This is a genomic window from Pantoea sp. S62 (genome assembly GCF_016658625.1).
Classification (GTDB): domain Bacteria; phylum Pseudomonadota; class Gammaproteobacteria; order Enterobacterales; family Enterobacteriaceae; genus Pantoea; species Pantoea vagans.
Map to the genome: position 1 here is coordinate 1 of NZ_JACVVI010000011.1, position 57,373 is coordinate 57,373.

A 57,373-nucleotide genomic window follows, 5' to 3' on the forward strand; every position below is an offset into this window, starting at 1 on the left:
CTTGCCAAGGTCGGGGTCGCGAGTTCGAGTCTCGTTTCCCGCTCCAGATTTTACATCACCCCCTGTTTCAGTTCGTTATACGACTGTTTTTGGTCGCGTGATTTTAGTTGTCTCCAGAAGGTTATCCACAGCACCACCTCCCATCTTTCGTGCCTGTCAGGGCGATCTGCAAATGCGTTCTGAACAGAGTTATCCACAGCTTTGTGATTTAACCGCAGCGGTAGTCTCATTATTAAATAAACACAACTTTTTCATAAGTTGTTGATATTTATGTTTATGAAGATATTTCAATTTGTTGTTTCACAGTGAAATCAGCGTTGTTGCAGTTGAATGACAACAGCTTTTTATTTTTATTCACAGCATGTGGAAAAAGATATCCAGCGGCTCGCTGTTCAATCATGCATCACGCGGTAAACCCTTCTCAACTGCACGAACCAGCCGTTTCTGCTGGGCGGGCTGCACTTCAACTACCAGCTGCTCGCGTTTCTGCTGCTGTTGCATCACTGCCCACTGAATATGTTCATCCAGCAGTTCACTCTCACCCAGTCGTTGTTCCAGCACATGAATAATGTGGGGCGACCAGGGTGCATTACCCAGCGCCACGGCAATATTGCGCAGCCAGCGCAAATGGCCAATACGGCGAATCGCTGAGCCTTCCGTGATGCGTAAAAATTTCGCTTCGTCCCACTGAAACAGATCGAGCAGCTCCGGTGCATGTAACGCCGCACGCGGTGAAAAGTCGCTTTCGTCACTGAGTTGTCCATAGCGATTCCACGGACAGATCAGCTGGCAGTCATCGCAGCCATAAATCCGGTTACCCATCAGCGGACGAAACTCTTCCGGGATAGCCCCTTCCAGCTCAATGGTGAGATAGGAGATACAGCGCCGGGCATCGACGACGTAAGGCTCAACGATAGCGCTGGTAGGGCAGATGGTCATGCAGGCAACGCAGCGGCCACACTGCTCCTGCTGCGGGGAGTCGACCGGTAGCGGAATGTCGATCAGCAGCTCGCCGAGGAAAAACCACGAGCCGGCTTCCCGATTCAGTATCAGCGAATGTTTGCCGGTCCAGCCGAGTCCGGCTTTAGCCGCCAGCGGGCGCTCAAGCAGCGGTGCCGAATCCACAAACGGCCGGAAATTCAGCTCGCCACAATGCTGCTGGATCATTTCTCCGAGCTTTTTCAGTCGATTGCGCAATACTTTGTGGTAATCACGGCCGAGTGCATAACGGCTGACATAGCCCAGTCGGGGATTTTTCAGGGTGCTGGCAAAGGCAGCTTTGGCCGGAAGGTAGTTCATACGAACGCTGATGACGCGCAGCGTGCCGGGCAGCAACTCATGAGCACGCACCCGCATCATGCCGTGTCGCGCCATCCATGCCATCTCACCATGATACTGCTTATCCAGCCATTCCTGCAGGCGCGGCTCTTCTGCACTGAGATCGGTATCGGTGATGCCGACCTGCTGAAAGCCGAGATCCAATCCCCACTGTTTAATCTGTTGTGCGAGTTCATGAAGATCGAGAGGGTATGACATGAGTAACCAGGATTCGAAGAAAAACAGCCGCAGTTTACCATATTCTGTCTGGCCTGCGCAGGCTGTGGCGCAGCTTGAGCAAGAGGGAGCCGATGTGCTCGGGATTACTCTGTATGAGCTGATGCAGCGTGCCGGGCAGGCCGCTTACGAGCATCTGACAGCACACTGGCCCGAAGCCAGCCACTGGTTAATCCTGTGCGGTCACGGCAATAACGGCGGTGATGGCTATGTGCTGGCGCGACTGGGCCAGGCGGCGGGGAAAACCATTACGGTGCTGGCGTGCGAAAGTGAAAAAGCGCTGCCGGAAGAGGCGCAGCGCGCGCGGGACGCATGGCTGGACGCGGGCGGTGAAATCCATGCGGCCGATGCGGCCTGGCCAGAGCAGATTGATGTGATTGTCGATGCCCTGCTGGGAACCGGCAGCAATCGCGCGCCCGAAGAGCCCTATGCCACGCTGATCCAGCGGGCAAACGCCCATGCAGCACCGACAGTCGCCATTGATATGCCCTCCGGCTTATCCGCGCGCAACGGCACCGCGCCCGGCGAGGTGATTAATGCCAGTCACACGCTGAGTATGATCGCCCTGAAACCGGGCCAGATCACTGGCAAGGCGCGAGACTACATCGGAAACCTCTGGTATGCCGATCTTGGTCTGGCTGCTTTTCTGGCCGGAGAAGAGGCACCTATCGCCCGTTATGATGCCAGCACATTAACCCGCTGGCTTAAGCCACGCAGACCAACCTCGCACAAGGGCAGTCATGGCCGTCTGCTGGTCGTGGGAGGCGATGCAGGTACCGCTGGCGCAGTACGCATGACGGCAGAAGCCGCGTTACGCAGCGGCAGTGGATTGGTGCGAGTACTTACTCACAAAGATAATATTATTCCGATTCTGACCGCACGGCCTGAAATTATGGTCGATGAACTGACGGATGAACGCCTGACGGAGGCACTGGAGTGGGCTGATGTCATTGCGATTGGACCCGGTCTGGGTCAGCGTGAATGGGGAAAGCAGGCACTGAAGCGGGTAGCAGGCAGTGAAAAGCCGATGCTTTGGGACGCGGATGCACTTAACCTGCTGGCAATCAGTGCTGAGAAACGTCAGAATCGCATTATTACGCCGCATCCTGGCGAAGCGGCGCGTTTGCTGAATATCGAGACCAGTGAAATTGAGAGTGACCGCTTACATGCAGCGCAGACATTGGCGCAACGTTATGGTGGCGTAGTGGTACTGAAAGGTGCCGGCACGCTGATTGCCAGCGAGCAGGGCGAAATGGCGTTTGCGGATGTGGGCAATGCCGGTATGGCTTCCGGCGGTATGGGCGATCTTCTGAGTGGAATTATTGCCTCGCTGGTGGGTCAGAAACTGACGCTGTTCGATGCGGCCTGCGCGGGTTGCGTTGCACATGGTGCAGCGGCCGATGCGGTTGCGGCAGAACGCGGTACTCGCGGTATGCTGGCCACTGATTTACTGGATCTGCTGTGGCAGTTTGTTAATCCTGAGATGAATAAAGAAGCATGAAGACCTGTGTTATCTCTTTGCCCGATGAGGCGGCTACGCTCAGTTTGGGCGCTCAGCTGGCGCGCGCCTGTGGCAGCGCGGCAGTGATTTATCTCTATGGCGATCTGGGGGCGGGTAAAACCACCTTCAGCCGCGGCTTTCTGCAGGCGCTGGGCCATAAGGGCAATGTCAAAAGTCCTACTTACACCCTCGTTGAACCCTACTCGCTGGATGACCGTACGCTCTACCACTTCGACCTCTATCGCCTTGCGGATCCCGAAGAGCTTGAGTTTATGGGCATCCGCGACTACTTCAGCGATGAAGCCATCTGTCTGGTGGAATGGCCGCAGCAGGGTGCCGGTTTTCTGCCGCAGCCCGATCTCACCTTAACGCTGCGTTATGTAGGTGAGGCGCGTGAAGCGGAACTGACGGCACAATCCGCGTCCGGCCAGCAATGGCTTGAACACGTTGGTCAGGGCAGGGATCAGGCATGATGTCACGGATGAAAATAGCACTGGTATCACTGATGCTGCTGGTCTGTACGCCCCTGTTTGCCGCCACGCTGTCTGATATTAAAGTGGCCAATGGCGATAGTCAGGCTACCGTTACGCTGAATTTTGCCGGACAGCCGGTCTATGCCTTCTTCTCTCTGCACAACCCGAATCGTGTGGTGCTGGATGTGCGCCAGAGCGGCGTAGTTCAGGGACTGCCGCTGAATTTCAGTGGCGAAAACATCGTAAAGCGAATCCGTACCAGCACCCCAAAAGACAAACAGAGCGTGCGGCTGGTGTTTGAACTGACGCAGGCGGGTAAAACCCGGGCAGTCACCCAACGCAATGGCAACAGCTACAGCGTGGTCTTCACGATTACCGGCAAGCCGCCCGCTGTCACGCGAAGTCTGCCTGCGCCCGACACAGCACCGACGCGCGTACCTGCGCAGAGTGCCGCAGCGGCTAACCCGTTCAATTCGAATCCGGTGACGTCCGTGACCAGCACCGCGAGTTCCGTACGTCCCGGCACTGCCGTCAGCCAGAATGACACTGTGATTGTGGCAATCGATGCCGGACATGGCGGTCAGGATCCCGGCGCTATCGGGCAGCGCGGACTGAAAGAGAAAAACGTCACTATCGCCATTGCGCGCAAACTGCGGGTGTTGCTCAATAACGATCCGATGTTCAAAGGCGTCCTGACGCGCGATGGTGACTATTTTATCTCGGTCATGGGACGTTCCGACGTGGCGCGTAAAGCTAATGCCAATGTGCTGGTCTCTATTCACGCTGACGCCGCGCCAAGCCATGCGGCGACCGGCGCCTCGGTCTGGGTCCTGTCCAACCGTCGCGCCAACAACGAGATGGCAAACTGGCTGGAGCAGAAAGAGAAACAGTCTGAGCTGCTGGGCGGCGCGGGTGATCTGCTGGCTAACAGTCAGGCCGATCCCTACCTCAGTCAGGCAGTACTGGATTTGCAGTTCGGCCACTCGCAGCGTGTCGGCTATGACATCGCGCAGAAAGTCTTGCAGCAGATGCGCAGCGTCACCTCGCTGCACAAACGTCTGCCTGAGCATGCCAGCCTGGGCGTGCTGCGTTCGCCCGATATTCCTTCTTTGCTGGTGGAAACCGGCTTCATCAGTAATTCCTCGGAGGAGCGACTGCTAGGCAGTAGCGCACACCAGGATAAGATTGCGCAGTCGATCTACAAAGGTCTGCGCACTTATTTCCTGGCGCACCCGCTACAGTCCATCCCAAAGGAGGAAAACCGGCCGCTGGGCTCATCGCCAGCGGTTAGCGTCGCCAGCAACCCGGCGACCGGAGTGACGCAATATACCGGCGCAACGCAGCGCCATACGGTAACGCGCGGTGAGACACTTTCCGGGATTGCCGCGAAGTATGGCGTCAGCATGGACACCCTGCGTGAGATGAATACCCTGAAGCGGGATGTGGTGTGGGTCGGACAGCGGCTGAAAGTGCCGGCCAGTGCAGTCGCCAGTCGCACCGCGCCCGCTACGCCACGCGGCGTTGTGCGCCACAAAGTTGTGGTGGGTGATTCATTAACCGGCATTGCCGCACACTACGGCGTCAGTCCGAAAGCGATAATGCAGACTAATAATCTGAAGTCGACCAACGTCATGTTGGGGCAGAACCTGAAAATTCCTGCATCCTGATTGTTTGCCCGGCCACTGCGCCGGGCTGCCAGCTAAAAGGAAAATCATGCCGATTCAAATTTTACCACCCCAGCTGGCTAACCAGATTGCGGCGGGTGAAGTGGTTGAGCGTCCTGCCTCCGTGGTTAAAGAGCTGGTGGAGAATAGCCTGGATGCCGGCGCGACGCGCATTGACGTTGATATTGAAAAGGGCGGCGCAAAGCTGATTCGCATTCGTGACAACGGCTGCGGCATCGTGAAAAGCGAGCTGTCGATGGCACTTGCCCGACACGCGACCAGTAAAATAGCCTCACTGGATGACCTGGAAGCGATCATGAGCCTGGGTTTTCGCGGTGAAGCGCTGGCCAGTATCAGTTCTGTCTCCCGCCTGACACTCACCTCACGCACCGCCGATCAAACTGAAGCCTGGCAGGCCTATGCAGAAGGGCGTGATATGGCGGTAACGGTTAAACCGGCGGCACATCCCTGCGGTACCACGCTGGAAGTACTGGACCTGTTTTATAACACGCCGGCACGCCGCAAATTTATGCGCACCGAAAAAACGGAGTTCGGTCATATCGACGAGGTCATTCGCCGTATTGCTCTGGCACGTTTCGACGTGGCACTGTCGCTGAGCCACAACGGTAAAATGATGCGTCAGTATCGGGCCGTCAGCGAGGAGAGCCAGCGCGAACGGCGACTGGCTTCTATCTGCGGCACCACGTTTATGCAGCATGCGCTGCGCATCGACTGGCAGCATGACGACCTCTCGCTGCGCGGCTGGGTTGCCGACCCTGCCGGTTCGCGTCAGGTCACCGATCTGCAGTATTGCTATGTGAATGGCCGGATGATGCGCGATAAGCTGATTAACCACGCTATCCGCCAGGCGTTCCAGACCCAGCTTCAGGATGACCAGCAGCCCGCTTATGTGCTCTATCTGGAGATTGACCCGCATCAGGTTGATGTCAACGTCCATCCGGCCAAGCATGAAGTACGGTTTCATCAGTCACGCCTGGTGCATGATTTTATCTATCAGGGCGTGGTCAGCGCATTACAGGCGATGGCGGCACCGACCTTACCTGCGCTTCAGGCAGAAGAGCCCGCACCGCGCTGGCAGCCGGAAAACCGTCAGGCAGCAGGTGGTAATCATTTTGCGCAGCCTGCGGCGTCTGCCAGCGAGAAGAAATCAGCAGCATCCGGGCGTGAAACACAGCCTGCACCGGCCTGGCAGAACAAAGAGAATGTGTATCGTCAGCGTGAAGGGGCGGTTTATCAGCAGTTACTGAAAAACCCTGTCAGCACGTCATCACCGACAAAAGCCCGCGAGCCGATAGCGCGTCAGGCCGAAAGACCTTCGCCACTGGCCGCGCATGCTCAAAGTTTTGGCCGTGTACTGACCGTGTTGCACCATCATTTTGCACTGCTGGAGCAGGATCAGACATTAATGCTGATGGCGTTGCCGGTGGCGGCGCGCTGGCTGAAACAGGCGCAGCTTGAACCAGGCGAAGAGGGACTTAAACCGCAGCCATTGCTGATCCCGGTGCGCCTGAAAATCGCCCAGGAAGAACGACAGGCGGCAAAAGAAAATAGCAGCCTACTCAATCAGATGGGCATTGAACTTCAGCCCGAAGGAGACCACGTGACGTTGCGCGCGGTGCCTTTACCGTTACGAACACAAAATTTACAAATCTTGATTCCTGAGCTGTTAGGCTATCTCGCCCGGCAGCAGGAGAATTCTGCGACGCAACTGGCCCAGTGGCTGGCGCGGCGTCAGGAAACAGAGTCCTCTGACTGGAATCACTCACAGGCGATCAACCTGCTGGCAGAGCTTGAACGGCTTTGCCCTCAGTTGCTGAAATCGCCGCCTTCAGGCTTATTACAGCCCATAGAGATTGAGAGCGCAGTCAACGCGTTGAAGCATGAGTGAACTAAACCAGGCTGGCCGGCCAAAGGCTATTTTTTTGATGGGACCCACGGCGTCTGGCAAAACGGCTTTAGCAATTGAATTGCGTAAGCAGTTACCAGTGGAACTAATCAGCGTAGATTCTGCCTTAATCTATCGTCAGATGGATATTGGCACGGCGAAACCGTCGGCTGAGGAGTTAGCAGTGGCACCCCATCGTCTGCTCGACATCCGCGACCCCGCAGAAGCTTATTCGGCAGCGGAGTTCCGGCGGGATGCTTTAGCAGAAATGGCGGATATCGTTGAAGCCGGACGAATACCGTTGCTTGTTGGTGGAACCATGCTCTACTTCAAGGCGTTACTTGAAGGATTGTCGCCGTTGCCCTCGGCCGATCCCGACGTTCGTCAGCGGATAGAGCAAACGGCGCGTGAAAAAGGCTGGGAAGCTTTACACCGCCAGCTGTGTGAAATCGACCCGGTTGCCGGCAGTCGTATTCATCCGAATGATCCGCAGAGACTTTCGCGAGCACTGGAAGTTTTTTTTATTTCGGGTAAAACTTTAACGGAACTGACAAAAACATCCGGTGAAGCGTTACCCTACGACGTGCAACAGTTTGCCATCGCCCCCGCGAGCCGCGAATTGCTGCACCAGCGCATCGCGTTGCGTTTTGAGCAGATGTTGGCGTCAGGATTTGAAGCGGAGTCTCGGGCCCTGTTTGCACGAGGTGATTTGCATACGGACATGCCTTCCATTCGTTGTGTTGGTTATCGTCAGATGTGGTCTTATTTGTCGGGCGAAATCGATTACAGCGAGATGGTTTATCGGGGAATTTGCGCAACCCGGCAGCTTGCTAAGCGACAGATGACCTGGTTACGCGGTTGGGAAAATGTTCACTGGCTTGACAGTGACGAGCCCCGGCTGGCGCGTGATACAGTGTTACAGGTTCTTAGTGCGAAGCATGGGTGATTGTGTACAATTGATGGGTTATCGTGCGCAAATTTTTACGCAGTTTTTTTCAGAACCATAGGTTCTACTAGCAACAAACAACAAGCATATAAGGAAAAGATAGAATGGCTAAGGGGCAATCATTACAAGACCCGTTTTTGAACGCATTGCGTCGTGAACGTGTTCCGGTTTCGATTTATCTGGTTAACGGTATTAAGCTGCAGGGTCAGATTGAGTCATTTGATCAGTTCGTCATTTTGTTGAAAAACACGGTAAGCCAGATGGTTTATAAGCACGCCATTTCTACCGTTGTTCCTTCGCGCCCGGTTTCTCACCATAGCAATAATACCGGTGGCGGCAGCAACAATTACCATCATGGTGGCAGCAACACATCTGCGCAGCCACAGCCACAACAAGACGGTGATAACGCAGAATAACGCGTCGCCGTACAGCCAGGAACGGAGAACAGCGGTTTTCCGTCCTGGTCTTTTATTTAGCGAGGTTATAGCTTGTTTGACCGTTATGATGCCGGTGAGCAGGCCGTACTGGTACACATCTGGTTCTCCCAAGACAAAGAAGTAGAAGATTTACAGGAGTTTGAAACCCTGGTCTCTTCTGCTGGCGTTGAGGCGCTGCAAGTGGTTACTGGCAGCCGTAAAGCGCCACACCCCAAGTATTTTGTCGGTGAAGGAAAAGCCGTTGAAATTGCCGATGCGGTAAAAACAACTGGAGCATCGGTCGTATTATTCGATCATGCCCTTACGCCCGCTCAGGAAAGAAACCTTGAGCGCCTGTGCGAATGCCGTGTCATTGATCGCACTGGTCTTATTCTGGATATTTTTGCCCAACGCGCGCGTACCCACGAAGGTAAATTGCAGGTTGAGCTGGCGCAGCTACGTCACCTTGCGACACGTCTGGTACGTGGCTGGACGCACCTTGAACGTCAGAAAGGCGGGATCGGCTTGCGTGGCCCGGGTGAAACACAGTTAGAAACCGACCGCCGTCTTCTGCGCGGACGTATCAGTCAGATCCTGTCTCGTCTTGAGCGGGTTGAAAAACAGCGTGAGCAGGGACGACAGTCTCGTGCTAAAGCGGATGTGCCAACTGTTTCGCTGGTGGGTTACACCAACGCCGGCAAGTCGACCCTCTTTAACGCTATGACCTCTGCCAACGTCTTTGCCGCAGATCAGCTGTTTGCGACACTTGACCCCACACTGCGTCGTCTGAATGTTGCCGATGTCGGAGACGTGGTTCTGGCGGACACGGTCGGCTTTATTCGCCATCTTCCTCACGATCTGGTTGCCGCATTTAAAGCCACGCTGCAGGAGACACGTCAGGCGACGCTGTTACTGCACGTGATTGATGGTGCCGATCTTCGCGTTACGGAAAATATCGCCGCCGTTGATGCCGTACTGGAAGAGATTGAAGCGGACGAAATTCCGACCTTACTGGTCATGAATAAAATCGATATGCTCGACGGATTCGAACCGCGTATCGATCGCAACGAAGAGAACCTGCCCATCCGCGTCTGGCTTTCCGCCCAGACCGGTGCAGGCATTCCGTTGCTGTGGCAGGCTTTGTCCGAGCGCCTGTCAGGGGAAATTGCCCAGCACGCGTTACGTCTGCCACCGGAGGCGGGGCGGCTTCGCAGCCGTTTCTATCAGTTGCAGGCGATTGAGAAAGAGTGGAATGAAGAGGACGGCAGTGTAGGATTGCAGATACGTATGCCCATCATTGAGTGGATGCGTTTATGTAAACAGGAACCGTCGCTGACCAGTTACATTGTTTGATATTGCCCAAACGCATTTACCTTAAAAATTGAAGATTGTCGCACTTTCGTTGCAGGCCTGAATACGCAGGATTTACCCGGGTATTTCGGATTTCAGTAAGGCGGCAACTGAGTGAATCCCCGGGCGCTTACGCAGGTAAGTGAATGGGGTGAGCGAAGGCAGCCAGTACCGCTGCAATCCGAAAGATGAAGGGTAAAAACCGTAATTACAATAAATGGAGTAGAGACATGGCGTGGAATCAGCCCGGAAATAACGGACAGGACCGCGACCCGTGGGGAAGCAGCAATAATCAAGGCGGCAACTCTGGGGGAAATAAGGGAGGACGGGAATCCGGGCCTCCTGATCTGGATGATATCTTCCGTAAGCTGAGCAAGAAGCTTGGTGGACTGGGCGGTGGCAAACAGAGCGACAACGGTCAGCGCGGCTCCGGCAGCGGTGGCAAAATCGTTGGCATCGTGGCTGTTGCTGCTGTAGTCATCTGGGCTGCAAGCGGTTTCTACACCATCAAAGAAGCGGAACGTGGCGTGGTAACGCGCTTCGGTAAGTTCAGTCACCTGGTTGAGCCCGGTCTGAACTGGAAACCGACATTTGTTGATCAGGTACGCGCGGTTAACGTTGAATCGGTGCGTGAACTGGCGGCTTCTGGCGTGATGCTGACCTCAGATGAAAACGTCGTGCGCGTGGAAATGAACGTGCAGTATCGCGTGACCGATCCGGAACGTTATCTTTATGCCGTGACCAGCGCGGATGACAGCCTGCGTCAGGCGACTGACAGTGCGCTGCGCGGCGTGATTGGTCGTTCTACCATGGACCGCATTCTGACCGAAGGCCGTACCGTGGTGCGTAGCGACACCCAGCGTGAAATCGATGAAACAATTCGCCCTTACAACATGGGGATCGCGGTGCTGGACGTCAACTTCCAGGCTGCCCGCCCGCCGGAAGAGGTGAAGTCTGCGTTTGATGATGCGATTGCCGCACGTGAAAACCGCGAACAGTATGTTCGTGAAGCAGAAGCTTACGCCAACGAAGTTCAGCCTCGTGCTAATGGCCAGGCGCAACGTATTCTGGAAGAAGCGCGCGCTTACAAAGAGCGTACCGTTCTGGAAGCGCAGGGTGAAGTGGCGCGTTTCGCCAAGATTCTGCCGGAGTATAAAGCCGCGCCTGAAATCACCAAAGAGCGTCTCTATATCGAGACCATGGAACGCGTGCTGAGCCATACCCGCAAAGTACTGGTTAACGATCGGGGTAACAACCTGATGATGCTGCCGCTGGATCAGCTGATGCGTGGCGGTCAGGCGACATCGGGTCAGAATGGTCAGAAAGGCGGTAACAGTTCTTCGCTGCCAGCCACCTCCGATCGCAACGCCAGCCGCAATGACACGTCGTCATACAGTCCGGACAATATTATGGATCAGCGTCGGGCGAATGCTCAGCGCAGCGACAGCCAGCGCGAAGGGAGAGAGTAATCGATGCGTAAGCCAATAGTATTTTTAATCATTGTCGTGCTGGTGGCGCTCTATGCGTCGCTGTTTGTGGTGCAGGAAGGGCAGCGGGGCATTGTTCTGCGCTTCGGTAAAGTCCTGCGCGACGGCGAAAACAAACCCCAGGTGTTTGAGCCGGGTCTGCATTTTAAGATCCCTTTCCTGGAAACGGTTAAAACGCTGGATGCACGCATTCAGACTATGGATAACCAGGCCGATCGCTTCGTCACCAAAGAGAAGAAAGATCTGATCGTGGACTCCTACATCAAATGGCGTATCAGCGATTTCAGTCGCTACTACCTGGCTACCGGTGGCGGTGATGTTTCTCAGGCGGAAGTGCTGCTGAAACGTAAGTTCAGTGACCGTTTGCGTTCTGAAATGGGTCGTCTGGATGTGAAGGATATCGTCACAGATTCCCGTGGTCGCCTGACCACCGATGTGCGTGACGCGCTGAATACCGGTTCTGCGGGCAGCGATGATGAAATCGCCACGCCTGCGGCTGATGATGCGATTGCCAGCGCAGCAGCCCGTGTAGAGCGTGAAACCAACAGCAGCGAGCCAGCGCCGAATCCGAACAGCATGGCAGCACTGGGTATTCAGGTTGTGGATGTGCGCATCAAGCAGATCAACCTGCCGACCGAAGTGTCCGATGCAATCTTCAACCGTATGCGTGCTGAGCGTGAAGCCGTAGCGCGTAGTCAGCGTTCACAGGGTCAGGAAGAGGCAGAAAAACTGCGTGCTCAGGCCGATTATCAGGTGACGCGTACGCTGGCTGAAGCCCAGCGTGAAGCCCTGATCACTCGCGGTGACGGTGATGCAGAAACGGCGCGGTTGTTTGCGGATTCGTTCAGCAAAGATCCTGACTTCTACGCCTTTATTCGTAGCCTGCGTGCCTATGAAAACAGCTTTAATGAAAATCAGGATGTGATGGTGTTAAGCCCGGATAGCGACTTCTTCCGATATATGAAGGCGCCCTCTAACGCGACACGTTAAGAACTGATATAACCTGTGGGCCGACAATGTTGTCGGCCTTTTTTTTGGGTAGCAAGATGAAAACAAGCATCTGGATGGCACTGGCGCTGGTATTAGTGCTGGAAGGGTTGGGACCGATGTTTATGCCACGCGCCTGGCGACGCATGATCCTGACGATGACCCGCTTACCCGACCGTCTGCTGCATCGCTTTGGCGGCGGACTGGTGGTCGCGGGCATGGTGATTTACTGCATGCTCAGCCTGCATGGCAACCTCTGATACCAGGGTTAAGACCGGCTAAATTGTGCCTCTTCGCGCCATTATCCCCAACATGTTGTAGTGATCAAAACTCAGGCAAAAAAGCGCGCAATCGTGTGCTAAAAGTGCTGAAAACCATGGGATCAGATGGTAGAATCCTTTTTTAAGCAATCGGTGATTTTGAGAAATGGGTAAGAACGTCGTCGTACTGGGCACCCAATGGGGTGACGAAGGTAAAGGTAAGATTGTAGACCTTCTGACTGAGCGCGCGAATTACGTTGTGCGTTATCAAGGCGGCCACAATGCGGGCCACACGCTTGTCATCAACGGTGAAAAAACCGTCCTCCACCTGATCCCCTCTGGCATTCTGCGCGATAACGTCACCAGCATTATCGGTAACGGCGTAGTGCTTTCTCCTGAAGCCTTAATGAAAGAGATGAAAGGCCTGGAAGCGCGCGGGATCCCGGTACGTGAACGTCTGCTGATTTCTGAAGCCTGTCCGCTGATTCTGCAATATCACGTTGCGATGGATATGGCGCGTGAACGTGCCCGTGGTGCCAAAGCGATTGGTACTACCGGTCGTGGCATCGGTCCTGCTTATGAAGACAAAGTCGCCCGTCGTGCACTGCGCGTCAGCGACCTGTTCAACAAAGAAACCTTTGCTGCCAAGCTGAAAGAAGTGGTCGATTTCTACAACTTCCAGCTGGTTGAGTACTACAAAGAGCCGGCAGTGGACTTCGACAAAGTGCTGAGCGATGTGATGGAAGTCGCTGACATCCTCACTGGCATGGTGGTTGACGTTTCAGAACTGCTGGACAGCGCGCGTAAGCGTGGCGATCTGATTATGTTTGAAGGCGCGCAGGGTACGCTGCTGGATATCGATCACGGAACTTATCCGTACGTGACGTCGTCCAATACGACCGCAGGTGGCGTGGCAACCGGCTCAGGCATTGGTCCGCGCTATGTCGACTACGTGCTGGGTATTGTGAAAGCGTACTCAACCCGCGTGGGCGCAGGTCCATTCCCGACTGAGCTGTTCGATGAAACCGGCGAATTCCTCTGTGCGCAGGGCAATGAGTTTGGTGCGACCACCGGACGTCGTCGTCGTACCGGCTGGCTGGATGCGGTCGCGGTTCGCCGCGCGGTTCAGATCAACTCCCTGTCAGGTTTCTGCATGACCAAACTGGACGTGCTGGATGGCCTGAAAGAGGTGAAAATCTGTGTTGCTTACCGTATGCCTGATGGCCGTGAAGTGACTACTACGCCACTGGCGGCAGAGAACTGGGAAGGCATTGAGCCGATCTACGAAACCCTGCCAGGCTGGAGCGAGACTACATTTGGCGTGAAGACGCTGGAAGGTTTGCCTCAGGCTGCACGCGACTACATTAAGCGTGTAGAAGAGGTAACGGGTGTGCCGATTGATATTATCTCAACCGGTCCAGACCGCAGTGAAACGATGATTCTGCGCGATCCATTCGACGCATAATCATTCAGGCCGGACGCTGTCCGGCCCTTGTTTTTCCACTCTTTGATGCCACTTTACCTCCCTTCGCTTGTCAAACCTTGTGCTGGCTTAAAAAAACGCACGGCAAATCAGACTCTGGTTTATCATCGTAGCTAATCGAATGACGATCCGATTTAATTCTGACATCAATCACAGGGCGAATAATGCAATGCCACGCCTGAAGGTTCACTGAGGTTACTGTGCAGCTCACGAGTTTTACTGATTATGGCTTACGGGCGCTGATTTATCTGGCAGCGTTGCCTGAAGGTCAGCAGACCAATATTACGGAAGTGACAAATACCTATGGTTTGTCCCGTAATCATATGGTCAAAATCATCAATCAGCTGAGCCGTGCGGGCTACGTTGCCGCAACACGTGGAAAAAATGGGGGCATTCGCCTGGGTATGCCGCCTCGTCAGATTGTTATTGGCGACGTGGTACGTAAGATGGAACCGCTACAATTAGTGGATTGCGCCTCCTGTTCCATCACACCAGCCTGCCGTTTGAAGCAGGCACTGCACGATGCAGTGCAGCGCTTTTTGCAGGAGCTGGATAGCTATACGCTGGCAGATTTGGTCGAAGGAAATACACCACTTTATGAAATCATCCTTTCCAAATCGCCGGCGGAAATAAATATTAAATGACATCGGAGGAACCGCTATGTCAAAAGATCCTTTTCAGGATAGAGAAGCTGAAAAATACGAAAACCCTATTCCAAGCCGTGAATTTATTCTGGCGCTGTTAGAAAAACGTGAAAAACCAGCCAGCCGTGAAGAGCTGGCTGAAGAGATGAACCTGCACGAAGAAGAGCACCTTGAGGCGCTGCGTCGCCGCCTTCGCGCCATGGAGCGTGATGGTCAGCTGGTGTTCACCCGCCGTCAATGCTATGCGCTGCCAGAACGTCTTGATCTCCTGCGCGGTAAAGTCATTGGCCACCGTGATGGCTACGGCTTCCTGCGGGCAGAAGGTCAGAAAGATGACCTTTACCTCTCCGCAGAGCAGATGAAATTCTGTATGCATGGTGACGTAATCCTGGCGCAGCCGCTGGGTGCCGATCGCAAAGGCCGCCGCGAAGCGCGCGTGGTCCGCGTGCAGGAACCGCGTAACAATCAGATCGTTGGCCGCTACTTTACCGATGCCGGTGCCGGCTTCGTGGTACCGGACGACAGTCGCCTGAGTTTTGATATCCTCATCCCGCCTGAAGAGACGATGAATGCCCGCATGGGTTCCGTGGTGGTGGTTGAGCTGGTCCAGCGTCCGAACCGCCGCACCAAAGCGATCGGTAAAGTGGCTGAGATTCTGGGTGATGATATGGGCACCAGCCTGGCCGTTGATATGGCGCTGCGTACCCATGAAATTCCGCACACCTGGCCGCCAGAAGTGGAAGCTCAGGTCAGCAAGCTGAAAGAAGAAGTTCCGGAAGAGGCCAAAAAAGGCCGCGTCGATCTGCGCAAACTGCCGCTGGTCACCATTGATGGTGAAGATGCCCGTGACTTTGATGATGCGGTCTACTGCGAGAAAAAACGCGGTGGCGGATGGCGTCTGTGGGTCGCTATCGCCGATGTGAGCTATTACGTCCGTCCGGGCACGCCACTGGATGACGAAGCGCATCAGCGCGGCACCTCAGTCTACTTCCCGTCGCAGGTTGTGCCGATGCTGCCGGAAGTGCTGTCGAATGGCTTATGCTCGCTTAACCCGCAGGTCGATCGACTCTGTATGGTGTGCGAGATGACCATTTCGACCAAAGGTAAGCTCACCGGCTTTAAGCATTACGAAGCGGTGATGAACTCCCATGCGCGTCTGACCTACAACAAAGTCTGGAACATCCTGCAGGGCGACAAAGAGCTGCGTCAGCAGTATGCACCGCTGGTCAAAGATCTTGAAGAGCTGCACAACCTCTACCAGGTACTGGACGCTGCACGTGAAGAGCGCGGCGGTATCTCGTTTGAAACGGAAGAGGCGAAGTTCATCTTCAATGCCGAGCGCCGTATTGAACGGGTTGAGCGCGCGTCACGTAATGACGCCCACAAGCTGATCGAAGAGTGCATGATCCTGGCGAACATCGCCTCAGCACGCTTCGTTGAGAAAAATCAGGAACCGGCACTGTTCCGCGATCACGATCGTCCGACCGATGAGAGCATCAAGAGCTTCCGTACCGTGCTCAACGAGCTGGGACTGACTCTGCCAGGCGGCAACAAACCGCAGCCTGTGGATTATGCGGCGCTGCTGAAGCAGGTTGCCGATCGTCCTGATGCAGAGATGCTGCAAACCATGCTGCTGCGTTCGATGAAGCAGGCGGTTTACGATCCGGAAAACCGCGGTCACTTTGGTCTGGCACTCTCATCGTATGCGCACTTTACTTCGCCAATTCGCCGCTACCCGGATCTGACGCTGCACCGCGCCATTAAATATCTGCTGGCAAAAGAGCAGGATGAAGGTAAAGGCCTGGTACAACGCGCCATCAAATACCTGATGCCGAAGGAGCGCAATGTCGCCAAAGATATGACGACAGCAACCGGCGGCTATCACTACGAGATGCCGGAGATGCTGCAGCTGGGTCTGCACTGTTCCCTGACCGAACGTCGCGCCGATGAAGCAACCCGCGACGTCGCGGACTGGCTCAAGTGCGACTTCATGCAGGATCAGGTCGGCAACGTCTTCAACGGCGTCATCTCCAGCGTGACCGGATTTGGCTTCTTTGTCCGCCTGAGCGATCTGTTCATCGATGGTCTGGTGCACGTTTCAACCCTCGACAACGATTACTACCGTTTTGACCCGGTAGGTCAGCGTCTGATCGGTGAATCGGGCGGCCGCACCTATCGTCTGGGTGACACCGTTGAAGTGCGTGTCGAGGCGGTCCATATGGACGAGCGTAAAATCGACTTTGCTCTTATCTCCAGCCAGCGTCAGGTGCGTGGTGAAGGTAAAACTGCGCGTGATCGGGCGAAGCGTGAAGACAACGCGCCAGCTAAGCGTCGTCGTAACGTGAACAAAAAGTCCAACTTCGAGCCGGATGCTGCATTCCGGGGTGACAAGGGCAAACCTGCCGCCGCCAATACCGAGAAAAAAAGTAAAAACGTCTCGGAAAAAACCCGTAAAATCGCCGCCGCCACCCGGGCGAAGCGCGCCAGAAAAAAAGCTGAGCCTGAAGGCTGAGCGTAACAGGATGCGCGTACCCGCCCTTTCTCTCCGCAGAAAGGGCGGTCATTTATTCATTTCCAACCACTGAGCAGATCGATGAGCGAAATTATTTTTGGTATCCATGCCGTGCAGGCGCTGCTGGAACGTGATCCACAACGTTTCCAGGAAGTCTTTATCCTCAAAGGCCGCGACGATCGTCGCCTGCAACCCGTGGTCGCCGCGCTGGAAGCTCAGGGGATCGTGATTCAGCTGGCCGAGCGTAAGTGGCTCGACAGCCAGGTTGAAGGCGGTGTGCATCAGGGCATCGTGGCGCGGGTAAAACCGGGTCGTCAGTATCAGGAAGGCGACCTGCCGGATCTGCTGCAGAGCCTGGAGAAGCCTTTCCTGCTGGTGCTGGATGGGGTTACCGATCCGCACAACCTGGGTGCCTGCCTGCGCAGCGCCGATGCGGCGGGTGTTCATGCGATTATTGTGCCGAAAGATCGCTCTGCTCCCCTGAATGCCACGGCCAAAAAAGTGGCCAGCGGTGCGGCAGAGAATGTGCCGCTGATTCGCGTTACTAACCTTGCGCGTACACTGCGCCTGCTGCAGGAGTACAACATCTGGGTGGTCGGCACCGCAGGGGAAGCGGATCATACCGTCTTCCAGAGCAAAATGACCGGTCCGATGGCACTGGTGATGGGTGCGGAAGGCGAAGGCATGCGTCGTCTGACCCGCGAGCATTGTGATGAGCTGATCAGCATTCCGATGGCGGGCAGTGTTTCTTCACTCAACGTCTCGGTCGCAACCGGTGTCTGCCTGTTTGAAGCGGTGCGTCAGCGTAACGCCTGATCCCCGATGTGATCCTCGCCACAAATTAGTTTCTGTACCAGGCATAACTGCGCGTCATTCGTATATACCCAAAGGATTTCGGGTTGCATTGAGGCGGCAAGAGAACGAATCCCGATGAGCTTACATGGGTAAGTGATTCGGGTGAGTGAACGCAGCCAACAAAAATGCAGCTTGAAAGACGACGGGTATACTTAGTGAGTGACATCCGCGAGGAGTGGTTATGACCTGGACAACACACACCGTTTTTAATCAGCCCCATCCTCTGAGCAATAGTAACCTGTTCCTGTCCGACACGCCGCTTGGCGAGGCACTGTCACGCGAAGGCGCCGGATGGGATGGGGAATGGCTGGCGTCAGTCGGCCGCCAGCTGGGCAGCGCCGAGTCGCTGGAGCTGGGGCGGCTCGCCAACGCTGAACCGCCTGAACTGCTGCGCTACGATGCCCGTGGCGTGCGCCTGGATGAGGTTCGCTTTCATCCTGCCTGGCACCTGCTGATGCAGGGCGTCTGCGCCAGTCGTCTGCACAATCTCAGCTGGCAACCGACGGTGCGTGAACAGGCCAGTGTAGCGCGCGCTGCACGCTTTATTCTGCACGCACAGGTAGATGCGGGTACGCTCTGCCCGGTGACCATGACGCACGCCGCCATTCCGCTGCTGCAGGCTTATCTGCCCGCCGCGTTTGAAAGCTGGCTCGATCCGCTGCTCAGCGATCGCTACGACACGCACGCACAACCCGGCGACCAGAAACGCGGATTGCTGATCGGGATGGGCATGACAGAAAAGCAGGGCGGCAGCGATCTGCTTACCAGCACCACCCGTGCCGAGCCGCTGGGCGCACGAGGCCCGGGTGAAGCCTGGCGGCTGACCGGCCACAAGTGGTTTTTCTCAGCGCCGCAGAGTGATGCGCATCTGGTCCTGGCCCAGACGCCCGAGGGACTAAGCTGCTTTTTCCTGCCGCGCCTGTTGCCCGACGGGTCACGTAACGCCATCCAGCTTGAGCAGCTCAAAGATAAGCTGGGCAATCGCTCAAATGCCAGTTGCGAAGTGGAGTTTCGCGACGCGACCGGCTGGCTGCTGGGGGAGGAGGGCGAAGGCGTACGGCTGATCCTGAAAATGGCCGGTATGACGCGCTTTGACTGCGCGCTCGGCAGTCATGGTCAGATGCGGCGCGCCTTCTCGGTGGCGCTCTGGCATGCTCATCAGCGTCAGGTCATGGGGAAAAATCTGGTGGATCAGCCGCTAATGCGGCAGGTTCTGGCACAGCAGGCGCTGCAGCTTGAGGGGCAAACTGCCCTGCTGATGCGTCTGGCTCGTGCCTGGTCACAACCGGCCAAACCGCATGAGGTCGCCTTTGCCCGCTTATTCACGCCAGCGGCAAAATATGTGATTTGCAAAGCGGGTGCGCCGTTTGTGTCGGAATCGATGGAAGTGCTGGGGGGCATCGGCTACTGCGAAGCGAGTGAGCTGCCGCGCCTCTATCGTGACATGCCGGTCAACAGCATCTGGGAAGGATCGGGCAATGTAATGTGTCTTGACGTGCTGCGCGTACTCAGCCGCCATGCAGAGGTGACCGAGATGCTGAGTCAGGAGTTTGAGGCGGTAAAAGGGAGTAATCGGCATTTCGATACGCGCTGGCGTCAGCTGCGACTGAGGCTCAAGAACGTTCCCGAAGAGCAGGCGCGCGACGTCACCCACACGCTGCTGCAGCTGGCGACAGGCGCTCAGCTACTGAAATACAGTGAGCCACCCCTGGCTGATGCGTGGTGCCAGCAGTGGCTCGACCAGCGCGGTTCGCACCCGTCTGAGGCTGCAGTGACTGACCGGTTACTGGCCCGTGCCTGTGGCCGGTGAGGCACCGTACAGAATCGCGCTGGCGTACCATAAACCGGGCATCACCGTTTCGCTCAGCATCACAATTTGATAGTAAGCCGCGCCAGCCTGATTAGCCTGAGCGGCGATGGCCCGCTGGGCATCATCCGGTGAGCCATGCACGTTAACGGTAATGTTACCCAGCTTCGGCAAACCGCCACTCTGTGCCCGTGAAATCTCCTGCGCCTGTTGGGTTGGCGCAGGCGGGGCTTTGGGCGTGGTTTCAAGCGCAGAACAGCCTGCCAGCAACAGACTTATTATCAGTAAGTAAGCGGAACGCATAGCAAAACCCCTGTTCAGGACGAAACAGTAAGTGTATGTCATCGTCCTGAATGACGTCAGGATTTAAGGCTGAAAACGCTGACCAGTTGGGTCAGGTGATGCCCTTTATCACTCAGGTTCTGTGCGCTGTTTTCTGCCTGTGCCACCAGTTCGCTGTTCTGATGGGTCGCCTGGCTGATCTGGTTCATCGCCAGATTCACCTGGCCGATACCCGCCGCCTGCTCCTGTGCTGCCACGTTGATCTCGCCCATCAGCGCCTGCACCTGTTCGATGTGGGTCACAATGTCGGTCATCGCATCGCGCGTCTGCTCAGAGAGCTGGTGGCCCTCCGCCACATTGGTGATGGAGGTGGCAATCAGTCCATCTATCTCCTTGGCGGCCTGCGCGGAACGCTGTGCCAGCGCACGCACTTCTGCGGCCACCACGGCAAAGCCACGGCCCTGTTCACCGGCTCGGGCCGCTTCAACGGCCGCATTCAGTGCCAGAATATTGGTCTGGAAGGCGATCGACTCAATCACATGGGTGATATCCGCAATGCTTTGCGATGACACCTTAATGGCTGACATGGTGTTGACCGAGCGCACCACCGTCTGGCTGCCATGACTGACGATATCGCTGGCTTCGGCCACCAGTGACATCGCCTGACGCAGGCTGTCAGCAGTGTGTTCGACCGTGGCACCAAACTGCTCCATGCTGGCTGAGGTCTGCTCCACGCTGCTGGCCTGACGCCCGATCTGCTCGCTGATGTTATGGCTGCTGGCCGCGATGGTGTCCGTGCCGTCGCTGATCTCCTGCGCTGCGCCACGCACCTGGCCGACGATTTTTTCCAGCCCATCGCCAATGCCGTTAATCGCAATAATCAACTGACCGACTTCATCACGACGGCGGGTATCCATATGGACCTGCAGATTTCCGGCGGCATACTGCTCCGCCAGATGGATCACCTGCTGCAGCGGACGGGTAATCGCCCGACGGCTGTACCAGACAAAGCCCAGCGCGAAGATCACCACCAGAATCAGTCCGGTAATCAGGAACAGGTTACGGCTGTGGGTAATCGGGGCGAGCAGGCTGGCACGGTTAACTTCACCGGTAATCACCCAGTTCCAGCCCGGCAACTGCTGCCATGCCAGCATCTGCTGCTCACCGTTGATCTCCACCTGCTGCATGCCCTGCGGCTGCGTCAGCAGCGGCTGCAGTGTCGCATCATCCCAGTCTGGCCGTTTCCCTTCGTTGTGCTGATCGAACAGATACTCGCCCTGATTCTTGCCGGGCGTGCCGTTGAGCACATAGAAATGGCCGCTGTCGCCCAGCCGGCGTGCCAGAATCTTCTCGCGCATCAGGGCATACTGCTTATCAATGCCTACGCCGACAAACAGGATGGCGACGACCTTGCCACTCTCATCTTTTACTGGCTGATACTGGGTGATGTAGCGGTGGCCGAACAGCGTGGCCAGCCCCTGATACACCTCGCCCTGATGAACGCTTTTCCAGGCGGCACCTGTGCGGTCAAGCTGCGTACCAATCGCGCGGCTGCCATCCTGCTTTTTCAGGGAGGTGGAAATACGGATAAAATCGTCGCCGTCGCGCACAAAAATGGTCGCCACGGCGGCGGTGCGGTCGGTGAAATCGTCAACCGCGGTCTGATCGAGGTTCAGCGTTTTTAACCCGGCGCGCAGCACGGGCGTTGAAAAGGCACCGACCTGCACCCGCGAGCTTTCATCCAGGCTAAAGCGCTTAGGCAGAAAGCTGGTAAAGAGGCTGGTGTAATGAGACACCTCTTCGGTGAGGGTGGCATTGAACATCGTGGTCATTTCACTGATGCCCTGCACCTGATTGTGCATGTCATCAATGGCGAGATTTTCCAGCTGGCGCGAGGCGTTGTGGCTTTGAGTCAGTGTCAGTACCAGCAACAGCAGCGTTACGCTGAGAGACGTCAGTACAGACAGCTTAACTCCGAGACTCAGTCCGCTGAGAGATAGACGCTTCATAAATTACCTTTGATCAAGTTAGGGGAATACACGATCAACGGCACGCTGCGGAAAAAGTTTAGCGTGGAAAAGCATAACTAAGCGCAGCGGGGAATTTCGCAAATTAACCCGCAGTACGTACACTTGAACGGCACGCCTTACCCCTGCTCAGGAGAGACCATGATTGAACTCACCACAGAAACGCTGGCCGGTATCGAATGCCTGCACGCTACGCCTGCCGGACAGCGGCATCAGCCACTGCCGACCGTACTGTTTTATCACGGCTTCACCTCATCAAAAGAGGTCTACGCCTACTTCGCCGTTGCGCTGGCGCAGGCGGGATTTCGGGCAGTTATGCCGGATGCCGAACTGCACGGCGCGCGTTATCACGGTGACGCCGAAGCACGGCTGGGCCGCTTCTGGGAGATTCTGAAACAGAACATTGATGAACTGCCGCTGCTGGAGACTGCGCTGCGTAATAAGAATCTGATCGCTGACGGGCATTTCGCTGTGGCAGGCGCGTCGATGGGCGGGATGACGGCGCTGGGTGCGATGGCGCGTTATCCGCAGATTCAGAGCGTCGCCTGCATGATGGGATCGGGCTATTTTATGCAGCTCAGCGAGTCGCTGTTTCCGCCGCTGGTGGCTGACACGCCGGAGCAGAAGGCGCAGTTTGCGGCCCGCATGGCCCCGCTGGCGGACTATGATCCCTGCAACCATCTGGAGGCACTGGCAAACCGTCCGCTGCTGTTGTGGCATGGCGAGGCGGATGAGGTGGTGCCCTGGGCGGAGAGCGTACGACTGGAGCGCGCACTGCGTGAAAACGGGCTGGCCCAGCATCTGACCTCACTGTCAGAAAAGCAGATTGGTCACAAGATCACCCCATCCGCCTTAACGGCGCTGGTCAGCTTTTTTAAAAATCAGCTTTAAACGATGAACGGGCGGAGAAGGACTCTGCCGCCCGAAAACTTACCGGCCCTTACCAGTGTGCAGACGATTTTTCTGCTGTTCTGGCAGGTGCATTAACCGGGTTTCTTTCCGGCGTATCCAGCCGGTTAACGTAGACATAACCCGATGCCGCTTCGCTGCTGTGACTTCTCATCTGCTGCGCACAGTCAGCATAGCTGGCAAGAGCGGGTGGAGACAGGAAGAGACCCAGTAAAGTGGCGATGACGAACGTTTTCATGCCCGACTCCTCACTTCAGGGAACACACTCTGAATGACGCCACTAAGCGAACCGTCGCGTCTTTATTCAGTTTAGCGACTGAGCATATTATCGCCAGATCCTTCCTCTGAACCTCTCTGTCAGCGTTTTTGAACAAAGCGGTATTAACCCGCTGTATTCACATCATTAGCACAAAAAGCTACGGTATCTGGCACGCTGTCGGCAATTTGTTTAAATGTGCGCTTGAGTTCAGGGGCCGTCGCCAGTATGATTACGCGTCAATTTTTCAGCCGCATTCTCAGGCTGTGTCCCACAAGCGCTCGCTACAGCGAACCTTTGTGGGACACAGCCTATAACGTTCCTTGCTTCCATGGGCCGCGGTTGACCCCGACAGGAGGCTGAATAATCCGTAAGGAGCAATTTCGATGCGTCATTACGAAATCGTATTTATGGTTCATCCTGACCAGAGCGAACAGGTTCCTGGCATGATCGAGCGTTACACTGGTGCTATCACTGGTGCAGAAGGCACGATTCACCGTCTGGAAGACTGGGGCCGCCGTCAGCTGGCTTACCCGATCAACAAACTGCACAAAGCGCATTACGTTCTGATGAACGTTGAAGCGCCGCAGGAAGCGATCGATGAGCTGGAAACGAACTTCCGCTTCAACGACGCCGTTATCCGTAGCATGGTTATGCGCGTTAAAAACGCGGTAACTGAAGCATCGCCGATGGTTAAAGCGAAAGATGAGCGTCGTGATCGTCGCGAAGATTTTGCTAACGAATCCGCTGATGAGTCAGATGCTGGGGATTCTGAAGAGTAATCCATCGTGACGGTCAATCGGCTTCGCCTGTCTGGCACTGTGTGCAGGACACCGGTTCGAAGGGTTAGCCCGTCAGGAATTCCTCACTGTCAGTTCGTGCTTGAGCACCGCTCAGTGCAGGAGGAGGCCGGGTTTCACCGGCAAGCCTGGTGTCGTATGCCTGTTATTATTAGCGGCAGCGCCCATCAGGTGATTACTCAACATATAACGGTCGGCACGCAACTCACACTCGACGGTTTCATTAGTTGCCATCAGGCACGAAATGGCCAGAGCAAAGTGGTGTTCCATGCCGAGCAGATTGAATTGATAGATTCTGGAGACTAGCCTAATGGCACGTTATTTCCGTCGTCGCAAGTTCTGCCGTTTCACCGCGGAAGGCGTTGTTGAGATCGATTACAAAGACATCGCAACGTTGAAAAACTACATTACCGAAAGCGGTAAAATTGTCCCGAGCCGTATCACCGGTACTCGTGCAAAATACCAGCGTCAGTTGGCTCGCTGCATCAAGCGCGCGCGTTACCTGTCTCTGCTGCCGTACACTGATCGTCATCAGTAATCGGCAACTGTCCATTAACGACTTTAAGAGGATAAGGTAATGCAAGTTATTCTGCTTGATAAAGTAGCAAACCTTGGCACCCTGGGTGATCAGGTTAACGTTAAAGCGGGCTACGCTCGTAACTTCTTAGTACCACAGGGCAAAGCTGTTCCTGCTACTAAGAAAAACGTAGAGTTCTTCGAAGCACGCCGTGCTGAACTGGAAGCCAAACTGGCTGATGTTCAGTCTGCAGCAACTGCTCGCGCTGAGAAAATCAATGCACTGGGCACGGTAACCATCACGTCTAAAGCAGGCGATGAAGGTAAACTGTTCGGTTCAATCGGTACCCGCGACATCGCTGATGCAGTGACTGCAGCAGGGGTTGAAGTGGCTAAGAGCGAAGTTCGTCTGCCAAACGGCGTTCTGCGCACTACCGGTGAGCATGAAGTAAGCTTCCAGGTTCACAGCGAAGTCTTCGCTAAACTGAACGTGAAAGTTGTTGCTGGTTAATCCTGATTAACTGAGCACGACATTAACGCCGGCCCTGTGCCGGCGTTTTTGTTTTTATGCCTTTCTCCAGGCACTGTTCGCGTTACTGCGCGCGAATAAAGCTGCCATCGGGCTGACGGGTAAACAGCACCGGGCCGTTAGCGCCATCCACGGTCAGTCCTGTTACCACGCCCTGCGCATCCTGACGGATTTTAACCTGCTGGCCACTTTTCAGTGTGCTGAGCGGCTGATCGCTGCCTTCCACCCGCGCCATCGCAAACACATCATTGACCGGCAGACTATTGTCACGAAACAGCTGCGCCAGCGTCTGACCGGATGCAATGGTCAGGTTACGCCATTCCCCCTGAGAATCGGCTTTTGGCGTCTGCTGAGATTGCGAGGATGAAGGCTGACGGGTACCGTTGTTTTCATAAATATCCGCCTGCATCGGCACCTCTTTCTCAGCCTGCGGTGCGACAGGCTGCTCAACCGGATAGCGCAATGTACTGGCGGGCCAGAGAAACGCCACCAGCATCACCAGCAGAGCGGCAACGATGCCCCGACGGTGCGGCGCAGGCAGCGGGTCCATCCAGCGAATGTGGTCGGTAAAATGCCAGATACGCTGAAGCCATGTCGGCAGGCGGGATGACGCGTCTGAAGCCATTCGGGGTTTCTCCTCTCCGGCAGGCTGCTGTGGCCTGCGTGCGGCCAGCCAGCTCTGCAGCCGGGATACAATATGTTGTGCACGCATCCTGCGGCGTCGTGGGGCAATCTGGCCCATGTTTGCTCTCTTATTCAGGTGCTACAGACGGGATGATCCCCATCGATAGTTATAGTATGGGCAATACCGGCGCGAAGTGCCTGCCAGCATTGATAAATTTGACGGCTCTATTGTTTCTCTTTCCCCCGCAAAAGTCATCTGCGACGCAGGGCATTTTACGCCAGCGGCCTGCGCTGCTATGCTGCCGGTTCGAATTTATCCGAGAGTGAAAGGAACGAAGATGACTACCCCTTCTTTCGACAGCGTCGAAGCACAAGCAAGTTACGGTATTGGTTTACAGGTTGGCCAGCAGTTGCTGGAATCTGGTCTGCAGGGTCTGCAACCAGAAGCACTGCTCGCGGGTCTGCGCGACGCGCTGGAAGGGAACTCACCGGCCGTACCGGTTGACGTGGTTCATCGCGCACTGCGTGAAGTACACGAACGTGCGGAAGGCGTACGTCGTGAGCGTACCGAAGCCATGGCAGCAGAAGGTCAGGCGTTCCTGCAGGAACATGCGCAGCGTGAAGGCGTGAGCAGCACCGAATCAGGCCTGCAGTTCAGCGTGATTACTCAGGGCGAAGGTCCAATCCCATCACGTCAGGACCGCGTACGCGTTCACTACACCGGCAAACTGATAGACGGCAGCGTATTCGACAGCTCGGTTGCCCGTGGCGAACCGGCAGAATTCCCGGTCAGCGGTGTTATCCCTGGCTGGATCGAAGCACTGACCCTGATGCCGGTTGGCTCAAAATGGGAACTGGTGATCCCACAGAACCTCGCGTATGGCGAGCGCGGTGCGGGTGCCTCTATCCCGCCATTCAGCACCCTGATCTTCGAAGTTGAGCTGCTGGAAATTCTGTAATACCCGGACGCTGCAACCAACCCGGTTGCAGCGTCTTCTCCCGCCTTATTTCTGCTGTAAATTCACCTGCCACAGCGCAAAGCCAATCGCATCTGTCCCTTTGGGCTGAAGCGGATATTGTGCATGCTGCTGAATAAAGCCGGTCGCCTTATCACCCGGTGCCGTTTCAAACTGAATATCGAGTGGGGTGGATGAGGTAATCGGTGCCAGACGCCAGTTATTGTCCGCCTTCGGCTGCACTTCACCGTGTGCTTTGGTTTCCGCGCTGATATAAGCCGCAACCACTGCCCGGTTCTCGTCCGGCGAAGCAAAGGCAATGTATTTATCCCCGGTGCCGGCAAACTTGCCGCCGTAAGCGCGATAGTTATTGGTCGCGACCAGGAAAGTGGCCTGCGGATCGACGGGCTTACCCTGCCAGGTGAGCTGACGGATACGTGAAGCATCCGGGTGGATCAGTTTACACTCCGCGTCGTAGCGCGCGGGCTGTGTCACATCGATCTGGTAATTCACCCCGTCAATCACATCGAAGTTATAGGTGCGGAAATCCCAGTTGATCAGCGACTGCGTTTTGCTACTGTGTGGATCGATCTGGTTAAACTGGCCCGTAGAACACTCCAGCCACTCTTTGACCTGTGCGCCCGTGACTTTCATCACTACCAGCGTATTGGGATAAAGATAAAGGTCGGCGGCGTTACGGAAGGTCAGCGCGCCTTTCTCCACTTCGGTGTAGCTCGATGGGTCGTTTTTACGTCCGCCCGCTTTAAACGGCGCAGCAGCAGAGAGCACCGGCAGTCGGCCCAGATCCGGATCGCCCTGAATAAAGTGTTCTACGTAGGCGCGCTGCGCATTATTGACGATCTGCACTGTCGGGTCGTCCTGCACCAGCGACAGATAGCTGTACATCACATCGGCGGATTTGCCGATAGGCTTCGCCACAAACTCCCGCGTCGCGCGGTGATCGTCAGCGAGCACTTTCACCAGCGCCGGATCTTCAGCCGCCAGCGATTTCTTCGCGGCGATATCATAAATCGGCCGCGCCTGCGCTTTGCCGCTGCTTACCTGCCAGTGTCCATCTTGATTGCTCAGCACCAGATCGACCACGCCCAGGTGATCGCCCCACATGCCTGGCATCACCGCCGGAATGCCGTTCAGCGTGCCGTTAGCAATGTCTGCACCCTTAATGGCTGCGAACTCCTCACTGGGGAAGACCGCATGTGCATGACCAAACAGGATGGCGTTGATGCCTTCCACCTGGCTGAGATAGTAAACCGAGTTCTCCGCCATCGTGTGATACGGCTCGCTGCTCAGGCCGGAGTGGGGGATAGCGATAATCAGATCGGCACCCTGTGCGCGCATCTCAGGCACATAACGGCGTGCCGTTTCGGTGATGTCGTCGACCCGCACCTTGCCCTGCAGGTTGGCTTTGTCCCACACCATAATCTGCGGCGGCACAAAGCCGATATAGCCAATCTTCAGGGTCTGTGTTTTGCCGTCGCGATCAACCACCGTGGTGGATTTGATGATGTATGGGGTAAACAGCGGTTTGCCGCTCTTCACGTCAATCACGTTGGCATTTACATAAGGAAAGCGGGCGCCTGCCAGTGCTTTTTTCAGGTAGGGCAGGCCATAATTGAATTCATGATTACCGAGGTTGCCGACGCTGTAATCCAGCGTATTGAGCGCCTTATAGACCGGATGGATCTCGCCCTCACGTAATCCTTTGGCCGCCATATAGTCACCCAGCGGGCTGCCCTGGATGATGTCACCGTTATCGACCAGCAGACTGTTCTTCACCTCCTGGCGCGCGGCGTGAATCAGCGTGGCGGTTCGCACCAGGCCAAACTTCGCGGTTGGGGTGTCTTTGTAATAGTCGAAATCCATCATATTGCTATGCAGATCGGTGGTTTCCAGTATCCGCAAATCTACCGTTGCGGCCTGGGTTGCGACGGAAACGCTCAGGGCCAGTAACATCATTCCGGGCTTAAACATGCTTGCTCCTGCTGCAAATTAAATTAAGGCTCTCAAAATAATGTAAAAGCATGACAGATAGTCATTTTAAATCGTGATGGATATAACGTTTTGACGCATCAGCCAGCGGCGGATTCTTATACGACGAAGGCGCAGCAGCGCAGGCGTGGCGATTGTCGGATAACTATGATATTGATATATCTATGAATTGATGGGTCAGCCTGCCTGCACATGAGCACTGCAGGCTGAACTGCTAAAATGTCACTAGCTGGGGTGAACCTATCCCGCAGCAGACAGACACAACGAGGTGAAAAATGTTAGAGCAAATCTGCCAACTGGCACGCGAAGCGGGCGACGCGATTATGCAGGTCTATAACGGTGCCGCGCCGCTTGACGTTTCTCACAAATCGGACGATTCACCGGTGACCGCTGCGGATATTGCGGCGCACAACGTTATCATGAAGGGCCTGAAGCAGTTATCGCCAGAGATCCCGGTGCTGTCAGAAGAAGATCCCCCAGCCTGGGAGGTGCGTCAGCACTGGAAGCGTTACTGGCTGGTCGATCCGCTGGATGGCACCAAAGAGTTCATCAAACGCAACGGCGAATTTACCGTCAATATTGCGCTAATCGAAGCGGGCAAGCCGGTTATGGGCGTGGTTTATGCACCGGTGCTGGGCGTCATGTACGCCGCTGCAGACGGTAAAGCGTGGAAAGAAGAGGGCGGTCAGCGTGAACAGATTCATGCCCGTGACGCGCGTCCTCCGCTGGTCGTGGTGAGCCGCTCACATGGCGATGACGCCGAGATGAAAGAGTACCTGAAACAGCTGGGTGAACATCAGACCGTCGCCACCGGCTCTTCTCTGAAATTCTGCCTGGTGGCGGAAGGGAAAGCTCAGCTCTATCCCCGTTTCGGGCCCACCAACATCTGGGATACCGGCGCGGGTCATGCCGTGGCGATGGCCGCTGGCGCCCATGTGCATGACTGGCAGGGTAAAACCCTGGACTACGCGCCACGCGAATCCTTCCTTAATCCTGGCTTCCGCGTCTCCCTGTTTTAATGCTGTCTGAATTTGCAGGCTGATGAAATCCCGGCGGTTGCGCTGTGACCGCCGGGATTTCAGCGATTACTCTTTCAGCAGTGAGGCCAGCAGCGCCATCACGTTTGTCACTTCATCCTGCGTCAGCGATCCATCCTTCACAAATCTCACCTTGCCCTGTTTATCCAGTACCACAATGGCGGAACCGCCCGACTGTAACTGCCAGGCATGCTGCACATTGCCCTTGCTGTCGATGACAAACTGCGACCACGGATATTGCTGCTTGTTGGTCTCGACGCTACTGCGAACAAACATGCCGGTGCCAGGAATGGCGTCATCGGTATTCACGATAGTGGTGGTCTGATAGCGATCGTGTGGCAGCTTCGCCGCTTTGATCGCCTCTATCAGTGCCGCATTCATCTCTTTAGCGGAGGAGCGACCAGCAATATGCTGGACCACACGAACTTTTCCACTGAGTTGCGCGCTATTCCAGTTTTTGTAGCTAAACTTCTCCTGCTGTAATAACAATTCGCCCTTATCGTTGACGCCAGTGGCGGGGACTCGTGATCCCAGCCTGAGGTCATGGGCCATCACGCTTGCTGGTATCAGCAAAGACAACGCCACAGCGGTCAGAATGTTTCGCATTGCTATTTCCTTAAGTGATCGGACCAGTCAGTCATTTTACTGCAATAGTAAGCAGGGATGATGCGCCTGTCATGGAAAGGTGTCAGGTTTGTTATGGACACCACAATTCCTTAACCAATGAAGGTTTATACTGTCTTGTATGACCCTGATAACAGAGTGTTCTGTAATGATGTGTCAATTCAGTAAAAAAATTCACTTTTCGGAACACCAGACGATTTTAGTGTTCTATAGTTATCGCGAATTCGCGCTTCATGGGCTGGAACCAAATTTGGAAACGGCGAAGCGTGCTTTAAAAATGTACAGGAGTTAGTCAGTATGAAGATCTTCCAGCGCTATAATCCGCTACAAATAGCGAAATATGTAAAAACGCTGTTCAAAGGAAGGTTGTATATCAAGGACGTTGGCGCGTTCGAGTTCGATAAAGGGAAAGTCTTAATCCCGCGCGTCAAAGACAAACAGCATCTGAGCGTGATGTCAGAAATTAACCGCCAGGTCGTTCGTCTCAAGCTTGAGTTCAACTAATATCAAGGGCGCCGATGGCGCCCTTAGTGTCTGGCACGTCAGACTATTTATTTCACAGTCTGAACCTGGCCCTCGGTCATTCTACTCTTCTTCGCTTTTCGTCATGCTCAGCACCGGCGGTCGTTCGTCAATGCGGGTAACCAGCAGCTGGTCGATGCGATAGCTATCAATATCCACCACCTCGAACTTGTAGCCAGCAAACTTCACAAAATCAGTACGCTTCGGAATCTTACGTAGCATATACATCATAAAGCCGCCGATGGTTTCGTAGTTGCCTGACTGCGGGAAATCATCAATGTCCAGCACGCGCATCACGTCATCAATCGGCGTACCGCCCTCAACCAGCCATGAGTTTTCATCGCGCGCCACAATCTGCTCTTCCATGCCCTGGCCCACCAGGTCACCCATCAGCGTGGTCATCACGTCATTCAGAGTAATGATGCCCACGACCAGCGCATACTCGTTCATGATCACTGCGAAATCTTCACCAGCGGTTTTAAAACTTTCCAGCGCTTCGGAGAGGGTCAGCGTGTCCGGCACAATCAGCGCAGAGCGAATCTGCAGGCCACTGTTCAGCGCCATACTTTGATTGCCCAGCACACGCAGCAGCAGTTCTTTAGAGTCGACATAACCAACGATATGATCGATATCACCGCTGCAGACCAGAAACTTAGAATGCGGATGCTCAGCGATTTTGGTCTTGAGGCTGGTCTCATCTTCATGCAGATCAAACCAGACGATATTCTCACGTGAGGTCATTGAAGAGGGAACGGTACGCGATTCCAGCTCAAACACGTTTTCAATCAGCTCATGCTCCTGCTTACGCAGCACGCCCGCCAGCGCACCCGCTTCAACGACGGCATAGATGTCGTCAGAGGTGATGTCATCTTTACGCACCATCGGCAGTTTGAAAATACGGAAGAAGACGTTAGCCAGGCCGTTAAACAGGAACACCAACGGACGCATCACCAGCAGGCAAAAACGCATTGGGTTGATGATGCGCAGCGCGATGGTTTCCGGTGCGACCATGCCAACCCGCTTCGGCGTTAAGTCAGCGAACAGGATAAAGAGGCTGGTGACGATGGTGAAGGAGCAGATAAAGCTGAGCTGTTCTGCCAGTTCCGGCGAAACAAAGCGGTTAAAGAGGCCGCTGAAAACCGGTGAAAAAGCAGCGTCGCCGACAATACCGCCCAGGATGGCGACGGCGTTAAGGCCAATCTGCACCACGGTGAAGAACATGCCCGGCGTTTCCTGCATTTTAAGGACACGCTGCGCATTAACATTGCCTTCATCGGCGAGCAGTTTCAGTTTGATCTTACGGGCGGCCGCCAGCGATATCTCTGACAGAGAAAAAAAGGCACTGATTACGATCAGCAACAGAATGACAAGCAAGCTATCTAACATATGAGATCCAAAGGGTTATCCACTTGTCATTTTTGGCCTGGGCAGCGTGGGTAAGCGCAAACAGAGTTGGTTTATCCGTGAATCACAGCTATCCGTGCCAAAAATGTCTGCGCCTGTTCGACAGGAAAAAGATGTCGGGGCAGAAATGAAAACAGGCGGAATGCCTGTGGTGGCAGATTATAGCAGGAGCGCTCATTGTGCCGCCAGAGGGCAAACCGTCGCATCACACCGCATCTGCGTCCAGAGCGGCCGGTTATTGACTCGGATTTATCTGAGTGAGTCATCCGGGTTTGATCATTCCACCCCTCAGGAGTTGTATCGCGATCCCCATTTACCGACAATACCCTGTTATTTGACTTAGATGTCAGCGTTGCGTCGCCGTTTACCATAAAGTGCGGCTATGATGAGGGTGTTGCCGTTGCGGTAGTGCGGGCAAAGATGATTAATAAGTGCCCCGCGGAAAAGGGGCCGGCATGATTAACAGGAGTACAGGTGCCACGATTTTATGTTTATTGCATGGCTGGCCTGCTGCTTGCCGCGCCCGCCCTTGAGGCGGCGACAGTGCGATTACAGGTAGACGGCTTAACCGGGGATCTTCAAAGAAATGTCAGGGCGCGCCTGTCGACCATCGGCAGCGATGAGGTCTCTAACGATGGTCGTTTTCGCGCGCGTGTTTCTGTTGCGATAAAAGAGGGGCTGCGCGCACTCGGTTATTATGAACCCACCATTGATTTTGAATCCCGCCCCGCGCCAGCGCAGGGCGGACGCCCGGTATTAGTGGCCCATGTCACCCCCGGCGAACCGGTAAAAATTGGCGGCAGCACCATCGTGGTCGAAGGCGATGCGCGCAATGACGCAGATTATAAAGCCTGGGTGAAGCAGGGACGGCCCAAAGTGGGTACGCAGCTTAACCACGGGCAATATGACAAATTCAAAAGCGGCTTCTCAAATCTTGCGCTGCGTAACGGCTATTTCGACGGCACCTTTAAAAAAAGCCAGCTCGGCGTCTCGGTAGAGCGGCGGGAAGCCTTCTGGGATATTGATTACGACAGCGGCGAGCGCTATCGCTTTGGCGACGTCACGTTCCAGGGTTCGCAGATTCGCGAAGAGTACCTGCAGAACCTGGTGCCGTTCAAAGAGGGGGATTACTACAGCTCCCGTGATTTAGCCGAACTGAATCGGCGTCTCTCCGCCACCGGCTGGTTTAATTCGGTGGTGGTCGCGCCCGAATTCAGCAAGGGACGCCAGACCAAAGTCCTGCCGCTGAATGCCGTGATGTCGCCCCGCACCGAAAACACCATTGAAACCGGTGTCGGCTACTCCACAGATGTCGGTCCGCGCCTGAAAGGCACCTGGAAAAAACCGTGGATCAACGATAGCGGCCACAGCCTGGCGGCCAGCGCCTACGTTTCTGCGCCGGAACAGCAGGTCGATCTCAGCTACAAAGTGCCGCTGCTGAAAAGCCCGCTGGAGCAGTACTACACCTTCTCTGGCGGCCTGAAGCGCACCGACCTCAACGACACTAAAGCCGACACCACGACGCTGGCGATGTCGCGCAACTGGGACAGCAGTAGCGGCTGGCAGAAGGCAGTTAACCTGCGCTGGAGCCTGGATCACTTTACGCAGGGCAGCGTGACCAACACCACGATGCTGCTCTATCCCGGCGTCAGCGTAAACCGTACCCGTTCGCGTGGCGGTCTGATGCCGACGTGGGGCGATTCACAGCGCTACTCGGTGGACGTCTCTGATACGACCTGGGGTTCGGACGTTGACTTCCTGATCCTGCAGGCGCAGAACGTCTGGATCCGCACGTTGGGCGACAGCCATCGCTTTGTGGCGCGCGGCAATCTTGGCTGGATCGAAACCAACGACTTTGACAAAGTGCCGCCGGATCTGCGCTTCTTTGCCGGGGGCGACCGCAGTATTCGCGGCTACAAATACAAAAACATTTCACCGCGTGACGACGACGGCAAACTCACTGGTGCATCCAAACTCGCCACCGGATCGCTGGAATATCAGTACAACGTCACCGGGAAATGGTGGGGCGCGGTGTTCGTTGACTCGGGTGAAGCCGTTAACGACATCAAACAGAGCAATATCAAAACCGGTGCGGGCGTCGGCGTGCGCTGGTCTTCGCCGGTTGGCCCCATCAAATTTGATATCGCCAGACCCATCGGGGATGACGAGGCACATGGATTACAATTTTACGTAGGGCTGGGGCCAGAACTATGAAGCTGTGGAAAAAGGTCCTGATCGGTATTCTGATCTTTCTGGTACTGCTGTTGGGCGGCGTGGCATTTTTAATCGGTACCACGCCGGGGCTGCATTTAGTGCTGAAGGGGGCATCGCGCTGGGTGCCCGGCCTGTCCATCAGACAGGTCGATGGCGGCTGGCGTAACCTGACGCTCAACGGTCTGCGTTTTGAGATGCCAGGCGTCAGCCTCGATGCCGGGCAAATCCATCTGGCGGTGGATCTCAACTGCCTGCTGCACTCCTCCGTATGCGTTAACGATGTCTCCCTGCGTGATATCAGCGTGGTCGTCGACAGCAAGAAGATGACACCTGCTGCGCCAGCGCCGGAAGAGGAAAGTGGCAACACCAACCTCAGTACGCCGTACCCGATTACGCTGCGTCACCTTGGCCTGCACAACATCAATGTCAAAGTGGATGACACGGCGATCTCGCTGCTCGACTTCACTACTGGCCTGCAATGGCAGGATCGCGCGCTGACGCTGAATCCGACCCATATTCAAAGCCTGCTGATTGCGCTGCCGAAAGCGGCGAAAGTCGTGAATGACGAGGTGGTGGAGCCGAAGGTTCAGCAGCCTCACCCTGCGGAGAAACCGCTGGGTGAAACGCTGCAGGCGATGTTTGCCAAACCGCTGCTGCCTGCGCTGCCCGATTTCCGTCTGCCGCTGGATATCGAGGTGCAGCAGATTCTGGGTGAACAGCTGCGCATTACCGGCGACACCGATATCTCCGTCAGCCGGTTACTGCTGAAAGCTAAAACCGCCGATCGTCATATGCAACTGACGACGCTGGAAGTGGACTCGAATCTTGGCAACCTCAACGGCAGCGGACAGGCGACGCTGGCGGATAACTGGCCGGTCGATTTCACCCTGAACGGCACGGTTAACACCGACCCGATCAAAGGCGAAAAGCTGGCGCTGAAACTGAATGGTGCAATGCGCGACGAGCTGAAGCTGGGACTGAATCTTTCCGGTCCGGTGAAGGCACAACTGGACGCCACGACGCAGCTGGCGGTAGCAGGACTGCCGCTGTCACTGCAGTTAACCAGCCCGCAGCTACGCTGGCCATTAACCGGCCCGGTTCAGTATCAGGCGGATGACCTGAACTATCAGTTTAAAGGCAAAGCCACCGACTATGTGATGTCACTGCAGACCGCCGTGAAGGGCGAGTCGGTACCACCAGCCAATATCTCGCTGACGGGTAAAGGCAATGTTGAGCAGTTCAGCCTGGATCGCCTGCGCGTGGCTGCATTGCAGGGCAATATTGACCTCACCGCGCTGGTGGACTGGAGCAAGGCGATCAGCTGGCGCAGTGAGCTGACGCTGGCCGGGATCAACACCGCAAAACAGTATCCTGACTGGCCAGCGCGGCTGGATGGAAAAATCACCACCCGCGGCAGTCTCTATGGCGGCAGCTGGCAGCTGAGTGTGCCGCAGCTTCAGCTGAAAGGAAACGTGAAGCAGAACGCCGTCACCGCTGACGGTTCACTGACCGGTAACAGCTACAACCAGTGGACGGTGCCGGGCATTAAGCTGGCGCTGGGACGCAACCATCTGGATGTCAAAGGGGGGCTGGGCGATAGTCTGGATCTTGATGCCAGCATCGACGCGCCACAGCTCGACAATGCGCTGCCAGGTCTGGGCGGTGTCGTCAACGGCACTATCAAAGCGCGTGGCACCCTGAAAGCCCCACAGCTGCTGGCCGATCTCAATGCCCGTGGTCTGCGCTGGCAGCAGATGCAGATCAATCGCGTTACGCTGAATGGTGACGTGCGCTCCGGCGAACAGGTGGCGGGTAAACTGCAACTGCGCGTCGAGCAACTGAAGCAGGATGCGCTGAACATCAGCCTGCTGACGCTGAATGCGGACGGCAACGAGCATCAGCATCAGCTGAAGCTGAATGTGCAGGGCAAACCGGTCTCTGGCCAGCTAGCGCTGAACGGCAGCTTCGATCGCCAGACCGAACGCTGGAGAGGCACGCTGAATGATACCCATTTTGATACGCCTGTCGGCGAGTGGCGTCTGACCCGCGCGATGGCCATCGACTATCTCAACAGCCGCCAGACGGCGACCATCGGGCCGCACTGCTGGCAGAACCCGAATGCACAGATTTGTGTACCAGAACCGGTAGAAGCCGGGCCGGCAGGCAAGGCGCATGTCGTGCTGAATCGCTTTGACCTGGCGATGGTGAAGCCGTTTATGCCGGATGCGACCCAGCTCAGCGGCCTGTTCAGCGGCGATGTGCGCGTCAACTGGACGGCCGACGGCGCGCTGCCGACCGGCACCGTGGCGCTGAAAGGCAACGGCGTGAAAGTGGTGCAGGATGTGCAGGGCAATAACCTGCCGATCGCCTTCGACACGCTGAACCTCAATGCCGCGTTGCAAAACGGACGTGCTAAGCTCGACTGGCTGATCCGCATCGCCAATAACGGGCAGCTGGATGGCAACGTGCAGATCGACGATCCGCAAAACCGCCGTACGCTGGGCGGCAACGTTAATATCCGCAATATCTCGCTGGCGATGATCAATCCGGCGCTGATGCAGGGTGAGAAGATCAAAGGCAGCCTGAACAGCAGCCTGCGTCTGGGTGGCAGCATCCAGCAGCCGCAGGTATTTGGTCAGCTTGGTCTGACGGGTGTCGATGTGGATGGCAACTTTATGCCGGTCGATCTCACAGCCGCTAACCTGAATCTGGTGTTCAACGGGATGAGCTCGACCCTGAACGGGCTGGTGCAGACCGCGCAGGGCAACATTAACCTCAGCGGTAACGCGGACTGGAGTCAGCTTGATAACTGGCGTGCGCGCATTGCGGCGCAGGGCAGCCGGGTTCGCGTGACCGTGCCGCCAATGGTGCGTATGGATGTCTCGCCGGATCTGGTGTTTGAAGCGACGCCAGCCGCCTTTAACCTTGATGGCCGGGTCGACATTCCGTGGGCGCGCATCACGGTGCAGGAAGTGCCGGAAAGCGCCACTGGCGTCTCGTCGGATGAGGTGATGCTGGATGAACAGCTGAAGCCAATTGCACCGCAAACCGCCGCGATCCCGATTAACAGTAATCTGGTGATCCACGTCGGTAACGATGTGCGGCTCTCGGCATTTGGCCTGAAAGCGAAACTGAATGGCGATCTTAAACTGGTACAGGATAGGACAGGGCTTGGTCTGAATGGCCAGATCAACATTCCGTCCGGTCGCTTCCACGCCTACGGTCAGGATCTGATCGTCCGTAAAGGCGAGCTGCAGTTTGCCGGTCCGCCTGATCAGCCTTACGTCAATCTGGAAGCTATCCGTAACCCGGATGCGACTGAAGATGGCGTCACCGCCGGTCTGCGCGTCACTGGCCTTGCTGATGAGCCGAAAGCAGAAGTCTTCTCCGATCCGGCAATGTCGCAGCAGGAAGCGCTTTCCTACCTGCTGCGCGGTCAGGGACTGGGCAGTGACGGCGACAGTAACGCCCTTACTTCGGCCCTTGTTGGCTTAGGGGTTGCACAAAGTGGGCAGGTTGTGGGTAAAATCGGGGAGACATTCGGTGTCAGTAATCTGGCCGTTGATACTGCGGGTGTTGGCGACAGCCAGCAGGTGCAGGTCAGTGGCTATGTACTACCGGGTCTGCAGGTAAAATACGGTGTTGGCATATTTGATTCACTGGCGACGTTAACCTTGCGTTACCGCCTGATGCCTAAGCTCTATCTGGAAGCCGTATCCGGTGTGGATCAGGCTCTCGATTTGCTCTATCAGTTTGAGTTTTAGCAATGCGAATAATTGTCTACGGCAGTTTACGGCGCAAACAGGGAAACAGTCACTGGATGACGAATGCGCAGTGGCTGGGTGATCACCAGATTGAAGGCTTTGAGCTTTACAGTCTGGGGCATTATCCCGGCGTCATAGAGGGCAATGGAGCGGTACAGTGTGAAGTGTACCGCATTGATGCCTCAACCCTTGCGGAGCTGGATGCGCTTCGCACCAAAGGGGGAGAGTACAAACGTTATCTGACTCAGACGCCGTTTGGCAGTGCATGGCTTTATGTCTATCAACGCTCAGTGGCAGGACGCCAGCGCATTATGAGTGGTGACTGGCTGAAGCGCGATGAGGAGCCAGAGGCCTGAACAAAAACACCGTCCAGTTGGACGGTGTTTTTTTTCGACTCACAAACCGGCAGCAGAATTACTTCTTCTGTGCACGCTCGTAAGAGGAGATGATTTCGGCTTTAGCGGCTTCGGCGTTATCCCAGCCATCCACTTTCACCCATTTGCCTTTTTCCAGATCTTTGTAGTGCTCAAAGAAGTGGGTGATCTGTGCACGCAGCAGTTCTGGCAGGTCGTTCACATCTTTGATGTGATCGTACTCTTTAGACAGTTTGGTGTGCGGAACGGCAACCAGTTTGGCATCTTCGCCAGACTCGTCGGTCATTTTCAGCACGCCAACCGGACGGCAGCGGATCACTGAGCCCGGGACCAGTGGATACGGGGTCGGAACCAGTACGTCAACCGGATCACCATCCAGAGAAAGGGTGTGGTTGATGTAGCCGTAGTTGCACGGATAGAACATGGCGGTAGACATGAAACGGTCTACAAACAGGGCACCAGACTCTTTATCAACTTCATATTTGATCGGATCAGCATTCGCTGGGATCTCAATGACAACGTAGATATCTTCTGGCAGGTCTTTACCTGCTGGCACCTGGTTCAAACTCATCTGGCATTCCTTCAGTAGTCGTATGTTGAGTGTCGGCTATTATAGCCAACTGACTCTGAAAGTATGCCCTCTTTTTGGCGTTTCGGAATGCGCCCTAACGCTACTTAGCCGCCACAAACAGCGAAACAATGCCTGCGGCAATCAGTGGTCCTACCGGCACGCCGCGGAAGAACGCTACGCCAATCACCGTACCAATCAGCAGCCCCCCGATAACCGACGGCTGCACGCTCATAAAGTTCACGCCACGACCGCCCAGCCAGGCGACAAAAATCCCCACCACAATCGCCACAATCGACTTCCAGTTGGCAAAGGATTTAAGCAGCGCAGAGGCGGGCAGTGAGCCGCTGGCCAGCGGCGCCATTACCGCCACGGTAAGAATAATGATGCCCAAGGTAATGCCCTGTTTTTCCACGTAGGGAAAGAACTGCGCCAGCGGGGTAATTTTAATCGCCAGCAGCACCAGGATAGAAATGGTGACTGCGTTGTTGTGAACAAAATAGCTCAGTACGGCAAGGGCAATCAGAATCAATGTCGAGGCGTAAGCAGCCATGGTTTCTCCCTGAAGGTTAACAGCGCACTGACGTCAGCCAGCGCAAAAGCGGGTTATGGGTCAGCAGTCATCGGGGTTGGCACAACTGCCTTTACCGAGGGACTGCAACATCAATGCCTGATTGCGTACCAGGCTCAGGCCCTGGGCACTCAGCGCTACGCTGCCCAGCGTTCCCTGCGTCGCCAGCTGGCTGTGGCTCGCTGCAAGCCAGCTATCGCGGTAGCTCAGCCACGCGCGCTGCGCAGCACGCAATTTATTTTTAGGTTCGCCGGAGAGGGTTTTCATCAGTGTGTTGTACTGCTGATTCATCTCCTGATCCCAGGCCTGATTGGCTGCCGCATAGCATTGGTTCATCGCAAGCGTTGTCGGGGCGTCATTCAGGCAGCGCTTGAGCGAGGCATCTGACGGCAGATCCTCTGCCATTGCCGTCGTGTTGAGGAGCAGCAGCATCAGAAGCAACCCTGGTTTCATTATTTTCTCCGGATAACGGATAAGCGGCGATCAGCTTGATGGATGTTTCTGTGATGATCAAGTTGTTAACACTAATCAGAGTTAAAGTTTCGCCCCGTTACTGCCGATAATTTCTCCGCTTTAGGGCCGCTTCAAAATTCGCCTTTTCACATACACGGAAACTATCAGGATGAAACAGTTATCACTTCGCACGGGGTTGCTGGCATTGCTGGCATTTATGACACTGCTGCTGTTGGCGGTGAGTTTTATGGGTATCGTGGCAATTAATAAAGGCAATCGCTCGCTGGATGTAATCAATCGCATTCAGGGGATCGAGCTGAACAGTCTGTATAAGAGCAATTCCGATCTGATGCGGGCCCGCGCAAACGCGGCGCTGGCGGTACGTAAAATTGAAATTGGAATGCTGGAAGAGGGCGCGGCAGTGACAAAACTGTCGCAGGCGGATGTGGTGTCATCGCAGAAACACCTGAAGCGTTTTGTTGATGCCGGAACAGTGACGGCGCACGGCAAAATGCTGGCGGATGCGGTTTCAGCCAGTTACAAAGCCTATCTCGATCAGGGCATCAAACCGATGATGGATGCGCTGGATAAGCAATATACCGACGAATATTACCAGCTGCTGGAAGGCAATCTGGCGACGCTGGCGGCCAGTTACGACAAGGCGGTCAATGACTTCAGCCAGCTAGCCGATCAGATCACTCAGGCCCAGCTTGAACAGGCGGCCTACAACGAAACCAAAATGAAAATCCTGATCGCCGTAGCGGTGGTATTAACCCTGCTGCTGCTGGTGCTCGCCTGGCAACTGCTGCGCCGGATGCTGCTGCAGCCGCTGAACCAGGCAATTGTCCATCTTGAGCAGATCGCGTTGGGCGACCTGTCACAGGCGTTGCCACCGTCAAGTAACAACGAGCTGGGACGACTTAACCACGCGCTGAGCGGGATGCAGCAGTCACTGCGCACCTCGGTGAGTCAGGTGCGTGAAGCGAGTATGCAGATCGACATCGGCAGCCGTGAACTGGCCGCGGGTAACGTCAATCTGTCGCAGCGCACCGAAGAGTCTGCCGCTTCGCTGGAGCAGACGGCGGCCAGCATGGAGCAGCTCACGGCAACCGTGCGCCTTAACGCCACGAATGCTCAGCAGGCGAATCAGCTGGCTAGCGCGGTCTCCGAGACTGCCGATCGCGGCGCTGAGGTGGTCAGCTACGTGATGGAAAAAATGCATGAGATCACCGACAGCGCCAATCGCATCGGCGACATTCTCAGCGTGATTGACGGTATCGCCTTCCAGACCAACATTCTGGCGCTCAACGCTGCCGTAGAAGCGGCGCGTGCAGGCGAGCAGGGCCGTGGCTTTGCGGTTGTCGCAAATGAAGTGCGCACGCTGGCACAGCGCAGTGCTAATGCGGCTAAAGAGATCCGTACGCTGATTAGTGATTCACAGTCGCGGGTCAAAGAGGGCAGCGAGATGGCGACGCGCGCCGGGGAAACCATGGATGAGATTTCTGGCGAAGTGATGCGCGTCACGGCATTGATGAAGGAGATCTCAATGGCTTCCGACGAACAGAGCCGTGGCATTGAGCAGGTCAATCTGGCGGTCACGCAGATGGATGCGGCGGCGCAGCAGAACGCGGCGCTGGTGGAACAGGCCACCGCCGCGACCCAGTCGCTGGAAGCGCAGTCCGATCAGCTTCAGGCAACCATGGCGCAGTTCAGATTACAGACGGCGTAAAAGCAAAAAGGGCGCGATATCGCGCCCTTTTTATATCTCTTTTTATACTACGACCAGATTAACCCTGACGGCAATCCGGGAACTCCGCCAGGAAACGCTCAACGTCGTTTACCATTGCCTCATTACCGCAGTAGAACGGGCAGCGCTGATGCAGCGTGACCGGTGGAATATCCAGAATACGCTTCTGACCGTCGCTGGCTTTACCGCCCGCCTGCTCGGCCAGGAAGGCCATCGGATTGCACTCATACAGCAGACGCAGCTTGCCCTGAGGATGGCTGGCGGTGCTTGGGTAGAGGTAGATCCCGCCTTTGAGCAGATTACGATGGAAATCCGCGACCAGCGATCCGATGTAACGTGAGGTATAAGGACGGTGCGTTGGCAGATCCTCTTCCTGACAGAACTTCAGATATTTCTTCACACCCTGCGGGAAACGAATGTAGTTACCTTCGTTAATCGAGTAGGTGTAACCGGTTGGTGGATAGGTCATACGTTCGTGGCTGAGGCAGAACACACCCAGTGACGGATCGTAAGTAAACGCATGCACGCCTGCACCGGTGGTGTAAACCATCATGGTGGATGAGCCGTAGACCACGTAACCGGCAGCAACCTGCTTGTTGCCTGGCTGCATGAAGTCCGCTTCAACCACTGGCGTACCCGGCTCGCTGACGCGATGATAAATAGAGAAAATGGTACCGACGGAAACGTTAACGTCGATGTTAGAAGAACCATCCAGTGGATCCATTAACACCACGTACTTACCGTTTTCCTCACCTTCAAAGATAACGAACTCGTCTTCTTCCTCAGAAGCGATACCGGCGACGATGCCACGTGCTTTCAGTGCTGCCTTCAGTTTTTCGTTAGCGAACAGATCCAGTTTCATCTGCTGTTCACCCTGAACATTTTCCACACCACTGGCACCGAGAATATCCACTAAACCGGCTTTATTGATGTCGCGGTGGATAATTTTGGCACCCAGCTTGATAGCTGAAATCAGCGCCGTCAGTTCACCTGTGGCGTGCGGAAAGTCGTGCTGCTTCTCGACGATAAATTCGCCCAACGTTTTCATAACACATTCCCTGAATCTTCGATGGAGTGGCAGCACGCGTAACAGTCTGCCAACGGATGCGTACGCAGTTTAGCCGATTGAACTTCAAAAACCATAGTCCTAATCCGTTTCTTCCGTCTGCGAGCGGCGTTACACTGTGCGCCGAACTTTTGAGTAATGGATCATGTTATGCGCATTCACATCCTCGGGATTTGTGGCACTTTTATGGGTGGTCTGGCGGTGCTGGCTCGTTCACTGGGTCATCAGGTGACCGGTTCAGACGCCAACGTTTACCCGCCAATGAGTACACTGCTCGAACAGCAAGGCATTGAATTAACGGAAGGTTATGACGCCAGTCAGCTTGATCCGGTGCCTGACTTAGTCATTATCGGCAATGCGATGACGCGAGGTAATCCTTGTGTGGAAGCGGTGCTGGAACGCAACATTCCCTACCTCTCTGGCCCGCAATGGCTGCACGATTTCGTGCTGCGCGATCGCTGGGTGCTGGCCGTGGCCGGAACCCACGGTAAAACCACCACAGCCGGTATGGCAGCGTGGATTCTCGAGGCCTGCGGCCTTGAACCCGGCTTCATTATTGGTGGTGTGCCTGGAAACTTCGATGTCTCGGCAAAATTAGGAAAAAGTCCATTCTTCGTGATTGAAGCGGATGAGTACGACTGCGCGTTTTTTGATAAGCGTTCCAAATTTGTCCATTACTCTCCACGGACCCTGATCCTCAACAACCTTGAGTTTGATCACGCCGATATCTTTGACGATCTGCGGGCGATCCAGAAACAGTTCCACCATCTGGTGCGGATCGTGCCGGGCCAGGGCAAGATCCTGCTGCCGGAACATGATCCTAACCTCAAACAGGTGATGGCGATGGGTTGCTGGAGCGAGCAGGAGAGCGTTGGCGAGCACGGGCGCTGGCAGGCGAAGAAGCTGACCAACGATGCGTCTCACTGGGAAATCTGGCTCGACGGTGAGAAAGTCGGGGAAGTGAACTGGGCGCTGGTGGGCGAACACAACATGCACAACGGCCTGATGGCAATTGCTGCCGCGCGGCATGTAGGTGTGAAGCCGGAAGATGCCGGCCAGGCGCTGAACACCTTTATCAATGCACGTCGCAGGCTGGAGCTGCGTGGCGAAGTGAATAACATCAAAGTCTATGATGACTTCGCTCACCATCCGACGGCCATTCTGGCGACACTGGCTGCCCTGCGCAGTAAAGTGGGTGGCAGAGCACGCATCCTGGCCGTGCTGGAGCCTCGCTCCAATACGATGAAGATGGGCGTCAGCAAAAACGACCTGGCGCCGTCGCTGGCGCGTGCTGATGAGGTCTTCCTGTTCCAGCCGCACCATATTCCGTGGCAGGTTTCAGATGTAGCAGAAGCGTGCATTCCGCCTGCGCACTGGAGCGCGGATATCGATACCCTGGTGGAAATGGTGGCTAAAGCCGCTCAGCCTGGCGACACGATTCTGGTGATGAGCAACGGCGGGTTTGGTGGCATTCATCAGAAGCTGCTGGACAGGCTGGCCTGAAAATCAGGCGCCCGTTTCGGGCGCTTTTTTTTAAAGCGTTATTGCCGTTAATATTATTTCCTGAATAAATCCCGCATAGTTTGAATCTGATCTGCTCACTCTTCCTTCAGTTGCCATATTTTCTTTATTAGTGTCTGAAACAGAAAGGCCACACCTGCCGGTTATTTTTAGCATCGTCTCTGTTGCAGCTGAGAAATAAATAATAATCAGAAGGGTTCAGATTAAAGAAACAATTAACAGGTTTTCTTTATGTGGCATCTTATATTAATACAGGGTTTAAATATAAGTTAAATTTGGGTTAAATGAATTCGGATAATTCATTGCCCTTATTACTGAGAATAAGGACATTTTTATGGGAAAAAGTACAACACGATCATTAGCTCTGGGCGTCACGCTGTTATGCACTTCGGCGGCAGCGCTGGCAACGGCTACGGTGGATTACCGGCACGAGTACCGTCTTCGCGACCGCACGCACTATGACAAGCTGGGGCTGAGTACCACACTGCCGGATAATATGTTTCTTGGCGTCGAAACCAAATTTAAAACCGGTGGCGCAGATCCAAAAGATAAATATTATAACGACACCGTGTTAAATGTGGTGGAAGTCACCTTTCTGAAGTCCTGGTACTGGGGGAACTGGACGCTATCGCCTTTTATTCAGCCGGAATTTAACTCCTCGCGCACCGAATGGAAGTTTGGTGTGGCACCCTGGTATAAAATTAATGACCGCTGGTCTGTTGGCGGATTATATCGCCTTGAACTGACCGATTATGCCCATGACGATCACTGCCGCACCGGGGGTATTGATTATTGCGATACTGACCGGCATCGCACGGCTAACCGTTTTGATCTCTATCTGCGGAATAAAACCGATCGCCTCACCACCACCTATAAGCTGGTGTATAAGCACGCGGATGCGAAACTGTTTGCTAATAAGCATGATGACTATGAACAGGAGTTACAGTTCGATTATGCGCTTGGCAACGATCGCGTCTGGGTGCCTTACGTCACCTTTGGCGATATCGGACGTTCTGCTACATCGAGCGAACGCCAGTTGCGGCTGCGCACCGGTATTCTCTATATCTATCGGTAAGTGCTGCCGGGAGGCGGGCGAGACTGCCCGCCATGACATTACTGCGCTTCGGCCAGCTCGCGCAGATACTGGAAAATCTGACGGGCAGACTTCGGCGGCTTGTTGCCCGCTTTCTCTTTCTGCGCGTTACGAATCATGCTGCGTAACTGCTGACGATCGGCATCGGGATAAAGCGCAATCACGTCGCTCATCGCCTCATCACCTTGCTCAATCAGACGATCGCGCAGCATTTCCAGTTTATGGAACAGCGCAACCTGCTGGTTGTGACGATTCTTGAGCTTATCCAGCGCAATGCGGATAGGCTCCACATCAATGCTGCGCAGCAGTTTACCGATCAGCTGCAGCTGACGGCGGCGACCCTCTTTCTTGATGCGCTGTGCCAGTTCGATCTCGGTGCGCAGGCGCTCATCCAGTGGGATTTTATCCAGCGAGTTTTTACCCAGATCAACCAGTTCGGCTCCCAGGCGCTTTAACTCTTCTGCATCGCGTTTAATTTCACTCTTACTGACCCAGATAATCTCTTCATCTTCTTCTTCGTCATTATCTGGCACATCGTCGAGCCACTCATCGGGCTGTCTGGTCATTTCCGGGCTCCCAAAAAAAAAGAGGCTAATCCTACCAGTTTATCGGGTGACTGCGAAATTGTTCTCTGACTCTGATAGACTCAAATCATTCACACATAAGATTAGACGGCAGGTCGATGAACGTATCTACTCAGGTTGCAGAACAGCGAAAAGTACTGGAGCAGGCCATTGCGCAGGCACTTGAACTGGCTAAAGCAAGCACTGACAGCGCGGAAGTGGCTGTCAGTAAGACCACCGGCATCGGGGTCAGCACCCGTTATGGCGAAGTGGAAAACGTTGAATTTAACAGCGACGGTGCGCTGGGCATCACCGTTTATCATCAGAATCGTAAAGGCAGTGCCTCATCGACCGACCTCAGCCCGGATGCGATCAAACGTACCGTGCAGGCGGCGATTGATATTGCCCGCTACACCTCGCCCGATCCGTTTGCCGGTCTGGCCGACGCAGAGCTGCTGGCCTATGATGCGCCGGATCTGGATCTTTACCATCCGTGGGAAATTGACGCTGACCGCGCCATTGAACTGGCCGCGCAGGCGGAGCAGGCGTCACTGCGTGCCGACAAGCGAATTACCAACACCGAAGGCGGCAGTTTCAACAGCCACGTCGGCATTAAAGTCTTTGGCAACAGCCACGGAATGTTGCAGAGCTACTGCTCAAGCCGCCATTCGCTCTCCAGCTGCGTCATCGCTGAGCAGGATGGCAACATGGAGCGCGACTACGCCTATACCATTGGCCGTGCATTTGAAGATTTGAAAAGCCCGGAGTGGGTAGGAGCCGAGTGCGCGCGCCGTACGCTATCCCGTCTGGCCCCGCGTAAACTGCCGACCATGAAAGCCCCGGTAATTTTTGCCGCTGAAGTGGCGACCGGCTTGTTTGGTCATCTGGTTGGTGCGATCAGCGGCAGCAGCGTTTACCGTAAATCGACTTTCCTGCTGGATTCAATGGGTCAGCAGATTCTGCCGGAGTGGCTCACCATCAGTGAACAGCCACACCTGCTGAAAGGGCTCGCCTCTACGCCGTTCGACAGCGAAGGGGTGCGGACTCAGGCGCGCGACATCATCAAAGATGGCGTATTGCAGACCTGGCTGCTGACCAGCTATTCCGCCCGTAAACTGGGTCTGACCAGCACCGGTCATGCTGGTGGTATTCATAACTGGCGCATTGCGGGTCAGGGCCACAGCTTTGACGACCTGCTGAAGCAGATGGGAACCGGATTAGTGGTGACCGAGCTGATGGGCCAGGGCGTCAGCGCCATTACCGGTGACTACTCACGCGGTGCAGCCGGTTTCTGGGTTGAGAATGGCGTCATTCAGTACCCGGTCAGCGAAGTCACCATTGCCGGCAATCTTAAAGAGATGTGGCACAACATGGTGACCATCGGTGACGATATTGAAACCCGCAGTAATATCCAGTGCGGTTCCGTGTTACTGCCTGAGATGAAGATAGCGGGACAATAAAGATGAATTCCTGAAGCAGCCGGTTGGCTGCTTTTTTTTCATCACAATAAAAAGGAAGTAATGATGCGTAAGCATGTGATTGCAATGTTGTCGGCTTCTCTGTTGTTCTCCAGCGTCAGCCTCTATGCGGCAGATCTGGAGCAGGATATGGACACGCTCAATGCGAATCTGAAAATCGTTAAGAAAACGGACAGTGCGCAGGAGATGCAGCAGGCGTTAACCAAAATGCGAACCGCGGCGCAGGATGCCAAAAAGTCGACGCCCGATAAGCTGGAAGGTCAGCCTGCTGACAGTGCGCAGATCAAAGACTACCACGCGGGCCTCGACTCACTTATCGCACAGATTGACGTGGTCAGCGCGCTGGCGAAAGCCAACAACGTGGACGGCGCAAAGCGCGAAGCCGCTAAATTTGATGACATCCGTAATACCAACCATAAGAAATTCCGCTAATCCGACCGCCGGTCAGCCTGACCGGCGGTTTTTACCATCACTTCTGCTTATCACCGCACCGTAAACCACCGCCCGGCAGTCTGGTCGCCGCACAACATCACCGCCTTGCGAAGCTAACGCCATCATTTGGTGCATTTTGCGACGCATATCGCACTAAGCGTGCAGCCTGCGATCTGACGCACAACCTTCACTTCAATTTCCACTTACTGCTGGAAATGTTGCCTCTCCACAGCCGGGGTGATGACCGCTAATTTATTTCTAACGCGAATTATCTGGTTTAACAGGAGTAGCAAGGTGAGCAATAACGGCGTCCCGGTGTATGAAGCGCCACCGGAGAAAGTGCAACAGCTGGCTGACAGCGTGATGACGCAGATTGCGGCGATCTATCAGCAGCATGGCATTCAGCCCAACGCGGTCCAGCAGCAGATGCTGCAATCGCATGTCGGGGCCATGGCGTCACGTTCGCTGAGCGGGGAGCCGCTGCCGGAAGTGGAAGCGGAGCTGTTTGAGGATATTCCGCCTGAAACGGTCGCGCTGGCGCAGCAGGTCGTCGACCTGTTCGGCAATCTCCCCCGCGAAGAGGCCTGGCTGCTGTCAGTGCATATTGAAGTTGCGCGATCAAACAATTAGAGAGGAACACACCATGGTAACAGTAGTGATTGGCGATCGTTTAGGTAAGGGCCAGAAAGTGGCGGCGGGCATCGAGAAAGCGGGTGGTCGTGCTGTCGTGGTGCCAGGCGTGGCCGCTGACATGAAGCTGGGTGACGTGATGAAGGCAGAAAACGCCGATTTCGGCATCTCGTTCTGCGGCAGCGGCGGCGCAGGTGCTATCACCGCGCAGAACAAATATGGCTACAAAGCCAAACACGGCATGCGTTCTGTTGACGAAGGCGTCACCGCCATCAATGAAGGCGCCACGGTGCTGGGCTTCGGCTTTATGGATAAAGAAGAGTTAGGCGAGCGGCTGGTGCAGGCCTGGAACAAGAAGCACGGCAGCTGATTATGAAAGAACACTACGTTACCCAGGTGACGGTTGAGGGCAAAGGCGACACCAAAGCGAAAGCCTTTGCCGATGCCCTGAGTCGTGTGCAGAACCAGGTTCTGCGCGCGACGCAAAAAATTCTGCTGCGCATCGAACCTCAGGATGTCCGGGTGCTGCGTGCGCAGGAGAGCGTCAGAACCGAGAAGTTTCTCTTTTTCTTTCTGGCGCGCCAACGGCGGAGCTTCAGCGTAACGCTGGAGATCACCGTCAGCGTCACCGTTTTCGACACCGAGCAGGTGACGTTCACGGCGGCATCATAAAACAGAACCTGTTTACATCAGCCCGCCGTTTGCCCATTCCACTGCTGTAGCGATAGCGCGGCGGTCAGGCCGGGGCGATGCGGCGGCGCGGATAGGGCGGGTAAAAACGACAACAAGGTACAGCAACATGTTTTTAGTCATTTTGTTTAAGTCGTTGATCATTGGGGGCCTGGTAGGCGTCGGCGTTGGCGCGGGGGCTGCACGTATGTTCCACGCGCCCACCACCCAAGGCATGGGGGCGTTTCGTACGCTGGGTGAGCTGAACTCGTGTGAAGGCGATCCGGCCTCCCACTTCTCCTTTGGTCTTGGCTTCTTTTTCAATGCCTGGGCATCGTCTGTCGCAGCCGGTTCATTCACGCAGGATGTGGACCATCGCATCATTCCAAACTGGGGTGCGGCTGCCCTGATGGTGAAGAATCGTAATGTGGCGGAGACGCTGCACGATCCGAAAAAAATGGCCATCGCCTGCGGCATCATCGGGATGATCGTGGTCGCCTTCCTTAACTCTACCGCCTCTGCGGTGCCGGCTGCGCTGCAGGTGACGGCGGTCAAAGTGCTGGTGCCCGCCGCTAACCTGCTGGTGAATACCGTCATGCCGGTCATCTTCTGGCTGGCGGCGATCGATGCAGGCAAAAAATCAGGCTTCTGGGCCACCATTTTTGGCGGTCTGGCGCAACTGATCATGGGCAACGCCGTACCAGGTCTGGTGCTGGGGATCCTGATCGGTAAAGGCGTGGAAGAGAGCGGCTGGAACCGGGTCACCAAAGTAATGATGACCGCCATTGTGCTGCTGTTTGTGCTGAGCGGCTTCTTCCGCGGTTTCGACATGAAGCTGCTGCAGTCCTTCCAGCTCGGCATTCCAGGCTGGCTCGACATGATCCACAACTCAGTCAGCGGCAAATAAGAGGCAATGTGATGAACGAAAATAAAGGCTTCTGGTACGCCGACTGGTCTTTCCCGATCTTTGTTGGCCTGCTCTCCTCGGGCGTCTTTGCCGGGACCCACATGTATTACCTCTATGGTATTGGCGCGTTTAACGAAGTGGCGTTTGTCTCGATGCTGCGCGCAGGGATGGAAACCGGCGTCTACGGTGCGGTCGCCGCCTTCGGTGCCAGCTTCCTGTTTGCCCGCATTATCGAAGGCTCGCTGGTGGGTATTCTGGATATCGGCGGCGCGATCCAGACTGGGGTCGGGCTGGGTGTGCCGGCACTGCTGCTGGGGGCGGGCATCATCTTCCCCGTGGCGAACTTCGCAGCTTCGCTGGCGACGGGCCTGGTGATTGGCGTGGCGATTGGCTACCTGATCATTCTGGCGCGTAAATTCACCATCAATCAGAGCGACTCCACCTACGGCGCAGACGTGATGATGGGTGCAGGTAATGCTTCAGGCCGCTTTCTGGGGCCGCTGATCATCCTGTCCGCCATGGCGGCCTCCATTCCGATTGGTCTGGGCTCGCTGCTGGGTGCGCTGCTGTTCTATCTCTGGAACAAGCCGATTACCGGCGGTGCCATCCTCGGCGCGATGATCCTGGGTGCGCTGTTCCCGATTGCTCTCTGATCTCACCGGCAGCCCGGCAGCGGGCTGCCGTTAAGGAGAAACCATGTACGACTTGATTATCCGCAATGCGCGCCTCAGCGATGAGCAGGTGGTCGATATTGCGTTGCAGGATGGCCGCATTGCTGCCATCGGCAAGGTGCAGGGCAGCGCACCGCGTGAGCGCGATCTGGCGGGCCGCTACTACCTCAGCGCGGGCTGGATCGACTCCCACGTTCACTGCTATCCCAAATCACCGATTTACCATGATGAAGCGGACGCGATTGGCGTGGCGCATGGCGTCACCACGGTGGTCGATGCGGGCAGCACCGGCGCAGAACACATCGATGACTTCTACCAGCTGACGCGCGCGGCGCAGACCCAGGTCTATGCGCTGATCAATATCGCCCGCACCGGCATCGTCACTCAGAATGAGCTGGCCGATATGACGCAGATCGATGGCGAGGCGGTGCAGCAGGCCGTGGCTCGACTGCCCGATTTTATTGTCGGCCTCAAGGCGCGCATCAGCAGCAGCGTGGTCGGTCAGAACGGCGTCCAGCCGCTGATCAAAGCCAAAGCGATCCAGCAGGAGAGCGGCGGTCTGCCGCTGATGGTTCACATTGGCAATAATCCACCCAATCTCGACCAGATTGCGGATCTGCTGACCACGGGCGACATCATCACGCACTGCTTTAATGGCAAACCCAACCGCATTCTGACGCCGCAGGGTGAACTCAAAGCGGCGGTAAAACATGCCATCGCACGTGGCGTAAAACTCGATGTTGGCCACGGCAGCGCCAGCTTCAGCTTCGAGGTCGCCCGCGTGGCGATTGCGCAGGGCATTCTGCCCGACACCATCAGCTCTGACATCTACTGCCGTAATCGCCTGACCGGGCCGGTTCACAGCCTGGCGCATGTGATGTCGAAATTCTTCAGCGTCGGTATGACGCTGCCGCAGGTGATCGACTGCGTGACGGTCAATGCGGCTGCAGGACTGCGCCTGCAGCGCAAGGGCCAGCTGAAAGTGGGTTACGACGCCGACCTGACTGTTTTTAGCGTCAAAGAGGAAACCCGGCCCTTTATCGATTCAGAAGGTGAACAGGTAACCGGTGAGAAGCATCTGGTTCCGCTGGCGGCTGTGGTCGCTGGCACGTGGATCGCGACAGAAGAAGGAATAGCGCATGACCTCGGTATATGAAAAGTATGGCCTGAAGCCGGTAATTAACGCCTCTGGCCGTATGACGATCCTCGGCGTCTCTACGCCGTCGAGTGACGTGATCGATACGGTGAAATACGGCCTCGACCACTACTTCGAAATGAAAGATCTGGTGGATAAGACCGGTGCTTATATCGCCGGTCTGCTGAAGGTGGAGAACGCGCTGGTGGTTTCCTGCGCCTCCGCAGGCATCGCCCAGTGCGTGGCGGCGGTGATTGTGAAAGACAATGACTGGCTGGTGGATAACCTGCACGCCGCACCGCTGACCATCCCGCACCAGATTGTAGTGCCGAAAGGCCACAACGTGAACTATGGCGCCCCGGTCGGCAGCATGGTGGCGCTGGGTGGCGGGCAACTGGTGGAAGCGGGTTACAGCAACGAGTGCTCACCTGCCCAGCTGGCTGCGGCGATCACGCCGCAGACCGCAGCAATCCTCTATGTGAAATCGCATCACTGCGTGCAGAAGAGCCATCTCGATGTGGCGCAGGCCGCGGCGGTTGCGCGTGAGCATGGTGTACCGCTGATCGTCGATGCAGCCGCGGAAGAGGATCTGCAGTGCTACTACCAGGCGGGTGCCGATCTGGTGATCTACAGCGGCGCAAAAGCGATTGAAGGGCCGACCAGCGGGCTGGTTATTGGCAGGCATCAATACGTTGAGTGGGTCAAACGCCAGACCAACGGCATTGGCCGCGCAATGAAAGTGGGCAAAGAGGGGATTCTGGGGCTGACTCAGGCGATTGAAAACTATCTGACGCAGCCAAAAATCAGCGGCGCGCAGATGGTGGAAAAAATGACGCCGTTTATTGAGCAGCTCAATGGCCTGAATGGCGTGACGGCCCGCATCGTGTGGGATGGTGCCGGACGCGATATTGCCCGCGCTGAGATCGCCTTTGACGAAACCGCGATCCAGCAGCGCACCGGCGATCTGGTGCAGGCGCTGAAAAAGGGCGACGTCGCGATCTACTTCCGTGGCTACAAAGCCAACGAGGGGATCATTGAAGCAGACGTGCGCAGCGTCAGCGCTGATCAACTGAACACTATTTTCACCCGCATTCAGGCACTGTTAAACGGAGAGAAACACGCATGACGCTGACCCCCAACTTTTATCAGGATCGCATCTGCCTTAACGTCCTGGCGGGATCAAAAGAGAACGCCCGCGCCATCTGGCAGGCAGCAGAAGGGCACGTGTTGGTCGGCGTGCTGTCAAAAAACTACGCCAGCAATGACGCCGCTATCGCTGATATGCGCGAGTATGCTGCGCTGATTGATAATGCGCTGTCGGTGGGGCTGGGTGCGGGTGATCCTGAACAGTCACAGATGGTGAGTGAGATCTCCGCGGTGCTGCAACCGCAGCATGTGAACCAGGTCTTTACCGGCGTCGCCACCAGTCGTGCGCTGCTGGGCCAGTCACAGACCATCGTGAACGGTCTGATCTCGCCCACCGGCACGCCGGGTCAGGTGAAAATCTCTACCGGACCGCGCAGCGCAAAACAGCAGGACGGGATCGTGCCTATCGAAACGGCGATTGCGATGCTGCAGGATATGGGCGGCAGCTCGGTGAAATATTTCCCGATGGGCGGTCTGCAGGCGGTGGATGAGTATCGCGCCGTGGCGGAAGCCTGTGCAAAACTCGATTTCTGGCTGGAGCCCACCGGCGGTATCGATCTGGAGAATTTCGGCGAGATCGTGCGCATTGCGCTGGAGTCCGGCGTCAGCAAAGTGATCCCGCACGTCTACAGTTCGATCATCGACAAAGCCAGCGGAGAAACCCGCATCGAAGATGTGCAGCAGCTACTGGCTATCTGTAAAACGCTACTGGCGTAGAGATCGACACGATCAGCCTGCAGCAGGCCGATCGCGCAACATGGACGTTGTGTGACGATCGCCGTAGGCTGATGTTCCCACTTTCTGTCTGCAAACAGGTAACGCTTGTGAGATTTCCCAATCAGCGCCTCGCGCAACTGTTCGATGCCCTGCAAAACGAAACGCTGCCTCAGGATGAGCTGGCGCGGCGTTTTGCCGTCTCGACCCGCACCGTGCGCACCGATATCACGGCGCTGAATGCGCTGCTGGCAGAGCATGGCGCGCAGTTTATCCTGAGCCGTGGCGCGGGCTATCAGCTGAAGATTGAGGATGCTCAGCGCTTTCAGCATCTGCAGCAGCACACCGCGTCGCCGCTGCGGGTGCCACGCACCTCGCCAGACCGGGTTCGCTACCTGCTGACCCGTTTTCTCACTGCGGCCTATTCGCTGAAACTTGAAGAGCTGGCCGAAGAGTGGTTTGTCAGCCGCGCTACCCTGCAGAATGATATGGCAGAAGTCCGCGAATGGCTGGGGCGCTATCATCTTACTATTGAGAGCAAGCCACACTACGGCATGAAGCTGTTCGGCAGCGAAGTGGCGATTCGGACCTGCCTGACCGATCTGTTATGGCAAATCGATCAGGCGCAGCCGGAGAGTCCGCTGCTGACGATTGAAGCGCTTAACAGCGGCATGCTGGATACGCTGCGCCCGCTGCTGCAAAACTGCTTTGCCCAGCACAATATTCGCCTCAGCGATGAGGGCGAGCGCTATCTGCGGCTTTACTGCGCCGTGGCGGTGCGTCGCATCAGTGAAGGCTATCCGTTAAACGATCCGGGAGCCGAGGAGATTGGTGATGAGGTGCGTGAAGCGGCACATCAGCTGATTAATCTGATGCGCCCGCTGGTCAGCAAACCGATTTCACCAGCGGAAGAGAACTGGCTGCGGGTCAATATTGCGGCGCGGCGCATTCAGGCGATCGCCCCCAGCGCTATTAATGCCGATGACGCCGACGCTTTAGTGGATTACCTGCTCAGCTTTATTAACACCCACTACAACTTCAATCTGCAAAACGATCAGCAGCTGCGTGCCGATCTGCTCACCCACATCAAAACCATGATTACCCGGGTGCGCTATCAGATCCACATTCCCAACCCCTTGCTCAGCAACATCAAGCAGCACTATCCGATGGCCTACGATGTCACCTTAGCGGCGGTAACCAGCTGGGGGAAATATACCCCGTATGTTATCTCCGAAAATGAGATCGGCTTTCTGGTGCTGCATATTGGCGTCGGGCTGGAGCGCCACTATGACGTCGGCTATCAGCGCCATCCGCAGGTGCTGCTGGTGTGCGACAGCGGTAACTCTACGCTGCGCATGATTGAGGCAATGCTGCTGCGTAAATACCCGCAGTTACAGGTCACGGCGCGCCTGTCACAGCGCGAATATGAGGCGCGCAGCCGTATCGACGAAGATTTTGTTATCTCGACCATCCGGCTCAGTGAAAAAGAGAAACCGGTGGTGGTGATGTCACCGTTTCCCACCGGTTTTCAGCTGGAGCAGATTGGCAAGCTGGTGCTGGTCGACCGGACGCGGCCCTACATGTTGGCGAAATTTTTTGATGCCCAGCATTTTCATATTGTTGACAGGCCGATGACCCAGTCTGAACTGTTTCGTCAGCTGTGCGATCAGCTGCAGGAGGAGGGCTTTGTGGATGCGGCGTTCTATCCGTCGGTTGAAGAGCGTGAAGCGATTGTCAGCACCATGCTGGGCGAAGGAATCGCACTGCCGCACTCGCTGGGACTGCTGGCAAAGAAAACCGTGGTCTATACCGTGCTGGCACCGCACGGCATCGCGTGGGGCGACGATACCGCCTATGTCATCTTCCTGCTGGCCATCAGCAAAAGTGAGTATGAAGAGGCAATGGCGATATACGATCTGTTTGTGACCTTCCTGCGTGAACGGGCGATGACCCGCCTGCGGGACAGCAGCGATTTCAACAGCTTCAGGGCGGTGGCGATGGATTGCCTGAGCCGGTCTTAGCTTCGCCCTGAAACCATGATACTTAGTTTTTCTTCGCCAGCAGGCGCGGGATCTCGCGCAGACACCAGGATTTGGCTTCGCCCATGCTGTCACGTCGCCACGCCATAATAATATCGACCTCGCGGGTATACTCCGGACTCACCACCCGCAGGCGGCCTTCGGCAATATCCTGCTCGACTAATGAATAGGGCATGGTTGCCACGCCCAGGCCCGCCAGCAGCGCACGGCGCTTGTCGTCCATGCTGCTCACGGTCAGGCGCTGCTGCTTATCCAGCAACTGCACGGTCAGCACCGGACGCTCACGTGCGGTATCCGCAACCGCAATGCCACGGTATTTCACCCGCGTTACTTCAGACTGCGGTTCCGGCTCGTTATGAATCGGGTGATCCGCACTGGCGACGTAGACGCTCATCATGGTGTAGAGCTTGCGGGTATTGATCTCGGTGGAGGCGCGGAAGTGCATATCGGGGGCAATCACGATATCGGCGCGGCCCTGTTCCAGTCGTTCCCATGCGCCCGCCAGCACTTCCGTCACCAGCGAAAACTGCGTGTTGGCTTTGTCGGCCAGACGGGTCACCAGCGGAAACAGTGCATCAATGGGCACCAGCGCTTCGGTAACAATGGTCAGATGGGTTTCCCAGCCACGCGCCAGCGCTTCCGCATCGGTGGTGAGCTTGTCGGCCGCTTCCAGCAGTACCCGGCCACGCTCCAGCAGCATGCGTCCCACGTTGGTAAATTTGGTACGGTGACCGGAGCGGTCAAACAGCACCACATCCAGCTCCTCTTCCAGCTTCTGCATGGTGTAGCTGAGGGCGGAAGGCACGCGCCCCAGTTCATCTGCGGCTGCTGCAAAACTGCCACGCCGATCAATCGCATCCATAACGCGTAACGATTCAAGGGTTAACGCACGCTCTTTAGCCATCCCGGTTCTCTGTCAGGAAATTTGAACATGCCGGGCAGATTAACTGGCTAACAATCCGGCGTCCAGACTTTTACCATAGGTGCATAAAGTCCGTGGCCGATCCTCGTCACCGGATGCCGGAGGTAAATAATGATAACGACACGCAGTGCGTCCGCCTGTGGTCAGGCCGATTTCGGCTGGTTACAGGGCCGCTACAGTTTCTCTTTTGGCCACTATTTTGATCCCAAACTGATGGGTTACGCGTCGCTGCGCGTACTGAACCAGGAAGTGCTGGCACCGGGTGCCGCTTTTCAGCCGCGCACTTATCCTCAGGTCGATGTGCTGAACATCGTGCTGCAGGGTGAAGCCGAATACCGCGACAGTGAAGGCAACA

The 57,373-nt window shown here is 55.8% G+C and carries 55 protein-coding genes (1 of these 55 cut by a window edge); 41 read left to right on the plus strand and 14 right to left on the minus strand.

Annotated features, from left to right (window positions below):
* Positions 1-396: 396 nt before the first annotated feature.
* On the minus strand, positions 397-1,536 hold the full coding sequence (queG, locus tag IBT54_RS15805) for a tRNA epoxyqueuosine(34) reductase QueG (protein ID WP_201252439.1): 1,140 nt from the start codon (positions 1,534-1,536) through the stop codon (positions 397-399).
* Here queG and nnr point away from each other — a divergent pair.
* From nnr to IBT54_RS15880, 15 genes are all read left to right on the plus strand, one after another.
* The gene (gene nnr, locus IBT54_RS15810; RefSeq protein ID WP_201252440.1) at positions 1,535-3,055 is read left to right on the plus strand and encodes a bifunctional ADP-dependent NAD(P)H-hydrate dehydratase/NAD(P)H-hydrate epimerase; all 1,521 of its coding nucleotides are present in this window, start codon (positions 1,535-1,537) and stop codon (positions 3,053-3,055) included. The genes queG and nnr overlap by 2 nt on opposite strands.
* The gene (gene tsaE, locus IBT54_RS15815) at positions 3,052-3,528 is read left to right on the plus strand and encodes a tRNA (adenosine(37)-N6)-threonylcarbamoyltransferase complex ATPase subunit type 1 TsaE (RefSeq protein ID WP_201252441.1); all 477 of its coding nucleotides are present in this window, start codon (positions 3,052-3,054) and stop codon (positions 3,526-3,528) included. The genes nnr and tsaE overlap by 4 nt, the downstream gene beginning before the upstream one ends.
* Entirely contained in the window at positions 3,525-5,195 is a 1,671-nt protein-coding gene (gene amiB / locus IBT54_RS15820; protein WP_201252442.1) for an N-acetylmuramoyl-L-alanine amidase AmiB, read from the plus strand. The genes tsaE and amiB overlap by 4 nt, the downstream gene beginning before the upstream one ends.
* 46 nt (positions 5,196-5,241) lie before the next feature.
* On the plus strand, positions 5,242-7,101 hold the full coding sequence (gene mutL, locus IBT54_RS15825; RefSeq protein ID WP_201252443.1) for a DNA mismatch repair endonuclease MutL: 1,860 nt from the start codon (positions 5,242-5,244) through the stop codon (positions 7,099-7,101).
* On the plus strand, positions 7,094-8,044 hold the full coding sequence (miaA, locus tag IBT54_RS15830) for a tRNA (adenosine(37)-N6)-dimethylallyltransferase MiaA (protein WP_013359182.1): 951 nt from the start codon (positions 7,094-7,096) through the stop codon (positions 8,042-8,044). The genes mutL and miaA overlap by 8 nt, the downstream gene beginning before the upstream one ends.
* A gap of 104 nt (positions 8,045-8,148) precedes the next feature.
* Entirely contained in the window at positions 8,149-8,460 is a 312-nt protein-coding gene (gene hfq, locus IBT54_RS15835; protein ID WP_009087468.1) for an RNA chaperone Hfq, read from the plus strand.
* A gap of 72 nt (positions 8,461-8,532) precedes the next feature.
* A complete protein-coding gene (gene hflX / locus IBT54_RS15840; RefSeq protein ID WP_013359181.1) occupies positions 8,533-9,813 on the plus strand; it encodes a ribosome rescue GTPase HflX in 1,281 nt (426 codons plus the stop codon).
* A 227-nt stretch (positions 9,814-10,040) separates the two neighbouring features.
* Entirely contained in the window at positions 10,041-11,279 is a 1,239-nt protein-coding gene (gene hflK / locus IBT54_RS15845) for an FtsH protease activity modulator HflK (RefSeq protein WP_201252444.1), read from the plus strand.
* A gap of 3 nt (positions 11,280-11,282) precedes the next feature.
* On the plus strand, positions 11,283-12,287 hold the full coding sequence (gene hflC, locus IBT54_RS15850; protein ID WP_013359179.1) for a protease modulator HflC: 1,005 nt from the start codon (positions 11,283-11,285) through the stop codon (positions 12,285-12,287).
* A 56-nt stretch (positions 12,288-12,343) separates the two neighbouring features.
* Positions 12,344-12,544 (plus strand): DUF2065 domain-containing protein, encoded by a 201-nt coding sequence (locus tag IBT54_RS15855; RefSeq protein WP_010256126.1) that lies wholly within the window; start codon positions 12,344-12,346, stop codon positions 12,542-12,544.
* Between the two features lie 166 nt (positions 12,545-12,710).
* On the plus strand, positions 12,711-14,009 hold the full coding sequence (locus tag IBT54_RS15860) for an adenylosuccinate synthase (protein ID WP_013359178.1): 1,299 nt from the start codon (positions 12,711-12,713) through the stop codon (positions 14,007-14,009).
* A 218-nt stretch (positions 14,010-14,227) separates the two neighbouring features.
* The gene (nsrR, locus tag IBT54_RS15865) at positions 14,228-14,671 is read left to right on the plus strand and encodes a nitric oxide-sensing transcriptional repressor NsrR (RefSeq protein ID WP_013359177.1); all 444 of its coding nucleotides are present in this window, start codon (positions 14,228-14,230) and stop codon (positions 14,669-14,671) included.
* A gap of 16 nt (positions 14,672-14,687) precedes the next feature.
* Positions 14,688-17,183 (plus strand): ribonuclease R, encoded by a 2,496-nt coding sequence (gene rnr, locus IBT54_RS15870; protein WP_033734046.1) that lies wholly within the window; start codon positions 14,688-14,690, stop codon positions 17,181-17,183.
* Positions 17,184-17,264: 81 nt separating this feature from the next.
* Positions 17,265-17,999: a 23S rRNA (guanosine(2251)-2'-O)-methyltransferase RlmB gene (gene rlmB, locus IBT54_RS15875; RefSeq protein ID WP_033734044.1), complete on the plus strand. Its 735-nt coding sequence runs from the start codon at positions 17,265-17,267 to the stop codon at positions 17,997-17,999.
* A 220-nt stretch (positions 18,000-18,219) separates the two neighbouring features.
* Positions 18,220-19,848: an isovaleryl-CoA dehydrogenase gene (locus IBT54_RS15880; RefSeq protein WP_201252445.1), complete on the plus strand. Its 1,629-nt coding sequence runs from the start codon at positions 18,220-18,222 to the stop codon at positions 19,846-19,848.
* On the opposite strand, the gene bsmA is transcribed toward IBT54_RS15880, so the two are convergent.
* Complete coding sequence (gene bsmA / locus IBT54_RS15885) at positions 19,822-20,148, minus strand: biofilm peroxide resistance protein BsmA (protein ID WP_013359173.1); 327 nt, start codon at positions 20,146-20,148, stop codon at positions 19,822-19,824. The two genes, IBT54_RS15880 and bsmA, sit on opposite strands and share 27 nt — an antisense overlap.
* Positions 20,149-20,204: 56 nt before the next feature.
* Positions 20,205-22,136, minus strand: coding sequence for a methyl-accepting chemotaxis protein (locus IBT54_RS15890; protein WP_201252446.1), 1,932 nt, complete (start codon positions 22,134-22,136; stop codon positions 20,205-20,207).
* 159 nt (positions 22,137-22,295) lie between these two features.
* Between IBT54_RS15890 and yjfP the strand changes: the two genes are divergently transcribed.
* Entirely contained in the window at positions 22,296-23,045 is a 750-nt protein-coding gene (yjfP, locus tag IBT54_RS15895; RefSeq protein ID WP_201252447.1) for an esterase, read from the plus strand.
* Between the two features lie 49 nt (positions 23,046-23,094).
* Here yjfP and IBT54_RS15900 read toward each other — a convergent pair whose 3' ends face one another.
* Positions 23,095-23,301 carry a hypothetical protein gene (locus IBT54_RS15900; protein WP_013359170.1) on the minus strand — a complete coding sequence of 69 codons (207 nt, stop codon included), beginning with the start codon at positions 23,299-23,301 and terminating at the stop codon, positions 23,095-23,097.
* Between the two features lie 404 nt (positions 23,302-23,705).
* Between IBT54_RS15900 and rpsF the strand changes: the two genes are divergently transcribed.
* Genes rpsF through rplI form a run of 4 tightly spaced genes read left to right on the plus strand, consistent with a single transcriptional unit; the run spans position 23,706 to position 25,146 of the window.
* Positions 23,706-24,101 carry a 30S ribosomal protein S6 gene (gene rpsF / locus IBT54_RS15905; RefSeq protein ID WP_003855334.1) on the plus strand — a complete coding sequence of 132 codons (396 nt, stop codon included), beginning with the start codon at positions 23,706-23,708 and terminating at the stop codon, positions 24,099-24,101.
* Between the two features lie 6 nt (positions 24,102-24,107).
* Complete coding sequence (gene priB / locus IBT54_RS15910) at positions 24,108-24,425, plus strand: primosomal replication protein N (protein WP_013359169.1); 318 nt, start codon at positions 24,108-24,110, stop codon at positions 24,423-24,425.
* Between the two features lie 4 nt (positions 24,426-24,429).
* On the plus strand, positions 24,430-24,657 hold the full coding sequence (gene rpsR / locus IBT54_RS15915; RefSeq protein ID WP_002210155.1) for a 30S ribosomal protein S18: 228 nt from the start codon (positions 24,430-24,432) through the stop codon (positions 24,655-24,657).
* Between the two features lie 39 nt (positions 24,658-24,696).
* A complete protein-coding gene (rplI, locus tag IBT54_RS15920; protein ID WP_003855506.1) occupies positions 24,697-25,146 on the plus strand; it encodes a 50S ribosomal protein L9 in 450 nt (149 codons plus the stop codon).
* 82 nt (positions 25,147-25,228) lie between these two features.
* On the opposite strand, the gene IBT54_RS15925 is transcribed toward rplI, so the two are convergent.
* Positions 25,229-25,906 carry a LysM-like peptidoglycan-binding domain-containing protein gene (locus tag IBT54_RS15925; RefSeq protein ID WP_156105718.1) on the minus strand — a complete coding sequence of 226 codons (678 nt, stop codon included), beginning with the start codon at positions 25,904-25,906 and terminating at the stop codon, positions 25,229-25,231.
* A gap of 220 nt (positions 25,907-26,126) precedes the next feature.
* Here IBT54_RS15925 and fklB point away from each other — a divergent pair, with 220 nt between their 5' ends.
* Positions 26,127-26,747 (plus strand): FKBP-type peptidyl-prolyl cis-trans isomerase, encoded by a 621-nt coding sequence (gene fklB, locus IBT54_RS15930; RefSeq protein ID WP_010256433.1) that lies wholly within the window; start codon positions 26,127-26,129, stop codon positions 26,745-26,747.
* A 45-nt stretch (positions 26,748-26,792) separates the two neighbouring features.
* Here the strand turns inward: fklB and IBT54_RS15935 are convergent, their stop codons facing one another.
* The gene (locus IBT54_RS15935) at positions 26,793-28,736 is read right to left on the minus strand and encodes a bifunctional 2',3'-cyclic-nucleotide 2'-phosphodiesterase/3'-nucleotidase (protein WP_201252448.1); all 1,944 of its coding nucleotides are present in this window, start codon (positions 28,734-28,736) and stop codon (positions 26,793-26,795) included.
* 293 nt (positions 28,737-29,029) lie between these two features.
* Here IBT54_RS15935 and cysQ point away from each other — a divergent pair, with 293 nt between their 5' ends.
* The gene (cysQ, locus tag IBT54_RS15940) at positions 29,030-29,773 is read left to right on the plus strand and encodes a 3'(2'),5'-bisphosphate nucleotidase CysQ (protein WP_201252449.1); all 744 of its coding nucleotides are present in this window, start codon (positions 29,030-29,032) and stop codon (positions 29,771-29,773) included.
* A gap of 66 nt (positions 29,774-29,839) precedes the next feature.
* On the opposite strand, the gene IBT54_RS15945 is transcribed toward cysQ, so the two are convergent.
* Positions 29,840-30,397: a YtfJ family protein gene (locus tag IBT54_RS15945; RefSeq protein ID WP_013359165.1), complete on the minus strand. Its 558-nt coding sequence runs from the start codon at positions 30,395-30,397 to the stop codon at positions 29,840-29,842.
* Between the two features lie 315 nt (positions 30,398-30,712).
* Here IBT54_RS15945 and IBT54_RS15950 point away from each other — a divergent pair, with 315 nt between their 5' ends.
* Positions 30,713-30,919: a DUF1107 domain-containing protein gene (locus IBT54_RS15950; protein ID WP_003855513.1), complete on the plus strand. Its 207-nt coding sequence runs from the start codon at positions 30,713-30,715 to the stop codon at positions 30,917-30,919.
* Positions 30,920-31,000: 81 nt separating this feature from the next.
* Here IBT54_RS15950 and IBT54_RS15955 read toward each other — a convergent pair whose 3' ends face one another.
* Positions 31,001-32,323, minus strand: coding sequence for a hemolysin family protein (locus IBT54_RS15955; RefSeq protein WP_013359164.1), 1,323 nt, complete (start codon positions 32,321-32,323; stop codon positions 31,001-31,003).
* A 516-nt stretch (positions 32,324-32,839) separates the two neighbouring features.
* Between IBT54_RS15955 and IBT54_RS15960 the strand changes: the two genes are divergently transcribed.
* From IBT54_RS15960 to IBT54_RS15970, 3 genes are read left to right on the plus strand one after another with little or no spacing between them, the layout of a single operon-like run.
* Positions 32,840-34,555: an autotransporter assembly complex family protein gene (locus IBT54_RS15960; protein ID WP_179291186.1), complete on the plus strand. Its 1,716-nt coding sequence runs from the start codon at positions 32,840-32,842 to the stop codon at positions 34,553-34,555.
* A complete protein-coding gene (locus tag IBT54_RS15965) occupies positions 34,552-38,319 on the plus strand; it encodes a translocation/assembly module TamB domain-containing protein (RefSeq protein WP_201252450.1) in 3,768 nt (1,255 codons plus the stop codon). The genes IBT54_RS15960 and IBT54_RS15965 overlap by 4 nt, the downstream gene beginning before the upstream one ends.
* 2 nt (positions 38,320-38,321) lie before the next feature.
* Complete coding sequence (locus IBT54_RS15970) at positions 38,322-38,675, plus strand: gamma-glutamylcyclotransferase (RefSeq protein WP_013359161.1); 354 nt, start codon at positions 38,322-38,324, stop codon at positions 38,673-38,675.
* 58 nt (positions 38,676-38,733) lie between these two features.
* On the opposite strand, the gene ppa is transcribed toward IBT54_RS15970, so the two are convergent.
* The 3 genes from ppa to IBT54_RS15985 all read right to left on the minus strand — a co-directional run bounded on the left by ppa (position 38,734) and on the right by IBT54_RS15985 (position 40,285).
* The gene (gene ppa / locus IBT54_RS15975; protein WP_003855519.1) at positions 38,734-39,264 is read right to left on the minus strand and encodes an inorganic diphosphatase; all 531 of its coding nucleotides are present in this window, start codon (positions 39,262-39,264) and stop codon (positions 38,734-38,736) included.
* Between the two features lie 100 nt (positions 39,265-39,364).
* Entirely contained in the window at positions 39,365-39,814 is a 450-nt protein-coding gene (locus tag IBT54_RS15980; RefSeq protein WP_013359160.1) for a DUF441 domain-containing protein, read from the minus strand.
* A 60-nt stretch (positions 39,815-39,874) separates the two neighbouring features.
* Positions 39,875-40,285, minus strand: a complete 411-nt coding sequence (locus tag IBT54_RS15985; protein WP_201252451.1) for a lysozyme inhibitor LprI family protein — start codon at positions 40,283-40,285, stop codon at positions 39,875-39,877.
* 169 nt (positions 40,286-40,454) lie between these two features.
* Here IBT54_RS15985 and IBT54_RS15990 point away from each other — a divergent pair, with 169 nt between their 5' ends.
* Positions 40,455-42,014 carry a methyl-accepting chemotaxis protein gene (locus IBT54_RS15990; RefSeq protein ID WP_201252452.1) on the plus strand — a complete coding sequence of 520 codons (1,560 nt, stop codon included), beginning with the start codon at positions 40,455-40,457 and terminating at the stop codon, positions 42,012-42,014.
* A gap of 58 nt (positions 42,015-42,072) precedes the next feature.
* Here the strand turns inward: IBT54_RS15990 and fbp are convergent, their stop codons facing one another.
* A complete protein-coding gene (gene fbp, locus IBT54_RS15995) occupies positions 42,073-43,080 on the minus strand; it encodes a class 1 fructose-bisphosphatase (RefSeq protein WP_013359157.1) in 1,008 nt (335 codons plus the stop codon).
* A gap of 168 nt (positions 43,081-43,248) precedes the next feature.
* Between fbp and mpl the strand changes: the two genes are divergently transcribed.
* On the plus strand, positions 43,249-44,601 hold the full coding sequence (mpl, locus tag IBT54_RS16000; protein ID WP_033784102.1) for a UDP-N-acetylmuramate:L-alanyl-gamma-D-glutamyl-meso-diaminopimelate ligase: 1,353 nt from the start codon (positions 43,249-43,251) through the stop codon (positions 44,599-44,601).
* 352 nt (positions 44,602-44,953) lie between these two features.
* A complete protein-coding gene (locus tag IBT54_RS16005; RefSeq protein ID WP_033784101.1) occupies positions 44,954-45,694 on the plus strand; it encodes an oligogalacturonate-specific porin KdgM family protein in 741 nt (246 codons plus the stop codon).
* A gap of 38 nt (positions 45,695-45,732) precedes the next feature.
* Here the strand turns inward: IBT54_RS16005 and yjgA are convergent, their stop codons facing one another.
* On the minus strand, positions 45,733-46,278 hold the full coding sequence (gene yjgA / locus IBT54_RS16010; RefSeq protein WP_013359154.1) for a ribosome biogenesis factor YjgA: 546 nt from the start codon (positions 46,276-46,278) through the stop codon (positions 45,733-45,735).
* Positions 46,279-46,394: 116 nt separating this feature from the next.
* Between yjgA and pmbA the strand changes: the two genes are divergently transcribed.
* The 11 genes from pmbA (at position 46,395) to IBT54_RS16065 (ending at position 56,078) form a co-directional block, all read left to right on the plus strand.
* Positions 46,395-47,735, plus strand: coding sequence for a metalloprotease PmbA (gene pmbA, locus IBT54_RS16015; protein ID WP_013359153.1), 1,341 nt, complete (start codon positions 46,395-46,397; stop codon positions 47,733-47,735).
* Positions 47,736-47,798: 63 nt separating this feature from the next.
* Positions 47,799-48,185 (plus strand): cytochrome b562, encoded by a 387-nt coding sequence (gene cybC / locus IBT54_RS16020; protein WP_033734013.1) that lies wholly within the window; start codon positions 47,799-47,801, stop codon positions 48,183-48,185.
* A 294-nt stretch (positions 48,186-48,479) separates the two neighbouring features.
* Complete coding sequence (locus IBT54_RS16025) at positions 48,480-48,815, plus strand: glycine dehydrogenase (protein WP_061063460.1); 336 nt, start codon at positions 48,480-48,482, stop codon at positions 48,813-48,815.
* Between the two features lie 13 nt (positions 48,816-48,828).
* Positions 48,829-49,185 (plus strand): SFCGS family glycine-rich protein, encoded by a 357-nt coding sequence (locus tag IBT54_RS16030; protein WP_010256477.1) that lies wholly within the window; start codon positions 48,829-48,831, stop codon positions 49,183-49,185.
* A gap of 2 nt (positions 49,186-49,187) precedes the next feature.
* Positions 49,188-49,487, plus strand: coding sequence for a DUF4312 family protein (locus tag IBT54_RS16035; RefSeq protein WP_013359149.1), 300 nt, complete (start codon positions 49,188-49,190; stop codon positions 49,485-49,487).
* A gap of 127 nt (positions 49,488-49,614) precedes the next feature.
* Positions 49,615-50,391 (plus strand): DUF4311 domain-containing protein, encoded by a 777-nt coding sequence (locus IBT54_RS16040; RefSeq protein WP_201252453.1) that lies wholly within the window; start codon positions 49,615-49,617, stop codon positions 50,389-50,391.
* 11 nt (positions 50,392-50,402) lie between these two features.
* On the plus strand, positions 50,403-51,044 hold the full coding sequence (locus tag IBT54_RS16045) for a DUF4310 family protein (protein WP_033734006.1): 642 nt from the start codon (positions 50,403-50,405) through the stop codon (positions 51,042-51,044).
* Positions 51,045-51,087: 43 nt separating this feature from the next.
* Positions 51,088-52,218, plus strand: coding sequence for an amidohydrolase/deacetylase family metallohydrolase (locus IBT54_RS16050; protein ID WP_095706624.1), 1,131 nt, complete (start codon positions 51,088-51,090; stop codon positions 52,216-52,218).
* Positions 52,202-53,323, plus strand: a complete 1,122-nt coding sequence (locus tag IBT54_RS16055; RefSeq protein ID WP_201252454.1) for a DgaE family pyridoxal phosphate-dependent ammonia lyase — start codon at positions 52,202-52,204, stop codon at positions 53,321-53,323. Before IBT54_RS16050 ends, IBT54_RS16055 begins: the two co-directional genes overlap by 17 nt.
* Positions 53,320-54,060 (plus strand): KDGP aldolase family protein, encoded by a 741-nt coding sequence (locus IBT54_RS16060; protein ID WP_201252455.1) that lies wholly within the window; start codon positions 53,320-53,322, stop codon positions 54,058-54,060. The genes IBT54_RS16055 and IBT54_RS16060 overlap by 4 nt, the downstream gene beginning before the upstream one ends.
* Positions 54,061-54,167: 107 nt before the next feature.
* Complete coding sequence (locus IBT54_RS16065; protein ID WP_201252456.1) at positions 54,168-56,078, plus strand: PRD domain-containing protein; 1,911 nt, start codon at positions 54,168-54,170, stop codon at positions 56,076-56,078.
* 22 nt (positions 56,079-56,100) lie between these two features.
* Here IBT54_RS16065 and IBT54_RS16070 read toward each other — a convergent pair whose 3' ends face one another.
* Positions 56,101-57,000, minus strand: coding sequence for a LysR family transcriptional regulator (locus tag IBT54_RS16070; RefSeq protein ID WP_013359142.1), 900 nt, complete (start codon positions 56,998-57,000; stop codon positions 56,101-56,103).
* A 129-nt stretch (positions 57,001-57,129) separates the two neighbouring features.
* Here IBT54_RS16070 and IBT54_RS16075 point away from each other — a divergent pair, with 129 nt between their 5' ends.
* Positions 57,130-57,373: the 5' portion of a pirin family protein gene (locus tag IBT54_RS16075; RefSeq protein ID WP_061063456.1), read on the plus strand. Its footprint extends 461 nt past the window's final position; the window shows 244 of its 705 coding nt (coding positions 1-244); it begins with the start codon at positions 57,130-57,132; its stop codon lies beyond the right edge, outside the window.

Bases quoted from the DNA above. Each gene is read 5' to 3' on its own strand.
- IBT54_RS15900 (WP_013359170.1), bottom strand. From the start codon at position 23,301: ATGAAAACGTTCGTCATCGCCACTTTACTGGGTCTCTTCCTGTCTCCA.
- IBT54_RS15965 (WP_201252450.1), top strand. From the start codon at position 34,552: ATGAAGCTGTGGAAAAAGGTCCTGATCGGTATTCTGATCTTTCTGGTA.
- IBT54_RS15950 (WP_003855513.1), top strand. From the start codon at position 30,713: ATGAAGATCTTCCAGCGCTATAATCCGCTACAAATAGCGAAATATGTA.
- cysQ (WP_201252449.1), top strand. From the start codon at position 29,030: ATGTTAGAGCAAATCTGCCAACTGGCACGCGAAGCGGGCGACGCGATT.
- IBT54_RS16040 (WP_201252453.1), top strand. From the start codon at position 49,615: ATGTTTTTAGTCATTTTGTTTAAGTCGTTGATCATTGGGGGCCTGGTA.
- IBT54_RS15860 (WP_013359178.1), top strand. From the start codon at position 12,711: ATGGGTAAGAACGTCGTCGTACTGGGCACCCAATGGGGTGACGAAGGT.
- pmbA (WP_013359153.1), top strand. From the start codon at position 46,395: ATGAACGTATCTACTCAGGTTGCAGAACAGCGAAAAGTACTGGAGCAG.
- amiB (WP_201252442.1), top strand. From the start codon at position 3,525: ATGATGTCACGGATGAAAATAGCACTGGTATCACTGATGCTGCTGGTC.
- yjgA (WP_013359154.1), bottom strand. From the start codon at position 46,278: ATGACCAGACAGCCCGATGAGTGGCTCGACGATGTGCCAGATAATGAC.
- hflC (WP_013359179.1), top strand. From the start codon at position 11,283: ATGCGTAAGCCAATAGTATTTTTAATCATTGTCGTGCTGGTGGCGCTC.
- fbp (WP_013359157.1), bottom strand. From the start codon at position 43,080: ATGAAAACGTTGGGCGAATTTATCGTCGAGAAGCAGCACGACTTTCCG.
- yjfP (WP_201252447.1), top strand. From the start codon at position 22,296: ATGATTGAACTCACCACAGAAACGCTGGCCGGTATCGAATGCCTGCAC.
- hflK (WP_201252444.1), top strand. From the start codon at position 10,041: ATGGCGTGGAATCAGCCCGGAAATAACGGACAGGACCGCGACCCGTGG.
- IBT54_RS16055 (WP_201252454.1), top strand. From the start codon at position 52,202: ATGACCTCGGTATATGAAAAGTATGGCCTGAAGCCGGTAATTAACGCC.
- IBT54_RS16030 (WP_010256477.1), top strand. From the start codon at position 48,829: ATGGTAACAGTAGTGATTGGCGATCGTTTAGGTAAGGGCCAGAAAGTG.
- ppa (WP_003855519.1), bottom strand. From the start codon at position 39,264: ATGAGTTTGAACCAGGTGCCAGCAGGTAAAGACCTGCCAGAAGATATC.
- cybC (WP_033734013.1), top strand. From the start codon at position 47,799: ATGCGTAAGCATGTGATTGCAATGTTGTCGGCTTCTCTGTTGTTCTCC.
- IBT54_RS15970 (WP_013359161.1), top strand. From the start codon at position 38,322: ATGCGAATAATTGTCTACGGCAGTTTACGGCGCAAACAGGGAAACAGT.
- IBT54_RS16050 (WP_095706624.1), top strand. From the start codon at position 51,088: ATGTACGACTTGATTATCCGCAATGCGCGCCTCAGCGATGAGCAGGTG.
- mutL (WP_201252443.1), top strand. From the start codon at position 5,242: ATGCCGATTCAAATTTTACCACCCCAGCTGGCTAACCAGATTGCGGCG.
- IBT54_RS15925 (WP_156105718.1), bottom strand. From the start codon at position 25,906: ATGGGCCAGATTGCCCCACGACGCCGCAGGATGCGTGCACAACATATT.
- IBT54_RS15955 (WP_013359164.1), bottom strand. From the start codon at position 32,323: ATGTTAGATAGCTTGCTTGTCATTCTGTTGCTGATCGTAATCAGTGCC.
- hfq (WP_009087468.1), top strand. From the start codon at position 8,149: ATGGCTAAGGGGCAATCATTACAAGACCCGTTTTTGAACGCATTGCGT.
- rlmB (WP_033734044.1), top strand. From the start codon at position 17,265: ATGAGCGAAATTATTTTTGGTATCCATGCCGTGCAGGCGCTGCTGGAA.
- IBT54_RS16035 (WP_013359149.1), top strand. From the start codon at position 49,188: ATGAAAGAACACTACGTTACCCAGGTGACGGTTGAGGGCAAAGGCGAC.
- rnr (WP_033734046.1), top strand. From the start codon at position 14,688: ATGTCAAAAGATCCTTTTCAGGATAGAGAAGCTGAAAAATACGAAAAC.
- IBT54_RS16060 (WP_201252455.1), top strand. From the start codon at position 53,320: ATGACGCTGACCCCCAACTTTTATCAGGATCGCATCTGCCTTAACGTC.
- IBT54_RS16005 (WP_033784101.1), top strand. From the start codon at position 44,954: ATGGGAAAAAGTACAACACGATCATTAGCTCTGGGCGTCACGCTGTTA.
- rplI (WP_003855506.1), top strand. From the start codon at position 24,697: ATGCAAGTTATTCTGCTTGATAAAGTAGCAAACCTTGGCACCCTGGGT.
- IBT54_RS15985 (WP_201252451.1), bottom strand. From the start codon at position 40,285: ATGAAACCAGGGTTGCTTCTGATGCTGCTGCTCCTCAACACGACGGCA.
- IBT54_RS15945 (WP_013359165.1), bottom strand. From the start codon at position 30,397: ATGCGAAACATTCTGACCGCTGTGGCGTTGTCTTTGCTGATACCAGCA.
- queG (WP_201252439.1), bottom strand. From the start codon at position 1,536: ATGTCATACCCTCTCGATCTTCATGAACTCGCACAACAGATTAAACAG.
- IBT54_RS15990 (WP_201252452.1), top strand. From the start codon at position 40,455: ATGAAACAGTTATCACTTCGCACGGGGTTGCTGGCATTGCTGGCATTT.
- bsmA (WP_013359173.1), bottom strand. From the start codon at position 20,148: ATGCGTTCCGCTTACTTACTGATAATAAGTCTGTTGCTGGCAGGCTGT.
- IBT54_RS15855 (WP_010256126.1), top strand. From the start codon at position 12,344: ATGAAAACAAGCATCTGGATGGCACTGGCGCTGGTATTAGTGCTGGAA.
- fklB (WP_010256433.1), top strand. From the start codon at position 26,127: ATGACTACCCCTTCTTTCGACAGCGTCGAAGCACAAGCAAGTTACGGT.
- IBT54_RS15890 (WP_201252446.1), bottom strand. From the start codon at position 22,136: ATGAAGCGTCTATCTCTCAGCGGACTGAGTCTCGGAGTTAAGCTGTCT.
- IBT54_RS16045 (WP_033734006.1), top strand. From the start codon at position 50,403: ATGAACGAAAATAAAGGCTTCTGGTACGCCGACTGGTCTTTCCCGATC.
- mpl (WP_033784102.1), top strand. From the start codon at position 43,249: ATGCGCATTCACATCCTCGGGATTTGTGGCACTTTTATGGGTGGTCTG.
- tsaE (WP_201252441.1), top strand. From the start codon at position 3,052: ATGAAGACCTGTGTTATCTCTTTGCCCGATGAGGCGGCTACGCTCAGT.
- IBT54_RS15880 (WP_201252445.1), top strand. From the start codon at position 18,220: ATGACCTGGACAACACACACCGTTTTTAATCAGCCCCATCCTCTGAGC.
- rpsF (WP_003855334.1), top strand. From the start codon at position 23,706: ATGCGTCATTACGAAATCGTATTTATGGTTCATCCTGACCAGAGCGAA.
- IBT54_RS15980 (WP_013359160.1), bottom strand. From the start codon at position 39,814: ATGGCTGCTTACGCCTCGACATTGATTCTGATTGCCCTTGCCGTACTG.
- IBT54_RS16070 (WP_013359142.1), bottom strand. From the start codon at position 57,000: ATGGCTAAAGAGCGTGCGTTAACCCTTGAATCGTTACGCGTTATGGAT.
- miaA (WP_013359182.1), top strand. From the start codon at position 7,094: ATGAGTGAACTAAACCAGGCTGGCCGGCCAAAGGCTATTTTTTTGATG.
- rpsR (WP_002210155.1), top strand. From the start codon at position 24,430: ATGGCACGTTATTTCCGTCGTCGCAAGTTCTGCCGTTTCACCGCGGAA.
- IBT54_RS15960 (WP_179291186.1), top strand. From the start codon at position 32,840: ATGGCTGGCCTGCTGCTTGCCGCGCCCGCCCTTGAGGCGGCGACAGTG.
- nnr (WP_201252440.1), top strand. From the start codon at position 1,535: ATGAGTAACCAGGATTCGAAGAAAAACAGCCGCAGTTTACCATATTCT.
- IBT54_RS15935 (WP_201252448.1), bottom strand. From the start codon at position 28,736: ATGTTTAAGCCCGGAATGATGTTACTGGCCCTGAGCGTTTCCGTCGCA.